48 protein-coding genes and 2 tRNA genes (2 of these 50 cut by a window edge) are annotated in these 57,671 nt (G+C 41.7%); 34 read left to right on the top strand and 16 right to left on the bottom strand.

Annotation, left to right across the window (positions count from 1 at the left end):
- Both DRB05_RS18880 and DRB05_RS18875 read left to right on the top strand, forming a co-directional pair.
- On the top strand, positions 1-236 hold the 3' portion of the coding sequence (locus DRB05_RS18880) for an Hpt domain-containing protein (RefSeq protein ID WP_128728292.1). It extends 109 nt beyond the left edge of the window; the window shows 236 of its 345 coding nt (coding positions 110-345); its start codon lies off the left edge, out of view; it ends in the stop codon at positions 234-236.
- 353 nt (positions 237-589) lie between these two features.
- Positions 590-1,804, top strand: a complete 1,215-nt coding sequence (locus DRB05_RS18875) for a pyridoxal phosphate-dependent aminotransferase (RefSeq protein ID WP_095727258.1) — start codon at positions 590-592, stop codon at positions 1,802-1,804.
- A 220-nt stretch (positions 1,805-2,024) separates the two neighbouring features.
- Here DRB05_RS18875 and DRB05_RS18870 read toward each other — a convergent pair whose 3' ends face one another.
- Together DRB05_RS18870 and DRB05_RS18865 are read right to left on the bottom strand one after the other, a co-directional pair.
- The gene (locus tag DRB05_RS18870) at positions 2,025-5,195 is read right to left on the bottom strand and encodes an efflux RND transporter permease subunit (RefSeq protein ID WP_128728291.1); all 3,171 of its coding nucleotides are present in this window, start codon (positions 5,193-5,195) and stop codon (positions 2,025-2,027) included.
- Positions 5,196-5,200: 5 nt separating this feature from the next.
- Positions 5,201-6,376, bottom strand: coding sequence for an efflux RND transporter periplasmic adaptor subunit (locus DRB05_RS18865; RefSeq protein WP_128728290.1), 1,176 nt, complete (start codon positions 6,374-6,376; stop codon positions 5,201-5,203).
- A gap of 236 nt (positions 6,377-6,612) precedes the next feature.
- Between DRB05_RS18865 and DRB05_RS18860 the strand changes: the two genes are divergently transcribed.
- On the top strand, positions 6,613-6,861 hold the full coding sequence (locus tag DRB05_RS18860; RefSeq protein WP_010371625.1) for a YkgJ family cysteine cluster protein: 249 nt from the start codon (positions 6,613-6,615) through the stop codon (positions 6,859-6,861).
- Between the two features lie 261 nt (positions 6,862-7,122).
- Here DRB05_RS18860 and rsmF read toward each other — a convergent pair whose 3' ends face one another.
- The gene (rsmF, locus tag DRB05_RS18855; protein WP_128728289.1) at positions 7,123-8,562 is read right to left on the bottom strand and encodes a 16S rRNA (cytosine(1407)-C(5))-methyltransferase RsmF; all 1,440 of its coding nucleotides are present in this window, start codon (positions 8,560-8,562) and stop codon (positions 7,123-7,125) included.
- A 154-nt stretch (positions 8,563-8,716) separates the two neighbouring features.
- Between rsmF and DRB05_RS18850 the strand changes: the two genes are divergently transcribed.
- The 4 genes from DRB05_RS18850 (at position 8,717) to DRB05_RS18835 (ending at position 12,973) form a co-directional block, all read left to right on the top strand.
- Positions 8,717-10,144, top strand: coding sequence for a sigma 54-interacting transcriptional regulator (locus DRB05_RS18850; RefSeq protein ID WP_128728288.1), 1,428 nt, complete (start codon positions 8,717-8,719; stop codon positions 10,142-10,144).
- Between the two features lie 141 nt (positions 10,145-10,285).
- A complete protein-coding gene (gene ccoG, locus DRB05_RS18845) occupies positions 10,286-11,668 on the top strand; it encodes a cytochrome c oxidase accessory protein CcoG (protein ID WP_128728287.1) in 1,383 nt (460 codons plus the stop codon).
- Between the two features lie 153 nt (positions 11,669-11,821).
- Positions 11,822-12,397 (top strand): cytochrome b, encoded by a 576-nt coding sequence (locus DRB05_RS18840; protein ID WP_128728286.1) that lies wholly within the window; start codon positions 11,822-11,824, stop codon positions 12,395-12,397.
- A gap of 3 nt (positions 12,398-12,400) precedes the next feature.
- A complete protein-coding gene (locus DRB05_RS18835) occupies positions 12,401-12,973 on the top strand; it encodes a YceI family protein (RefSeq protein ID WP_128728285.1) in 573 nt (190 codons plus the stop codon).
- A 92-nt stretch (positions 12,974-13,065) separates the two neighbouring features.
- Here DRB05_RS18835 and DRB05_RS18830 read toward each other — a convergent pair whose 3' ends face one another.
- Positions 13,066-13,896 (bottom strand): transporter substrate-binding domain-containing protein, encoded by an 831-nt coding sequence (locus DRB05_RS18830; protein WP_128728284.1) that lies wholly within the window; start codon positions 13,894-13,896, stop codon positions 13,066-13,068.
- 283 nt (positions 13,897-14,179) lie between these two features.
- Here DRB05_RS18830 and DRB05_RS18825 point away from each other — a divergent pair, with 283 nt between their 5' ends.
- The 5 genes from DRB05_RS18825 (at position 14,180) to DRB05_RS18805 (ending at position 23,731) form a co-directional block, all read left to right on the top strand.
- The gene (locus DRB05_RS18825; protein WP_128728283.1) at positions 14,180-14,767 is read left to right on the top strand and encodes a hypothetical protein; all 588 of its coding nucleotides are present in this window, start codon (positions 14,180-14,182) and stop codon (positions 14,765-14,767) included.
- A gap of 70 nt (positions 14,768-14,837) precedes the next feature.
- Positions 14,838-15,815 carry an acetoacetate decarboxylase gene (locus DRB05_RS18820; RefSeq protein WP_128728282.1) on the top strand — a complete coding sequence of 326 codons (978 nt, stop codon included), beginning with the start codon at positions 14,838-14,840 and terminating at the stop codon, positions 15,813-15,815.
- A 112-nt stretch (positions 15,816-15,927) separates the two neighbouring features.
- Complete coding sequence (locus DRB05_RS18815; protein WP_128728281.1) at positions 15,928-18,168, top strand: NAD(P)-binding protein; 2,241 nt, start codon at positions 15,928-15,930, stop codon at positions 18,166-18,168.
- A 539-nt stretch (positions 18,169-18,707) separates the two neighbouring features.
- A complete protein-coding gene (locus tag DRB05_RS18810) occupies positions 18,708-20,945 on the top strand; it encodes a TonB-dependent receptor (RefSeq protein WP_128728280.1) in 2,238 nt (745 codons plus the stop codon).
- Positions 20,946-21,049: 104 nt separating this feature from the next.
- A complete protein-coding gene (locus DRB05_RS18805) occupies positions 21,050-23,731 on the top strand; it encodes an ATP-binding protein (protein ID WP_128728279.1) in 2,682 nt (893 codons plus the stop codon).
- Between the two features lie 69 nt (positions 23,732-23,800).
- Here DRB05_RS18805 and DRB05_RS18800 read toward each other — a convergent pair whose 3' ends face one another.
- Positions 23,801-24,637, bottom strand: coding sequence for a hypothetical protein (locus tag DRB05_RS18800; RefSeq protein WP_128728278.1), 837 nt, complete (start codon positions 24,635-24,637; stop codon positions 23,801-23,803).
- A gap of 794 nt (positions 24,638-25,431) precedes the next feature.
- Between DRB05_RS18800 and DRB05_RS18795 the strand changes: the two genes are divergently transcribed.
- The 6 genes from DRB05_RS18795 (at position 25,432) to DRB05_RS18770 (ending at position 32,784) form a co-directional block, all read left to right on the top strand.
- Entirely contained in the window at positions 25,432-26,487 is a 1,056-nt protein-coding gene (locus tag DRB05_RS18795) for an efflux RND transporter periplasmic adaptor subunit (RefSeq protein ID WP_161568702.1), read from the top strand.
- Entirely contained in the window at positions 26,484-29,567 is a 3,084-nt protein-coding gene (locus DRB05_RS18790) for an efflux RND transporter permease subunit (protein ID WP_128728276.1), read from the top strand. The genes DRB05_RS18795 and DRB05_RS18790 overlap by 4 nt, the downstream gene beginning before the upstream one ends.
- A 179-nt stretch (positions 29,568-29,746) precedes the next feature.
- Entirely contained in the window at positions 29,747-30,811 is a 1,065-nt protein-coding gene (locus DRB05_RS18785; protein ID WP_128728275.1) for a S41 family peptidase, read from the top strand.
- 121 nt (positions 30,812-30,932) lie between these two features.
- Entirely contained in the window at positions 30,933-31,322 is a 390-nt protein-coding gene (locus tag DRB05_RS18780) for a hypothetical protein (RefSeq protein WP_128728274.1), read from the top strand.
- Positions 31,304-32,296, top strand: coding sequence for an NAD(P)H-quinone oxidoreductase (locus DRB05_RS18775; protein WP_128728273.1), 993 nt, complete (start codon positions 31,304-31,306; stop codon positions 32,294-32,296). The genes DRB05_RS18780 and DRB05_RS18775 overlap by 19 nt, the downstream gene beginning before the upstream one ends.
- Positions 32,297-32,355: 59 nt before the next feature.
- Entirely contained in the window at positions 32,356-32,784 is a 429-nt protein-coding gene (locus DRB05_RS18770; protein WP_128728272.1) for a GNAT family N-acetyltransferase, read from the top strand.
- Positions 32,785-33,229: 445 nt separating this feature from the next.
- Here DRB05_RS18770 and DRB05_RS18765 read toward each other — a convergent pair.
- The 3 genes from DRB05_RS18765 to DRB05_RS18755 all read right to left on the bottom strand — a co-directional run bounded on the left by DRB05_RS18765 (position 33,230) and on the right by DRB05_RS18755 (position 35,759).
- A tRNA-Val gene (locus DRB05_RS18765) sits at positions 33,230-33,306 on the bottom strand.
- Between the two features lie 124 nt (positions 33,307-33,430).
- Entirely contained in the window at positions 33,431-34,426 is a 996-nt protein-coding gene (locus DRB05_RS18760) for a DUF3080 family protein (RefSeq protein ID WP_128728271.1), read from the bottom strand.
- Positions 34,401-35,759, bottom strand: a complete 1,359-nt coding sequence (locus DRB05_RS18755) for an MATE family efflux transporter (RefSeq protein ID WP_128728270.1) — start codon at positions 35,757-35,759, stop codon at positions 34,401-34,403. Before DRB05_RS18755 ends, DRB05_RS18760 begins: the two co-directional genes overlap by 26 nt.
- Before the next feature lie 175 nt (positions 35,760-35,934).
- Here DRB05_RS18755 and DRB05_RS18750 point away from each other — a divergent pair, with 175 nt between their 5' ends.
- On the top strand, positions 35,935-36,576 hold the full coding sequence (locus DRB05_RS18750) for a riboflavin synthase subunit alpha (RefSeq protein ID WP_128728269.1): 642 nt from the start codon (positions 35,935-35,937) through the stop codon (positions 36,574-36,576).
- Between the two features lie 118 nt (positions 36,577-36,694).
- On the opposite strand, the gene DRB05_RS18745 is transcribed toward DRB05_RS18750, so the two are convergent.
- Positions 36,695-36,898 carry a CPXCG motif-containing cysteine-rich protein gene (locus DRB05_RS18745; RefSeq protein ID WP_128728268.1) on the bottom strand — a complete coding sequence of 68 codons (204 nt, stop codon included), beginning with the start codon at positions 36,896-36,898 and terminating at the stop codon, positions 36,695-36,697.
- 70 nt (positions 36,899-36,968) lie between these two features.
- Positions 36,969-37,823: a fructosamine kinase family protein gene (locus DRB05_RS18740; protein ID WP_128728267.1), complete on the bottom strand. Its 855-nt coding sequence runs from the start codon at positions 37,821-37,823 to the stop codon at positions 36,969-36,971.
- Positions 37,824-37,948: 125 nt separating this feature from the next.
- Between DRB05_RS18740 and DRB05_RS18735 the strand changes: the two genes are divergently transcribed.
- Positions 37,949-38,641, top strand: coding sequence for a DUF445 domain-containing protein (locus tag DRB05_RS18735; protein ID WP_128728266.1), 693 nt, complete (start codon positions 37,949-37,951; stop codon positions 38,639-38,641).
- A 69-nt stretch (positions 38,642-38,710) separates the two neighbouring features.
- Here the strand turns inward: DRB05_RS18735 and DRB05_RS18730 are convergent, their stop codons facing one another.
- Complete coding sequence (locus DRB05_RS18730) at positions 38,711-39,055, bottom strand: DUF3718 domain-containing protein (protein ID WP_128728265.1); 345 nt, start codon at positions 39,053-39,055, stop codon at positions 38,711-38,713.
- Positions 39,056-39,502: 447 nt separating this feature from the next.
- On the opposite strand from DRB05_RS18730, the gene DRB05_RS18725 reads away from it, so the two are divergent.
- A complete protein-coding gene (locus DRB05_RS18725; RefSeq protein ID WP_128728264.1) occupies positions 39,503-40,885 on the top strand; it encodes an amidohydrolase in 1,383 nt (460 codons plus the stop codon).
- Positions 40,886-40,897: 12 nt separating this feature from the next.
- Positions 40,898-42,127 carry an amidohydrolase family protein gene (locus tag DRB05_RS18720; protein WP_128728263.1) on the top strand — a complete coding sequence of 410 codons (1,230 nt, stop codon included), beginning with the start codon at positions 40,898-40,900 and terminating at the stop codon, positions 42,125-42,127.
- Positions 42,128-42,180: 53 nt separating this feature from the next.
- Here the strand turns inward: DRB05_RS18720 and DRB05_RS18715 are convergent, their stop codons facing one another.
- The 5 genes from DRB05_RS18715 to DRB05_RS18695 are packed head-to-tail and all read right to left on the bottom strand — an operon-like array spanning position 42,181 to position 44,197.
- On the bottom strand, positions 42,181-42,510 hold the full coding sequence (locus tag DRB05_RS18715) for a TusE/DsrC/DsvC family sulfur relay protein (RefSeq protein ID WP_039495713.1): 330 nt from the start codon (positions 42,508-42,510) through the stop codon (positions 42,181-42,183).
- A 5-nt stretch (positions 42,511-42,515) separates the two neighbouring features.
- Positions 42,516-42,770: a DsrH/TusB family sulfur metabolism protein gene (locus DRB05_RS18710; protein ID WP_128728262.1), complete on the bottom strand. Its 255-nt coding sequence runs from the start codon at positions 42,768-42,770 to the stop codon at positions 42,516-42,518.
- Positions 42,767-43,126 (bottom strand): DsrE family protein, encoded by a 360-nt coding sequence (locus tag DRB05_RS18705; RefSeq protein ID WP_128728261.1) that lies wholly within the window; start codon positions 43,124-43,126, stop codon positions 42,767-42,769. The genes DRB05_RS18710 and DRB05_RS18705 overlap by 4 nt, the downstream gene beginning before the upstream one ends.
- Positions 43,123-43,476 carry a sulfurtransferase complex subunit TusD gene (gene tusD / locus DRB05_RS18700; RefSeq protein ID WP_128728260.1) on the bottom strand — a complete coding sequence of 118 codons (354 nt, stop codon included), beginning with the start codon at positions 43,474-43,476 and terminating at the stop codon, positions 43,123-43,125. Before tusD ends, DRB05_RS18705 begins: the two co-directional genes overlap by 4 nt.
- Positions 43,477-43,531: 55 nt before the next feature.
- The gene (locus DRB05_RS18695) at positions 43,532-44,197 is read right to left on the bottom strand and encodes a Bax inhibitor-1/YccA family protein (RefSeq protein ID WP_010604622.1); all 666 of its coding nucleotides are present in this window, start codon (positions 44,195-44,197) and stop codon (positions 43,532-43,534) included.
- A 295-nt stretch (positions 44,198-44,492) separates the two neighbouring features.
- On the opposite strand from DRB05_RS18695, the gene DRB05_RS18690 reads away from it, so the two are divergent.
- From DRB05_RS18690 to DRB05_RS18635, 12 genes are all read left to right on the top strand, one after another.
- A tRNA-Ser gene (locus tag DRB05_RS18690) sits at positions 44,493-44,583 on the top strand.
- Between the two features lie 173 nt (positions 44,584-44,756).
- Positions 44,757-45,134, top strand: coding sequence for a hypothetical protein (locus DRB05_RS18685; protein ID WP_128728259.1), 378 nt, complete (start codon positions 44,757-44,759; stop codon positions 45,132-45,134).
- A gap of 121 nt (positions 45,135-45,255) precedes the next feature.
- A complete protein-coding gene (locus DRB05_RS18680; protein ID WP_128728258.1) occupies positions 45,256-45,714 on the top strand; it encodes a GAF domain-containing protein in 459 nt (152 codons plus the stop codon).
- Positions 45,714-45,992, top strand: a complete 279-nt coding sequence (locus tag DRB05_RS18675) for a hypothetical protein (RefSeq protein WP_010371557.1) — start codon at positions 45,714-45,716, stop codon at positions 45,990-45,992. The genes DRB05_RS18680 and DRB05_RS18675 overlap by 1 nt, the downstream gene beginning before the upstream one ends.
- Positions 45,993-46,007: 15 nt before the next feature.
- A complete protein-coding gene (gene proQ, locus DRB05_RS18670) occupies positions 46,008-46,658 on the top strand; it encodes an RNA chaperone ProQ (protein WP_128728257.1) in 651 nt (216 codons plus the stop codon).
- A 10-nt stretch (positions 46,659-46,668) separates the two neighbouring features.
- The gene (gene prc / locus DRB05_RS18665) at positions 46,669-48,705 is read left to right on the top strand and encodes a carboxy terminal-processing peptidase (RefSeq protein WP_128728256.1); all 2,037 of its coding nucleotides are present in this window, start codon (positions 46,669-46,671) and stop codon (positions 48,703-48,705) included.
- Positions 48,706-48,930: 225 nt separating this feature from the next.
- A complete protein-coding gene (nhaC, locus tag DRB05_RS18660; RefSeq protein WP_128728255.1) occupies positions 48,931-50,412 on the top strand; it encodes a Na+/H+ antiporter NhaC in 1,482 nt (493 codons plus the stop codon).
- A gap of 135 nt (positions 50,413-50,547) precedes the next feature.
- Positions 50,548-53,133 carry an aminopeptidase N gene (gene pepN / locus DRB05_RS18655; RefSeq protein WP_128728254.1) on the top strand — a complete coding sequence of 862 codons (2,586 nt, stop codon included), beginning with the start codon at positions 50,548-50,550 and terminating at the stop codon, positions 53,131-53,133.
- Positions 53,134-53,355 (top strand): DUF2835 domain-containing protein, encoded by a 222-nt coding sequence (locus tag DRB05_RS18650; protein ID WP_010604628.1) that lies wholly within the window; start codon positions 53,134-53,136, stop codon positions 53,353-53,355.
- Positions 53,356-53,604: 249 nt separating this feature from the next.
- On the top strand, positions 53,605-55,704 hold the full coding sequence (locus tag DRB05_RS18645; RefSeq protein WP_128728253.1) for a DUF1302 domain-containing protein: 2,100 nt from the start codon (positions 53,605-53,607) through the stop codon (positions 55,702-55,704).
- Between the two features lie 11 nt (positions 55,705-55,715).
- Positions 55,716-57,083, top strand: coding sequence for a DUF1329 domain-containing protein (locus tag DRB05_RS18640; protein ID WP_017218691.1), 1,368 nt, complete (start codon positions 55,716-55,718; stop codon positions 57,081-57,083).
- 78 nt (positions 57,084-57,161) lie between these two features.
- Positions 57,162-57,671, top strand: partial view of a YCF48-related protein gene (locus DRB05_RS18635; RefSeq protein ID WP_240036274.1) — the 5' portion only. Its footprint extends 492 nt past the window's final position; only the first 510 of its 1,002 coding nucleotides appear in the window; it begins with the start codon at positions 57,162-57,164; its stop codon lies beyond the right edge, outside the window.

The following is a 57,671-nucleotide window of genomic DNA, read 5'->3' as shown; positions in this document are numbered from 1 at the left end:
CGGAGTTGATGCTGAACTTGAATCAGGATCAAGAAGCTGCTATTCGTCATGCTCACAGTTTGAAATCTAATGCTGCTCAATTTGGGGCTGCTAGTTTGAGTGAATTGGCAAAGGCGATTGAGCACGCCCTAATTCATGGCGAGGCGGACATTGTCGATGACTCAATTGCGAAGCTAGCAGCGCAAGTTGCAGGTTCAAAAGCTAAATTACAGCAGTGGCTGGAAGTACATTCTTAAAATTAACGTAATCCAAAGTGTAAAGAATGAGGTCGTGTATACGGCCTTTTTTAACCTAGTGTTGTGAATAGGCCAACTTATCTTAATACTTGCTTAATTTGAAGGAGCAATTCTGACATCAACTGTGTTAAAAATTTCTCGCTGAGAACAAACAAATAGCAAAATTTTTGTTTGGTTATCGATAGAACTTTCCCGTCTCAGAACGGATCACTTAATTAAGCAAATCGGTATTACTTGTCCCACCCTATCAACTTCATTTTATACGTTTCTTTTTTGCAGCATAAAAAGTTATCACAAGCATAGAATTTAGACGGCATTGTGATATATGCTTGAGCAAAATGAGGGGGTTATAGATGCTACAAATAACAAAAAGTAATAAGCTAAACGGGGTGAGTTACGATATTCGTGGTCCAGTGTTGGATCAAGCAAGAAAAATGGAAGACGAGGGCATGAAAGTCCTCAAATTAAATATTGGTAATCCGGCGGCATTTGGCTTTGATATGCCAGAAGATATGCACCGAGACATTATAAAAAACTTATATTCTGCGCAGGGGTATTGTGACTCAAAAGGATTATATTCTGCTCGAGTTGCCGTATACCAATATTATCAGCAGAAAAGCTTTCCTAATATTAGTGTTGATAACATCTTCATTGGCAATGGTGTCAGTGAATTGATCCAAATGACCGCACAAGCTTTACTCAATGATGGTGACGAGGTGTTGATCCCCGCACCGGATTATCCGTTATGGACTGCTGCCGTTAAACTATCTGGCGGTAATCCAGTGCATTATCTTTGTGATGAAGAGCAAGACTGGTTTCCAGATATCGAAGATATCAAGCGTAAAATCACGAGTCGTACCAAAGCGTTGGTGCTGATCAATCCAAACAATCCGACCGGTGCGGTATATGACAAAGCATTGCTTGAGGCATTAATTGACGTTGCCAGAGAACACAAGCTATTAATACTGAGTGATGAGATCTACGAAAAGATCTTATATGACGGTGCGGAGCATTTTTCAATAGCAAGTCTTTGTGATGATATACCAGTTATCACTTTTAACGGCTTAGCAAAAACCTATCGTGCGGCCGGGATCCGCATGGGTTGGATGGTGATCAGTGGTAAGCATTCAGTGATGCAGGATTTGATTACAGGCTTAGAAATGCTCGCCTCTATGCGATTATGCGCCAATGTTCCTGCACAGTTCGCCATTCAACAAGCGCTTGGAGGCATACAATCCATCGACCAACTCATTGAACCGGGTGGGCGCTTGTATGAGCAGCGTGATATTGCGTTTAAAGGTTTAAACGATATTGAAGGGATAAGCTGTGTAAAGCCAAAGGGCGCACTTTATGCGTTTCCAAAAGTGGACGTGAAACGGTTTAATATTAAGAATGATGAGCGCATGGTGCTGGACTTGCTCAAAGAAGAAAAAATTCTACTTGTCCACGGACGCGCTTTTAACTGGCCTAGTGCCGATCATTTTAGATTAGTGTTTTTGCCACATAAAGATGATTTACAGCCCGCAATGGATAGAGTAAAGCGCTTTTTTGCACATTACAGTCAGTAATATCTTGTAATACAAATTAGTCTTAGTACTTGCTCAATTTGAAGGAGTAAATCTGACGCTAACTGCGTTAAAAATTTCTCATTTAGAATAACTAAATAGCAAAATTTCGCCCGGTTATCGGCAAGATTTTCTCGCCTCAAAATAGATCACTTAATTAAGCGACTTGGTATAAAAAAGCTCGGAAATTTCCGAGCTTTTTTGTGGGCTAGTAATTTGTTACTTAGTGAGTATTGGAATGTAGCTCTGATATCGCTTGTTGGCTATCGGCCGAGTCTTTACCTTTAAACCATTTGCGGCCAACCCGTTTAACATCTTCAAGTGCCACATATTGACAAGGGATCAGCACGAGGGTTATCACTGTGGCAAATAACACGCCAAACGCAAGTGATACAGCCATTGGAATGACTATTTTAGCTTGTAGGCTAGTTTCCATTATGATCGGTACAAGCCCGATAAAAGTAGTCAATGATGTGAGCAAGATTGCTCTAAAGCGTTTACAACCGGCCTCGACGGCCGCGGCTTTTAAATCGATGCCTTGTTCGCGTGCTTTATTTACAAAATCAACCATAACCAAAGAGTCGTTTACTACAACCCCTGCCACGGCAATAATTCCGAAGAAAGACAGGCTACTCATTGTCATACCCAACACCATGTGACCAAACACTGCGCCAACTACACCAAATGGGATCACAGACATGATAATCAGCGGTTGTGAATAAGAACGTAATGGAATTGCCAGTAGTGCGAAGATAATCATTAATGACAGGGCAAAGTCACGAATTTGCTCAGCAACACTGTCCATTTCTTCTTGTACGCGACCCGCCACTGCACTTTGAACGCCAGGGTAGTTCTTTAATAGACTAGGAAGATATTCGTCACGAACCTGTTTTGCTATCTCAAATGGTTGTGCGATTTCTGTATCAACTGATGCCCAAACATTAATCGTGCGTTTGGCGTTTTCGCGTCGAATTCGGTTAACACCGTCTACCAATTTCACATCAGCCACTTCTACCAACGGCACTTCTGCACCTTGAGGAGTTAGAATACGCACATCCTGAATATCACTAATGGCATCACGGTGTTCTTTAGGGTAACGGATCATCACTTTGATCTCTTCTCCATCACGTAAAATGCGCTGTGCTTCAAGGCCGTAATAGCTAAAATTTACTTGAGATGCGACATCCGCCAACGTAAGCCCAAGGCTGTACGCCAAAGGTTTCAGCTCAAGTTGTACTTCATCGGTTGCTGATTGCATAGAGTCGTTGATATCACCAACGCCTTCGATAGTTGCTAACTTGTCTTTTAGTTTCTGTGCGACTTCACGAAGTTCTTCTTTGTGTTTACCTTCTAACCTAAAGCTAATGTCTCCGTCGTCACGGCCACCATTCATAATGCTATCTTGAATGTTTAGCGATTTAACACCTGGCAGTGCAGGCATTGCATCACGCCAGCGGGCGCTGAGTGCAAAGGTATCGATTGGACGCGCATCTGGCTCAACCAAGATCACCATGATATTTGCGCTTGTGCGGCCGTTCATGTTTACCATGTAATCACGGATCATTTTTTTGCCGTACTCAGTCTCAATTTCTTTGTCGACACTCAGTACCATTTGCTCGATTTTTTGAATTGACTCAAGTGTCGCGTTTTCTGACGAGGATAAGTTCATATCGATCGAGATACGTGGAAAATCATGGGGGATTTTTGGGTTAGCAACAAACTTCACTAGGCCACCAGCAAACATCCCGGCGCTGATAATTAAAATAGTTAAAAAGCCAACGATAACGGTATAACGGTAGTGAATGCAGCGCACAATGAATGGGCGATACGTGTTTTCAATGAAAGATTGAAGGCCGCTATCCATTTTTTCTCTGAGGCGGTGGAACGGATTTTTAGGGTTGCTTGGTTTGTCTTTCATCGCAGCTAAATGCGCAGGTAAAACCAGCTTAGACTCAACCAAAGAGAATAATAGGCACAGAATTATTACGCCACCAATAGCTTTAGAAAATGCTGCCGTTGGGCCGGTTGCTAATGTTTGCGGCAAGAAAGCAGCAACAGTAGTAAGCACACCAAAAGTGGCTGGGATAGCAACACGTTTTACGCCACGAACGACATTATCGAGGCTATGACCATGTTTTTCTATTTCAGCATGGGCGGATTCACCGACGACTATCGCGTCATCAACGACAATCCCCAACACCAAAATAAAGGCAAACAGTGAGGCTAAGTTAATCGTTACGTCTAAATAGCCCATTGGCATCATTAAAAATGCACCTAAGAAGCTAACTGGCAACCCCATCATTACCCAAAATGCTAAACGCACACGTAAAAATAGAGCAAGCATTAGCATAACTAATACCCCACCTAACGCCATATTTTCTAACATCATGTTAAGGCGGCCATTAAGGTAATAGGTCAAGTCAATAAAAGGTTCAAGTTCTACGCCTTGTGGCAGTGAGCCTTTCTTGGCCTCAAGATAGTTCTTAATGATATCTGCAACTTTGGTGATGTCTTGGTCTTTTGACGCGCTAACTTCATACACCAGTGAGTTCTTGCCATTGTATTTAGAGTATTGAAGTCCTTCCTCAAAGCCATCGTTAATGATAGCGACGTCGCCTAAGTTAACCTGTGCGCCATCTGGTAGTGTTAATAAAGGGAGCTTTCTAAACTCGTCACCGCGATAGGCTTGGTTTTCAACTCGCATTGAAATATAGCCATTTTCGGAGCGAATTTGACCTGCAGACATGTTCGCTGAGAAGCTCTTTACTGCATCCGAAATCGCTCTAAAACTTAGGCCGTATTCGCGCATCTTATCAGGGCTTATTTCAATAGAGATTTCGTAGTTCAGACCACCATCAAAACGTACAAGGTTAACGCCAGGTAACGACAGCATTTCTTCATGAATGCGATTACCCAGTTCTTTAAGATCATGGGGGCTTAAATCGCCATTGAGTGATAGCCACATTACTTCTTGGGTTGCCTTGTCGTGACGCACGATAGGGCGCTCCATGCCAGATGGGAAAGTTGAGACGGAATCCACCTGCATCTTGACTTCATCGAGCACTTCTTTGGTGTTGTACTGCTCATCTACTTCTATCCAAGTTTGTGAATAACCACGATTAGAGTAGGTGATCAGGCGTTTGATCCCTTCGAGACCTTCCATGGATTCCTCGATCTTAATCGTGATCCCTTCCTCGACCTCTTGAGGTGCCGCACCCGGATACACGGCTTGAACACTTATCCAGTTACTATCGTATTGTGGAAACATTTGCTTGCGGATCGAAAACGCAGTAAGCAAGCCACCCACAATAATAAATATCATCAATAAGTTTGCTGCAACTGGGTTACGCGCAAACCAAGCAATTAAGCCTTTTTCTGTGCTTTGACTATGCATGAGCCTTACTCCTCTTTGAGCGCCAGTTGTGTGTTAGCGCTTTGCGAAGGAGTATCGTCTATACGAAGTTGCATCCCTTCAGAAGGATAGTCCAGTGCTGAAGTAATAATCTGTTGGCCTGACTCAACGCCGTTATCAACGACGACCATACCATTGTATTCTCTAATAATATTGACCTTTTTGTAGCTCAGCTTATTATCGTCATCCAATGTTGCAACGCGACCTTCTTTTACTAAGTGATGAGGAAGCATAGTGGCATTTTGCACTAATAAACCTTGAATATCGGCGTTGATATAAGCGCCAAAACGTAATGGTTTTACACTGTTGTGATAAGGCTGTTCGACTTGTGCAACGAGGTAGGTCATGCGGCTTTTGTTATCGATAACACCTTCACTGCGGACGATTTCGCCTTTCCAACTCATCGGTTGACCAGCGACTTCAGCGGTGATCACGACATCGGTACCAACACCTTGTTGCGGTAAATATTTCAATTCATTATCGGCAACAGGGAGGCGCACTTCTGCAACAGATGTCGCATTGAGTTTACCAAAGCCATTACCAGGGTTGACTACACTACCAAGACTTACGGTGCGAGACTCTATAATCGCATCGTAAGGCGCTTTGATGTAAGTACGCTCCAAATTTCGGTTCGCTCTTTTCACTGCAGCCTGGGCAGCTTTAAAGCTTGCTAACTTTTCAGCAAGCTGTGGCTTTCTTAAATAGAGCTCGGAGGGTATTTTTTCGTTAGCGTTTGCTTTAATTCTTTGCCATTCCGCTTTTGCTACTTGCACCTGAGCTTGTTCTATTTCAAGCGCTGAGCTTGCTTGTGCTAAAGCCGCTTCAGCTTCAATCAGCGACGCCTCATAGTCATTTGGGTCGATGCGAGCAAGCACGTCGCCTTCTTTGACAAAGCCACCTTTGACAAACTTGTCAGACAATGAAATGACTTGACCACTTACTTGAGCAACAAGCTCAGTACTGTATTTTGGCATCACAATACCGTATGACGATACGTTAAGCCTTACAGGGTCAATATGAATAGGTTGAACCTGTACGAGAGGATGTACTATTTCTTCTTTCTTCTCTTCTGGAGGTTGTTTCATTGCAGACATGGCAACAGCCGCTGCAATTCCCACCGCAAGAACGGCAATTGGTAGAATTATTTGTTTTTTACTAGCCACGTTAAAATCCTTCCTGTTGAATGATTTTTAATGACCCAGATTAACGGCTCTAGATCATCGATAAGCTTAAGAATACGCGAATAGTTATGTCGAGATGTTTAAATCCTACAGGAATATGTAACAAAGCTTTGCGTACCTAAATTAATCGTTACATTCTTAAAAGAGATTGATGCTTTTACGTGTAGTCGATTTTTCGATAAAATGCACCACTTATTGTCAAAATTGCGAGAAACAGAATGGATTGTAGGCTTGGTTGTGGCGCTTGTTGTATAGCACCAAGTATTTCAACACCCATTCCCGGTATGCCAAATGGTAAACCTGCGGGGGAGCGGTGTATTCAACTAGATGAAAATAATCTGTGTAAACTGTTTAATCAGCCAGAGCGTCCACAGGTGTGTTTGCAATTTAAGGCCATGGAAGATGTGTGCGGTGACAGCAATGAAGCAGCGATGCAGATCATCACAGAACTCGAAATGTTGACCTAACTAGCCTCTGGTTAACTGATAAAAAAACGCCCAGAAACTTACCTGCTAAGTTCTGGGCCTAGGGAAAGGCTCAAGATTGAGCCGTGCGCTAACTAAAAACACCTTCTAAGACTGTAGGGAGAAGTAGAAAGTACTGTTAAGTTTAGTTAACCTTTCATTCTTTTTACAAATAAATGAATGATTTATTAAGTTTATATAAAACAAAGAGTTGTTCGTTATATTCATAATTGGTCTTAAAAATATTAAAAGGGTATATTCAGGTTATACCCAAGTTATCAACAGGCCGTCTTTAATTAAATCCCGAGGCAAACTATTTTTAACTTTATTCTTTTGCCATTTTCCTAACCCGATGGCACTGCCACATAGCGTGAGGATCACCTCTCCCGTTAGTTTGGTAACTTCATCTAGGCGTATATCCTTGCCATTAAAGTAATCTTTTGCTTGCTCTTTTGTTAGTGCTAAAGTGTTTTTAGACGCTAAGTGACCGAAAGTAGTGGCAAACTCATGCTCTAATCTTACCCCGTTTTTATGGGTAGTACCGATTAAAATCCCTATGCGAGAATATTTGATCTTATCTTGGATTGCTTCAAAGTTGTCAGGAAATAGCCACACCTCCTTATCGCGCTGCATCAACTTACCGTCAAGTTGGGCAATTCCAAACTGTTTTTTTAGTACGGATAACAATAGTTGAGTGGTTTTCTTGTCTAGTTCTTCAAAAGGGAAAGCGCCTTTTTTCTGTTTTGGGTTCTTAACTTCAACCGTGCTTAACTTTTTAAATCGAGCAATGAAAAACCCCTCGCTATCATATAGCTGAGGCCACACATGCAAGTATCCTTCGGACGTTGTAGCTTTTTCAGCACCCTCGAATAAAGTCGATAGGTTTTCGACTGCTACTGCTTGGGGGTAATTATCAATGAGGTGTTGGCATACTTGCTGATTTTCCAGAGGTGTTAACGTACAAGTTGAATACACTAAGGTACCGCCTGGCTTTAAGGCTTGAAATGCGCTGTCTATCAGTTGCTTCTGCACTTGTGCAATTTCAACATTAGACTCAATTGACCAGTTTTTAAGGGCATTTGGGTCCTTTCTAACAGTGCCTTCTCCAGAGCATGGTGCATCAAGCAAGATGTTATCAAAACATTCATGCATATAATCGCCAAAGATACAGCCGTCAAAGTGAGACAACGCAACATTGCGTATGCCCATACGTTTCATATTTGCTGCAAGGGCTTTGAGTCGAGATGAAGATAGCTCATTAGCGATTAGTACGCCACGCCCATCCATATAAGCTGCGAGTTGCGAAGTTTTCGAACCTGGTGCTGACGCCATATCCAAATTAATATCATCACTGCTGATAGTCGATTTCAGTGCCGTGGGCGGCAACATGGAACTAGCTTCTTGGACATAGATGCAGCCACTTAAATGGATATCTGTGTTGCCGATAGCAAGATTAGCCTCTTCTTGTTCACTTCTTGATATCCAAAACCCTTCTTCACACCAAGGGATCGGTTCTGCCTGCCAATCACTTTTTTCGCAGTAGGCTAAGAATTCCGTGACAGACATTTTTAGGGTGTTGACTCTGACTGCTCGGCGTAAAGGAGACTGGCACGTATCTATAAAGTCTTCGATGCTAAGGTGGTCTGGTAAGTAGGTTTTTATGTCGTCTAGAAACGCGCTGGGAATATAGGTTGATTTGTCCACGCAGTTACTCAATTTGAAAGCTATATCTCATTTTACACTTTCATGAGTAAAAAATGCATGTTTGTTGTGACGGTTACGATTATTAAATGAAACTCATGGCTGACAGTGATAGGTTATGGTTATATAATAGTCGCGAAATATCGCGAGGATTGCTATGTCTATTATCAAACATTTTTTGGCGGACCCAAAATTATTACTGAATGCGGTTGGAGAGGGGATCTATGGTTTTGACCTTTCTGGTAACGCTGTCTTTGTAAACCCGGCTGCGGAGCGTATGACTGGGTGGCAAAGTGATGAGCTTTTGGGGAAAAAAATACATCAGTACCATCATCACAGTCATGCAGATGGGAGTGATTATCCTGCTGATGAATGTAACATCTACAAAACCATGTTTGATGGTAAAACACGTCAGGTAACCAATGAGGTATTCTGGCGTAAAGATGGGAGCTGTTTTCCTGTAGAATATACCTCAACACCAATTTTCAAAGATCAGCAAATTATTGGAGCGGTCGCGATATTTCGCGATGTATCACAGCAGCACAAAACTGAAAATGCCCTAAGAGAGGCGCTGAATAAAGTTCAAGTGCTTACTGAGCAGCTTAAAGATGAAAATGCCTACTTGCTAGAAACATTAAATGAAAATTGGCAAGACTCGGGTTTGGTGGGTAGTAGTGCAATATTTCAGGCCATGTTGGCGCAGCTTGAACTGGTTAGTCAGACTGACAGTACGGTATTGGTTTTAGGGGAGAATGGCACGGGTAAAGAGCTTGTTGCCAGAAATCTGCACCGCCTTAGTGAGCGCTCAGCACAACCTTTCGTTAAAGTAAATTGCGCTGCTTTTTCACCAACCTTGATTGAATCTGAGTTGTTTGGACATGAAAAGGGGGCATTTACTGGAGCGAATGAGAGGCGTAAAGGACGGTTTGAACTGGCGGATAAAGGAACTATATTTTTAGATGAAATTGGAGAGTTACCGCTAGAGGCACAAAGCAAGTTATTACGCGTCTTACAAGAGCGAGAGTTTGAACGTGTAGGGGGAAGTAAGTCAATTCAAGTAGATATACGCATAGTCGCGGCGACCAACAGGGATTTATGGAAAATGGTCGAGGTGGGGGAGTTTAGAATGGATTTATATTACCGTTTAAACGTTTTTCCTATTCGAGTACCTGCACTACGAGAGCGTATAGAAGATATTCCTGTATTGGCCAACAACCTCATCGTGCAGCTCAACAAAAAGCTGGGTAAGCAACTACGCGGGATCTCCAAAAAGGCTATTCATGCGCTGCAGCGTTATGATTGGCCAGGTAATATTCGAGAACTCCAAAACGTGCTGGAGCGCGAGGCGATATTATCTAAAGGTCGTTTACTTGATTTATCTCAAGCGCTTAACGCTACTGAACACCATAAACCTGAAGACGGTGAGCTGACTTTGGCGCAAGCAGAAGCCGAGCATATATTAAGAGTGCTAGAAATAAGTAACTGGAAGATTGCTGGCAAAAACGGTGCGGCTGATAAGCTAGGGTTACCCGAAAGTACTCTGAGGTCGAAAATGAAAAAACTAAAAATCACCAAACTTTCGTGATATATCGCGTCTATTCGTGATATTTCACGACATTGAAAATTTAATAAAAGTAAAACCATTAAAAATCAGGTGTTTATAAACTTTCAGATTGGTCTGAAAGTTGCAGTACCAAGCTTGTGTATTACCAATGTAGCAAATAACATGAAGTTTGATATCAAAGAAGAAGACATGATCATTAAGCCCTATAAACAAGAAGGGCCTATTTACGTCAGAGAGCAAAAAGGGTTCTTCCAAAAAATAAGGAGAAATCTTGGTTGGTTTTTAATGTTAACTTTCGTTCTTATTCCTTGGATCCCTTACAACGGACAGCAAGCCATTCTACTTGATTTTGGTACGCAGCAATTTAGGATCTTTGGTGCTACCTTTCTCCCACAAGACTTTATGATTCTTGCTTGGATTTTTATGGCGGGTGCTTTTGCCTTATTCTTTGTCACAACTTGGTTGGGTCGAGTTTGGTGTGGCTATACTTGTCCACAAACGATTTGGATGTTGATGTTTACTTGGGTTGAGCACCGAGTGGAGGGGACTCGAAATCAAAGAATAAAGTTGGACAAATCAGACTGGAATAGCAAAAAAATCGCTAAGAAAACGGCAAAACACGCTATTTGGTTGATAATTTCCGTGTTTACCGCCACGTCATTTATGGCATATTTTATTCCCGCGAAATCGCTGTATCTCGATATGTTTACGCTTGAGTGGACTGGCCTGACTTGTTTCTGGGTATTTCTATTTGCACTATGCACTTATGGAAATGCGGGCTTTCTACGAGAAAAAATGTGTACCGTTGCATGCCCATACTCTCGTTTCCAATCGGTTATGTTTGACAAAGATACGCTAGTCGTTACCTATGATAGTGAGCGTGGCGAAAACAGAGGTCGCCGTAAACGCAAAGACGATCCAAAGCAACTGGGGCTCGGCGACTGTGTAGACTGTAATTTATGTGTTGAAGTTTGCCCAGCTGGTATTGATATTCGTAATGGTCTGCAATATGAATGTATTAACTGTGGTTTATGTATCGATGCGTGTAACGAAACGATGAATAAATTTGGTTATCAGCCAGATTTGATTAAATACCAGAGTGAACATGAACAAGCGGGTAAAAAGTCAAATCCGTTTAGGCTAAAAATTGTAGGTTATGGTGCGATTACCGCTTTGATAATAGTTACTATGGTGATTTGGGCATTCAACCGTACGCCCATAGAAGCCTCTGTCATTCGCGACCGAAATGCGCTTTATCGTGTTAACTATGAGGGCTTAGTCGAGAACCCATACACCTTAAGTGTAATAAATAAAACGCAACATGATTTGACTTACACTGTAAGTTTGAAGGGACTGCCAAATGCGCAGCTGACCGCCCCAATTACTACGCATATCGCCGGTGGCGACATGGCATTGATCCCAGTAACAGTTACAGCCGATGGTTATGAACTTAAAGGTAAGCGAACTCCAATCCAATTCACTATAGAATCGCAACAAGATGCCAATATTAGCATCACGAAGGACAGCTACTTCTATAAAAACTAATTTACACTCCCCCCGACTCAAGGCGCTTGCATTATGAAGCGCCTTTTTTGTGTGCGTATACGCACAATCTGCCGCTAAATATATGGCTTTCTCTCTGAACTTTTAGCGTATAAGCTTATCTTTATTGAGAATGAGTTTTATTAGCTGAATGTTATGTTTAAAAATACATCACAAAACTATGGTTTGTTAGCCATCATCTTTCACTGGCTCAGTGCACTGGTAGTATTTGGTATGTTCGGTCTTGGATTGTACATGGTTGAACTCAGTTATTACGATCCTTTTTATCGTGACGGCTTACACATTCACAAAAGCATCGGGATACTGCTGGCAGCTTTGATAGTTCTTAGGCTGATTTGGAAGGTTGCCAACCCTAACGTGAAGCCCGAAAGCGAAGCAACTCCCATGGATAAATTGCAAAACATAATAGCGCATGTCGTTCACGTCGTTTTGTATCTTGGCTTGTTTGGGCTGTTTGTCACAGGTTACTTAATCTCTACCTCGGATGGCAGAGCAATAGAGGTATTTAACTGGTTTTCTGTTCCGGGTATTGGAGAGCTATTTGAAGAACAAAGCGATATTGCAGGCACTGTGCATTTTTACATTGCATGGGGACTCATTGGATTAGTAGCGCTACACATCGTGGGAGCGCTAAAACACCACTTTATTAATAGAGATCGTACCTTAGTTCGAATGCTTAAGGTACCAAACACTACAAAAGTTGAGGATTAAAACATGAAAAAGACAATGATTGCACTGAGCATGGCTGCTATGACTTTATCAGCTGCTGTGAGTGCTGCGGATTATGTAATTGATACTAAAGGTGCACATGCTTTCGTAAACTTCAAAATTAAGCATTTAGGTTATAGCTGGTTGCATGGTCGGTTTAATAGCTTTGAAGGGGATTTTAGTTATGATGCAAAGCATCCCAATGCATCGAAAATCAATGTAGTAATCGATACCGCATCTATTGACTCGAATCATGCTGAACGTGACAAACATTTGCGTGGCAAAGATTTTCTTAACGTAAAAGCAAACCCTAAGGCGACTTTTAAGAGTAACTCCATTACTTTTAGCGATGATACAAATGCGAAAGTAAAAGGAAGCTTCACGCTTAATGGAGTAACAAAGCATATCGAATTTGATGTTCAAAAAGTGGGTGAAGGTAAAGATCCGTGGGGAGGGTACCGAGTTGGCTTTGAAGGTGAAACCCAGTTAAAACTTACTGATTATGGCATTGACTACGATCTAGGCCCGGCGTCAACACACGTTACCATTGGTTTGCATTTAGAAGGTATTCGTAAATAATCGCTAAGCACCATGTGTTGTTATACACATGGTGCTATTTCCCTACTTTAAGTTGGGTGTACTTTTTCAAACGTAAGATACGTTTTAAAAAGTCAGTGTTTAAAGATGCTAGCCAGCTGTGGCTGAAACTGTTCTGGTAACCAACGAGACATTGCCATTCTAAACTGCTCGCTTTTGTGTGCTTGTTTTAATGCTTCGCTAATTACAGCTATTTGTTCCTTGCCAATCGCATTGTTATTACAGCCCGCATATCCAGCAGTTATCTGTGAGGCGATACTCAATCTGGCTTGTGTCAATTCATCTTGCGTATCTACATGTAATTTGTGGTAGTGGTGCTCGCTTGGGTATCCGAGTATCACATCGACTCTTTTTTTGAGTAGCATAAAAGTTAAACTCTCTAGCGTATCTCTACCAGGCCTGACAAGTACTTGCTTAGTCGGTAAACTCGCCAATAATGCATCAATTTCATTACCAAAGGAACGGTTTGCTGCAACGCCAATGGTTAGCCCGTGTTCAGTTACCAGTTTTTCTAAATCTATTGCACTGTTTGTAATGCCAAGCGACTGTGCGACATCTTTCCTTAGTGCTGCAGAGGTTGACAATCCGATGGTGGAGTACTCATCACTAAAAGCGATATGTTTTTTTCGTTCGGCCGTTTTGTACAATGAGATCATACAGTATTGGTTGTTGAAATTAGAAAGCTCATATATAGCCCTAGATGCAGGGAACACTTTATAATTGAAGGTATAGTCGGGCATCTGTTGTTGAATGAGTTTTATCAACAGCTCGTCTCGTCCTTGCCCTTCCAAGTTGTCAGAGAGGATATAATAAGGAGCAAAATCTATAACAATCCAGGTTATTTGCTTTGCAAATACAACACTAGATTGAAGGACAATGAAGAGAAATAAGATGATTTTGATCAAATTGGATCACTCTTGCTGAACTTACAATAAGCTTAGCATTGTTTGTGATATTAATAATTAAATTAATGTTTATTTAATTTGTATTTAATGTTTACAGGGATTGGCAGTGTGCTAGCTTTAAGAGAGGTTTTAGTTTTGGGTAAATGCCTGCTAATCAGTACCCTGTGTAGCGATTGATGGTAAGTTTAGGAGTAGCGTGTTAATCCAAATATAAGTAGATAAGGCCATGTGGCAGGGAAAGTCATATAAGCCAATAACGATAAATTATTAATAAGGAAAACCAATGGCTATATTAATTGTTACCGATATTTTCGGTCATACTGATCATATTGACCACTTTGCTAAATCGCTTGGAAGTGACGTGCAGGTGCTTTCCCCATTTATAGAAGAACCAAACACAGTCTCGGAGCCAGATTGTTACGAACTGTTTTTGGTGCAATGCGGCCATCGTGTATATGCTGACAAAGTATCAGCTGCGATTGCTGAACTTCAGCCAAAACTTATTATTGGGTTTAGTGCAGGCGGAGCTGCCGCATGGGTAGCATTATCCGAGCAAGATGCTTCTGGTTCTGTAGAGCAGCTTATTGCCTTTTATCCTAGCCAAATACGTCATCATTTAAATATTAAGCCTAGCTGTGATGTATCTATCTTTTTTGCTCAAGTTGAATCTCATTTTGATGTAGAGCCTGTTATTGAACTCTTAAAAGATAAAAAAGGGCTGAATTGTATCCGCACACGATATTTACACGGTTTTATGAATAAGCTTTCGAGTAACTTTGATGAGTATGCATATTCTCATTATCAATACTTTTGCCAGCAAGAAGCACGTAACTATGTCGAAGTTGAGCAACGAGAGGCAGAGTTTTTATAACCTACATACGCAAAAGCAGCTTGAGCGAACTACACTAAGCACTAACTTATTATATTCTAAGGAGTGAAAGATGTATCCCGAGTTGCTTGATTATCAACATTTTTATAGTAATCCAATCGCTAAACCTCCGTGCAGAATGTTAAATGCGCAAATGTATGGCTTTTTTGTCAAAGGAAAGAAATCAACAATCCAAAGCTATGTTGATAATACACTTAATTCGGTTTCTAGTAGTGAATTTGTATTCAAGGCTTTAACAGATTGGTGCTTATTGACCTTTACGGATATTGAAAATATCGCGTCAAAAGTTCCGCCTTTCAGTAACTATGGATACATGCAAGAAACTGATGTCATCATCTGGTTGCCAATTCTGCAAATAAATCTCGAAACGCTAAAAGCAGAACATTTATATTGGTATCCAGCATTTATCTCAGTCAACAATATTAACGCGCTGATAAATGGTCGAGAAATATGGGGCTACAATAAATATTTATGTCGCTACGAAATGCCTGATAACTTTGGTGACCCACTGAACTTTTCCCTCTCTCTGGAAACCTTTAAGGAATTTGATCCCAACGTCAAAATGGCATGGCATGAATTGTTATCTGTAGAACCTGAGGATGACGGAGAGTCATGGTTAAAAGAAGTGTTAGAAGTGGGTGAAGAAATTGCTGAGCTTTTCAAAGATTCAGTGTCTGATTTAAATGTCGATAGCCAATTTCTTAAACAGTTCTTATCGGGTTTTACCCACCCGCAAATGGATCAAATATTATTTAAACAGTTTCCAGATGGTTATGCTGAAAAGTCTGTATATTCGGCGGTGGTGCATTCCCCTTCTGAGGTGAAGAAAATCCACAAAATTGGTTTTATTAAGGACGACTTAAGCCTGAACTTACAACGAATGGATGCGTTTCCACTTGATAAAATGTTTGGTATTCCATTAGGTAAAAGTGAGGTCAAACTACCTTATTTTGTGAAAATGGATTTCGATCAGGCAGGAGTGGAAGAAATTGTTTCCAGTGCTCAGAGTATGGTTAATCTCCATCGTTAGTGTATTTGTGGCATAAAAAGCACGATTTTTACTAAAGCGATATTTGCATGTTTAGTTGTCTTCCTATATGGCTTTAGGTGTTGCTCGTCAACACGTTAGAAAAGGAAGATTTATGAGTAAACAAAAAGTAGCAATACTTGGCGGCGGCGTTTCGGCAATGACCGCTGCGGTATACATGACAGAACAAGAAGGTTGGCAAGAACGCTATGATATTACCGTTTATCAGCAAGGCTGGCGTTTGGGTGGTAAAGGAGCGAGTGGCCGTAATGCTGAGTTCGGCGAACGTATTGAGGAGCACGGCTTACACGTTTGGTTTGGTGCTTATGTTAATTCTTTTAGGGCAATAGAAACGGTTTATAATAAGCTAGAACGCTCAAGTGATATCCCCATTCACACATGGCAACAAGCGCTAAAACCGCATAGCTTGGTCGTGTTACAAGAATATATCGACCAGCAGTGGCAAACTTGGTCGGTAGACTTTCCTGAGATCCCAGGTAATCCGGCAAATGGCACACTCGATTTACATTTTTGGCAGATTTTAAAATTACTTGCGGCTTGGCTACACAAATGGGTTGATGATTTGGAGTGCGAGGTTGAAAAAACGCACAAATCCATACAGCTCAAAACAAAAAAAGAAAGAGATAAAACACTACTCGCTCATCTAGGCCAAGAAGTTAAGAGCTTTTTTGACAGTGTGGAAGAAAAAGCTAGCGCTTTATTTGATGACGCAGAAAACCATGTCCAAGAGGTAGTATCCACGCCAAAGCTGTTAATAACGCAACTCAGTAATTTTTTAACGGTACGTGAGGCCGATCACCGTTTAGAAAATAAGAAAGATCACTTACTTGTTTGGTATATGGTTCGAAAAATTAGGCGTTGGTTAAAGTCAGAAGTAAACGACTTGATTGATGACAACCCATTGATAAGGCGTCTGTACATATGTATAGATCTCGGGGCTGCGATGACCATTGGTATGCTACGTGACAAGGTTTATTCACGCGGTTTTGGTTATATTGATCGGTATGATTTTAAACAGTGGCTAAGGCGTAATGGTGCAAATGAATCTTTGTCCGTGGAATCAGCGCCGGTTCGCGGTTTTTATGATCTCGTTTTTGGCTATGAAGACGGGGATTTTAAAAAACCAAATGTCGAAGCTGGCGTTGCGGCTTTGGCAATGCTTAGGATTATGCTGTGTTATCGAGGCGGTGTGATGTGGAAAATGCAAGCGGGAATGGGAGATATTATTTTCTCCCCCATTTATGAGCTGCTCAAACATCGAGGCGTTAAGTTTGCCTTTTTTCATCAGGTTGAGTCATTACACTGTGCACAGGATGAAAACGGTCATCATGTTGATAGTATTCAATTAATTCAACAAGTCACGCTAAAAGCTGCAGAATGTTACGAGCCTTTGGAATTAGTAAAAGGCTTGCCGTGTTGGCCAAGCGCTCCACTGTGGCAGCAAATTGAGTCGCAGCAAGCTGCACTACTCAAGGAGCATAAGATTAATCTTGAGTCTTACTGGTCTAATTGGGAAACGGTTTACCAACAAGCATTTGGACAGACGTTACCGAGAAAAACACTAAATAAAGGAACTGATTTCGATTTGGTGATTTTTGGGATTTCAGTGGCAGGCCTTGAGCCATTATGTCAGCAACTATTGGCCAAAGATAATGACTTAAAGCTGCAAGCTGAAAAGGTTAAAACTGTTGCGACTCAAGCATTGCAGTTGTGGCTCACTAAAACTGACAGTGAACTGGGTTTTCACGATCCTTCTGGCAGTAATGAACCACCAATATTAAGCGCATTTTCCCAACCCTTTGATACTTGGGCTGCGATGTCTAATTTACTAGAGGTGGAGGATTGGCCAAATTCACAGCCCAAGAACATTGCCTATTTTTGTAGTGCTTTTACCTGCGCAGATTATCCACCTCCGAGCGATCATGAATTTCCTGAACGCATGAAAGCTCAGGTAAAAGAAAACGCTTTGCAAAAACTTAGATTGCAGATGCAACCACTGTGGCCAGAGGCGTATCATGGTGACGACTTCGATTGGAACGTATTGTTTGATGTTGATAATAATGAAGGTGAAGCGAGGTTCAACACACAGTATTGGAGAGTGAATGTCGACCCCAGTGAGCGTTATGTACTAAGCGTTGTCGATAGCAGTCAATTTCGACTATCTACTGACGGCAGCATATTCAATAACCTCTACATTACCGGAGATTGGATTAAAACCGGTGTTAATGCAGGTTGTGTTGAAGCCGCAGTGATGGCAGGCATGCAAACCAGTAGAGCCATCACCGGATACCCTCAACGTATTAGTGGAGAGTTGGGGTTTGAGCCATTTAACTGAAGCTTATTGATATTTAATGTTTTTTTGCAGCAGTTTGATTGGTATTTAGACAATGCAGGGTCCGTGTAGCATAGTTATTTTATGTGAGTTAGGTGATAAAGATTTTGCGCGCCTTCAAAGTCACTTTACCCCACATCTATGTGGGGCTACATAGAAGAAATACTAATCAAGCGCTGCCCTTTGGATTCACCTGAGTGCGCGATATTCATTGTTGCTCAATTTTTGCTTGGATTACTAGGTAGCAAGTCGAGCGTCCCGGACCAAAATACGCTCAGGAAAGCAAAAATCAAGCAGTAAAGGTCAAGAGGCCCTAACTTAGCCATCTTTATTTAGATAGGAAATAAACCCTTTCCCCTTAGGTTGTAATACATACCGAGCCGTGCAATCTAGAGGGCTTTATCCGAGTATTTGGATAATTTACCACAGTAATGAACAATAATTTGAACCTCAAAGAGGTAATCAGGTTCATTTGTTTGGGAGTCTTTTTAATTCAGCTATACTGATAGTGCAATTGCATGATATAGCTCAGGATTCAAACTATGCCACATCCAAATGTGCTGTTAAATACGATAACTTTAGCATTACTCTCTGTAGGCCCGATGGAAACATCAGCACAAGTAGAAGAAATCGAAGTCATTGAGGTGTACGCTCAAAAAAGAAAGCAGTCTATCAATGATGTCGCTATCGCTGTAAAGCCCATATCCGGACAGACTATTACTGATGCCGCACTGAAAGACACGACGGAACTAGGCAGCTTAGTTGCGAATGTTAAAATCAGTCAAAATGCGGCCGAAGGAACACCTCCTGCTATCAATATTCGAGGCGTTGGTTTAGTCGATTACAATACAGCAAATACCTCTCCTGTTGGCATGTATTTAGATGGTATATCAGTTGGAGCGGCGAATAACCAAGTTATCAATCTATTTGATATTGAACAAGTTGAAGTATTAAAGGGTCCACAGGGTACACTTTTTGGTAGAAATACTACTGGAGGGGCAATTTTAGTACGTACAGCACGCCCAACTGATGGTGACTTTGCTTCTGTCAGTGTTGGGGTTGGCTCAGATTCTCTAACAAGAGCTCGGACAACCTTTAATTATAGTCTAGATCAAAACAGCGCGGTGCGACTCGCTGCGAGCCACAATAACTATGAGTATACTACGTATAACCTCCAGCCAGATGTTCCCGAAGCATATATGGAACAAAATGATGTTCGATTAAGTTATTTAGGTGAGTTTGATGATTTCAGCGTGTTTGTCAAACTTGATTATGGCCATTGGAATGGGTTAGTTCAGCCAGTCGGGAATATCGGATTATTCTCTAACCCCTTAGATGGTTCGTTATGCTCTCCTGCGAAGGCGGGAACTAGCAACTGCGTTGATATACTTGGATTTAATATTGGCAGCGACGATTTCTGGGCAGTACGGGTGAACAATTACCAAAGACATCACAGCATAAATAAAGGTGTCACAACTGAGATAACTTATGCACTGGATGAGCGGTCGCAGTTTATCTATCTTGGAGCTTTCAATCGTTTAGATAGGGTACATGGATTTAACTGTGATGGAAGCCCATTTTCACTGTGTGAAGGGGAGTTGGGCCTTAAAAACGAAAAGCTGGTAAATGAGCTGAGATTTGAACAAAGCATGACAAATGGTTTTTTGACCGTTGGTTTATTCCACTTGGAGGAGCGTATTTATCAGGATAATTTTAATGATTTATTACGTGATCTAAGAGGTACCGAGAATGGCACAAGTGCAGCGACTTTTTTTTACGATAATGATATCAAAGTAAAATCACAAGCATTGTTTGGCCAATATGAGTATGAAGTCAGCGAGGATACTGATGTCCTTGTTGGCATAAGATACAGCGATGAAGAGGTAAGTTATGACTCTTTCTCCTACTTAAATGTACCGTTTGCAGATAACCTCACAGGTATTTTAGTTCCTGCCTACGATATTGAGGGAGAAGAATCCGATAGCAATTTGTCTGGAAAATTATCGGTTATCTATAAAATAGAACCGGATAACAGTATCTATTACAGTTTGTCTAATGGTGTTAAGAGCGGTGGTTATAACGGCGGTTTTTTGATCTCAAAAGCAGCAGCAACGCAAGCAAGTTATGGCCCTGAAGAATTAGTTGCTCATGAAGTTGGCGCTAAGCTGTTGTTTAAAGATTTAAGACTTCGTACAAATTGGGCTGCTTTTTACTATGATTATAAAGACCAGCAGGTATTTATGAATCAAGCATCTGAGGTACCTGGTGCGCCGCCTTATCAGCTACTAGAAAATGTGGGTAAGTCAAAAATTTACGGTGCTGAAGTAGAAAATACTTGGTATCTATCGGAGCAAACTCATCTAGGATTAGATGTTGGGTATATACCGGAAGCAAACTTTGAAGAATTTATTGACCCTGTGGGTGTTGTGTTGACGGATAACCGGCTACCGTTTACATCAAAGTGGAATATCTCTGGACGTATAGATTATAAATTTAATTGGGATGAAGTGAGTATAAAAAGTAGAGTTGGGTTTGATTATCAAAGCGAATATTACTTCGACCAAAATGAATCTTCTTACGCTAAGCAGCCAGGCTATATACTTTGGAATGCCAATCTACAAATGGAATATGGAGACTGGCAGTTAGGCATATGGGGTAAGAATCTTTTAGATAAGGAATACAGCCATCTCAAATTTGACCTTAGTAGCTTTTTGGGGATGTTGGAAGACTTTAAAGGTGAAGGTAGAAGGGTAGGAATGGATGTAACATACCGTTTTTGAGCGTGTTTAAGAACTATATTGAGATAAGTCACCTGACTTGGGGATAGAAAATTTGCATATACAATATCGGACCACAGGTAGCTTTGCTAAGGTAACTGGCTAGAATGCGTTTGCTACTGATCATCTTCGGCATAATTCTGTTTTCTGGTTTTGTTCATGCAGAGCAGGCTGTGTTGAAGTTAACACAGCCTTGGCAATATCAAAATCTGCACCATATTGGTAAATCCTACGAGGCTAATTCCAATACAAGATTTCCTCAGAGTTGGAATGAACTGAGAGCGTGGGAATCAATAAGAGAGCCAATAGAAAAGAGAGCACTGTTCTCTGGTCGTTATTTCTTGGTAACCAAAATCAGGAACGAAACGCCGTTAAATGAGTTTGTGCTTTACCCCTACAATACGGTGCTAAGCAAAGTCGAGTCGAGGATATATACGCCTCAAACAGTACAGCGGGTTTTCTCTGGAGGTAAAGTAGAAAATGAATTTGCGTTTCATTATGGCAATCAAGTTACGCTAGAGCCTAACCAAGACTATTATATCGTTACGCTTTTCGAGAGTGACTTTTTTTACACGCCCGTAAAATTGACTATTGAGCCACTTAGGGATTTTCGACAAAAAGTAGTTTATGAAAATCTCATCATGACACTTTGCTTTGGTGTTGGTATTGTTTTAGGGTTGTATAACTTATTGATTTACATAGGCTCTAAGGATGTAACCCACCTTTACTATGCACTATTTACCTGCGTTTGGGTATTCGCTTGGAGTCACTTCTTTCATTTTCCTGATGAGTTATTTGGATTTTACTCAGCAAATCTTCATTGGTTAGGTTTTGCATTGGCACCATTGACCAATGCATTATTTTATATTCATTTATTAAAACTCAAAGATGTTCATCCTAACTATGTGTCGATCTCTATCTGGCTCGGCGTAATAGCAGCGCTCGGAATGCCTTTTTGTATATTATTTCCTGGCTTTGGTTTTATCTGGGCAACTTTAGTCACAGGCTTGGCCTTGTGCTTTGGACTGTTTGTTGGAGTAAAACGCTGGATTGAAGGGTTCAAGCCCGCACGATATTTTGTGATGGCTTATGTTGCCATGGCTATCCCCAATATGGTTGGCAATCTAACTAACTTGAGTTTGCTACCGGAGTCCTCAAATAACCTATACCTTTATGGGCTGATAGGTACCGCTCTTGATGCATTGCTGTTGGCATTCGCGGTTGCAGATAAGTTTAGAATTACCAGTGAAGAGAATATAGAGTTAAATAAAAATCTAGAAGCAAAGGTGTTAAAACGTACCTATGAACTAGAGCAGGTAGCGTCGGAGCTCAGAGATGCTAGTGAGGCTAAAAGCCGGTTTTTAGCAAACATGAGCCATGAAATACGAACACCAATGACCTCGATTATTGGCTATGCTGATGGCATTATGCTTGGAGACATCAAACCTCATGAGCGCAACCATGCTATTTCCGTCATTTTGCAAAACTCAAGGCATGTACTTGGGCTCATCAATGATATTCTTGATATGTCTAAAATTGAGGCCAATAAACTAGAGGTTGAATTGGTGGAGTCAAACCTATTTCAAGCGATTGCACATGTTGACTCCCTATTGGGTAAACAAATTCGGGACAAGGGGCTTGAATTTGCCCTAAATTATCACTTTCCCCTACCTGATTTCGTTGTGATCGACCCTACGCGGTTACGACAAATATTACTCAACCTCACATCTAACGCAATGAAATTCACTACGGTTGGTAAAATATCAATAGATGTAGCGTGTAAAAACGAGCAGCTTATGATCACTGTTCGTGATACTGGGATTGGTATGACCGTGGACGAGCAAAGGGAATTATTTAGTGCGTTCTACCAAGCCGACTCTTCGACCTCTCGGAAGTATGGTGGTACGGGGCTTGGATTAAATATTTCGAAAAGCCTTGCGAAAAAATTGGATGGAGACATTAGTGTCGAAAGCGAGGTCGGCTCAGGAACTGCATTTACGCTTACACTTAGCTTGTACACGACAGAAAAAACCAAGTGGGTACAAAGCCTTGCCCAAATTGGAGACGTGAGAGAGGTAGGGACGATGCCTGAGGAATTAAGCCAAGAGCTAAAAGGTGAAGTTCTGCTTGCAGAAGATAACACTGATAACAGTAAGCTTATTAGGCGTATTCTTGAACGTATGGGATTGTCTGTGACTGCAGTTGAAAATGGTCAGATGGCGGTCCAAGCCGTGCTTGATAGTGAGTTTGACTTGATATTAATGGACATCCAAATGCCTGTAATGGATGGTGAACAGGCATTTAGCTTTATCCAAGCAACAGGATGTAGCACACCTGTGATTGCGTTAACCGCTAACACTATGCAGCATGAAATTGAGCGTTATCTGAAACTCGGGTTTAGTGATCATTTAGCAAAGCCAATAGATAGAGTTGTATTTAGCCAAAAAATTGCTTATTACCTAGATATTCAAGTTGATGAAGATGTAGATCTACCTGAAGCGGAGTTTTATCAGTTAAAACAGCAGTATATTTCTGGGTTGCATGAGCAGATAGTTCAGATAAAGAATCAAGCGAAATACCAAGATTACGAAGCGTTGGCAAAGACTATTCATGCAATTAAAGGTACGGCTGCAATGTTTGATTGCATTGATATTCATAAAATAGCAAACGAACTGGATGTTAAATTGAAGAATAAGCAGCTTGAGCGTATCGACGAGAGAATAATGGAGTTACTCAATGCCATGTCTGTCGCGATTGAGTCAGAAAAGCAGGAAACAAAACAAGCTTAGCTTTTTATGTCTTATCAATATTTATCCGTGAAGATATGGTAGTGGTCGTTAAAGGCTTTAAAAAATGCTTTATCTTAATGGCTGAAGACTATAAATATGAGTTTTACTTAAGTAAGGAAAATCCTGCCGCTGCTTATAGTTAGCATATAGATTGGAAAATATGGTCGTTTTGGAGAGTTTATCTAAGTTCGCAATAAATAGTCGTCCACTGTTACTGTCTCCCGGTATTGCACTGTTTTTACAGCATTGCTGAAATAAGGAAATAAGCGTTCTGATTGTGTTCTTATTGCCTATATCCTGTAGTGCAATTTCTGCTTCTATAAAGAAGGCAACCCCACTCCAATAGACTCTTTGTTGTGCCTTTAATGACCACATCTGTTCGCTCACTGCTTTAAGTGATCCTTTATTTAGTCGCGTATTTTTTACGCCTCGGCTGAGCCCTGAGATTAACCTCGTACGAAACTCGTCAACACTAAAAATATCATTTTCTAGCATAATGACATTTTGTAAATAGGTAGCAAGCCCCTCTGCAAGCCAAAAATCTGAGTGGTCAAGCAAAGGGTGATAAAGGTGAGCAATTTCATGGTACAAGGTCCAGTCTTTAATCAGCACTCGGCTTGAGGTAAATCGTTTGACTTGAAGTAAAATGGCATCGGGCTTACCTCGTTGAACCGAGCCCCATGGCACAGGTTCAGATGCGAATAATCTCGGTTCAATGATAAATGGAAGCGTTTGCTGTTGTAGTACTCCTAAGGAACGCTCTGTTGCTTTGACACCGTGTTTTAGCCAAGTTTCCACATATTGTTTATCACTGCTACTTATCCAGCTCTTATATTCGATTTCAATTTCGGTTGCCTTTGCGAATGCAATTAAGCAGAACCACAGTACTAGCATTAGTAATTTCATTATTCTCTCGATATGGGTTACTTCGTAAATAGACCTGAGAACGCATTATTTCATTCCTGATGTTGAGGTTACCTCAACTGAATTCGTTGGGTGATTGTGTAAAACTGGATAAAACAACGTTGCACTTAGTTTATTGTTATTGAGTCTACTCACATTAGCAAACCCACTATTAGGTACTTGGGAATTGGTTGAGAGAAAATATGTCCTAAGGATGGCATTGTATCAGCGCAAGCGCCTAGCTTGACATCGATAAAGTAGGAATAAACAAAGGCATCTATTTTTATTCATTGCTAATAAGCATAAATGAGCAATAAGGCTGACATCATTGGATTGTTTGTATATGTCAGAAGTTTATCGTAATCACATCAACGCAACTGATCCTACGAGCGTCCGAATTTACTACGATTACGTCCACTTTCGGACGTTAATTTATTATTTTAAGTCCTAGAATGAAAAATTAAAATAAAAACATAGAGTTAAGTTTTGGCATGTAGGTTGCTTCGTCATGTATACCACCAATTAACCATAAAGATAAATATGGGTGTTAATAAGTCCAAAACTGCAAAACATACGCGAATTTTCAAACGTGAAATCTCGTTTAAGATTATATCGGCACAACTGAGCTGCTTGGTTATCTAAGTTGATGGATACGTCTTACTACTTCTCAATCAGTCATACCAGAAGCTGTGTCATTAACTCAGAAATATCGCTATGCACTGTTGTTTTAGCGCTTAACTCCATCATTTTAGCAAGGTTAACCTCGAATTATAAAAATAACAAGGGAGTCCATATCAGTGCCAGATTATTATAGATATTTGATTTTTGCCTCTACAGTAATTGGAACCTCAATTTCATCAGTGCAAGCTAGTGCAACACCTGTGGTGAAAGTCGAAGAGGCGCGAAAGTGGCAGCGAGGAATTCAAAAGCCGCTGTATTGTCATGCCGATGTTCCTTTCCGTCAGCAAGTTTCAAGTCATGTATCTGCTGAGTTAACTTGGTTGTTACCGGCTGGTAGCCGAGTGAAAGAAGGGGAAGTATTAGCGAAACAAAATGACTTCTATCTAAAGCGTCAGCTTGCTCAATTGGATGCGAATGCTAAAGCTGCGCGTGCAAACTATGTTTATTCCTTTAATGAGTACGACCGCCTGAGCAAATTAGATGAAGGAGGAGTTGTATCGAGCTCGGAATTGCAGCAACACAAAAGAGACTATCAAACAGCAGCAGAACAAAATGAAATTTATGCTGAGCAATATCGTTTAGTTGAACATCAATTAAATAACTTAACGCATCGAGCGCCCGCTGACGGTGTTGTGCTATCGCTATTTGGTGAGCCGGGAGAGTGGGTTGGCGAAGGAGAGAGTATCTTAGTTTTTTTGCCAGCTCAGCAGCAGGAAGTGACTTGTCGAGTTGCATTAGACTTATATCAGGAGTTCAATCAATTTGAAGGTGCGAAACTGTCATTGGCTGACGGCACTGAGTTGTTTTTAGACCGTGATGCCGGCCTTGTGAGTAGCCAAGATCAAACTATCAATTTACATTTGAAATTCAAACACAATCCTCCCGAAAAATTTCTTATTGGTCAACGATATGTCGTTGACGTGTCGATGGCTGCCAGTAATTTAACCAAGGTGCCATATGATGCCTTGACTATAAATAAAAATGAATATTACGTTTGGCGTGTAGATCAAGAGAACAAAGTGAATAGAGTTATTGTAAAAATTGTGGACACTGACAAAAACCACTCGGTGATCCAAGGAGAAATCCAAGCCGGCGACAAAGTAGTAGTCAAAGGAAAAATAGCACTGAAAGATGATGCACAAGTTACCATTAATAGTCAGGGTAAACTATGAAATTAGTTGAAAAATATGGCTCTATTATCATCGCCTTTTCATTTTTACTGGTATTGCTGGGGGTTTTAGCTGGTGCAAAACTGCCCAATGCGTTATTACCTAAAATCGATAGAGCCCAAATTGCCGTGGTGACATCTTGGCCGGGGAAAACTGCAGCTGAGATTGAGCAGAGCTTAGTTTCACCGCTTGAACGACAGCTTGCAGGTGTGAGCCAATTAAAAAATTTACAAACTAATATTTCAAATGGCCAAGCGTGGACCACCTTGAACTTTCATTATCAAGCCGATATGGAACAAACTTATATGGAGGTTTTGGCGCGGATCAATCAGGTTCCGGATTGGCCTCCTCAAGTTGCAAAGCCCAGCGTAATTGACTATAGCAATGGTGCGGGCTCAACTTTGGCTTCCTTGTTTTTGTATTCAGATACAAAGAAGTCACAAGAAGACTTTATGCATGCCTATCGCGCTTATGTCGAGCCTGCCATGACAGATATTCCGGGTATCACCAACATCAATATGGATAATAACCGACTGGCTCAACGGGTAGACATTGAATTTGAACCACGGAAGTTAACTCAGTTTTCATTGAGCATAGAGCAAGTGACTCGTAAACTACAGGGCCTAATCGACCGCTCAGGAGACAGTCTATTATTGGGGTCGAAAGAGTATGATTTGCACTTTAAAGGCCAGATGGCATTGACCGAGTTACGCAATTTACCAATTGCGGTTACTGGAGTTCGAGTTGTACGTTTAGGGGAAGTGGCAAGTGTGCATAAACGGTTTGTGTACGACTGGTCATACTCAGCTTTTAAGGGTAATCAAGCGATATACTTTTACCTACAACCAGATAAAGATATTAATGTATTAGAAACTATTGAATTGATCAAAGCAACCTTAACCGAGCTAAATGAAGGGCCACTGTCATCACTCGACCTCAAGGTTGTGATGAGTCGTGACAACTCGCAGCCAATAAAACAGGCACTGCTACTGGTTTATGGTAATTTACTATTGGGTGTTCTGCTCGCTTGTGGTTTTTTGTATTATTTTATACGCAATTTACGCATCGTTTTTTTGATCTTTGTGAGTATCCCTGTGTGTTTGTCTTTAGTGCTATTAGGGATGCAATTGGGCGGACGAAGCCTGAATTTAATCTCCCTAGCCGGCATGGCGTTGTCCGTCGGACTATTACTTGATGCTTCAATAATCATTGTTGAAAATATTCAACGCTTAAGAAGCACAGGACTATCGCTTTTAGAAAGTTGTCGCCAAGGTGTATTGCAGGTACAAGCAGCTTTAATTTCTTCTACGTTGTCCAGTATTGTAATTTTTGTCCCTATCGTATTAATGCACTCGGAAGTCAGCCAGCTATTTGGCGACCTTGCATTTACTATCTCCAGTGCCTTAGTGGCCTCAATTTTAGTTGCATTGTTCCTATTACCAGCATTATCACGACAGCTATTACCAGGCCAGAAAGTCGTTAAAAGTAAGGCGTTATCTGATAAATGGACTCTGTTTGTCACAGCACCATCTCGTTCAAAGCTTCAAGGGACGGTTTGGTTGGTCTTAGCAATCCCCGGAGCCTTGCTGCTCAGTTGGTTGATCAAGCCAGAGTTAGATTTGTTGCCCAATCCAAAGGAAAACATAATGATGGTCTACACCGCATTTGATGAACCTCTTTCTGTTGGTGCCGCAAAAACACAGGTAGGTAATGTGATTGAACAGCGTATTGCGGCTCAAAAACAGCTTGGTAGCCATCCGGCCTTTGATATTCACGGCTCTTTTTGTAACTCAACGTATTGTTTAGTGTATTTTTATCCTGAGGGCAGTTGGGATTTTCCTGTATTCAAACAGTGGGTCGACACCCAGATAGTACAAGATTTACCAGATGCAAGAACCTACGTTTATCAAGGAACTCTACTTCGATTAGCGTTACCTGATGCGCGCACAAGTCAGCTCGATTTAAAAGGACTGAGCTTGCCTAAATTACAACAAGCTGGACAAGATTTACTCGCCCATTTAATAGAATCCTTCCCGGGAGCGCGGATCACTGAAGTTATTCCGATGAGAGATACTGTGGCCAGAGTAGAATTTACGCCTAAAGCCGACACGCTTGCGTTTATGGGCATGTCTCAGGCTGAGTTAAATCAGATTTTAGTGACGTTAACCGACGGTGCTTACCTCGGCCAGTTTTATGCTGACAGTGATACTCTGCCTTTCTACTTAAAAGGTGAAACCCCTGAGCATCTTGAACAATTATTGCAAACAGAAGTGATGATCCCAAATCACGGACTGCACCCACTGCGCTCTTTAGTCGATACTCAACTAAGTTTGGCACCAAGTGCTATATATCGCACTGATCGCGAAGTAAGTATGTCGATTAATTTAGTGCCAGCTAATGGTCAGCCAGTTGGTCCATTTATTACGCAGGTAAAGGCTGAAGTCGCGGCGTATTTAGCGCAACAACCAGAGCAAAACTTGTTTATAAATTATCGGGGTAGTGCAGATCAATTGAGTGGATTCTTAACGGAATTTTTCCAGATGTTCTTGGTTTCCTTGTTGATTTTATTTCTATTGATACGAATGGCACTCAATTCTTGGATTTTAGCTTTAGCTGTCATGTTGTCAATGCCGTTGGCAATACTGGGTGGCATGTTTTTCTTAAAAACAGTTAATTATTTTGCACCGCAAAATTTAGATATTGTCACCATGATTGGCTTTATTATTTTAATGGGACTGGTGATAAATAATGCCATTTTGCTTGCGAGTCAATATCGCTCGGCGATAGTTTCCGGGCTAAATCAACAGCAGGCCATTATTCAGTCTACTAAGTATCGTATGCGTGCTATTTATATGAGTACCGGAACCAGTGTTTTTGGTATGTTGCCGTTGATGCTCAGTCCCGGAGATGGTTCAGAGATATATCGTGGTTTAGCCGCTGTGATTGTTGGCGGTATGTCGTTCAGTGCGTTGTTCAGTTTGGGTTTTATGTCAGCTTTACTATCACTGCCAATGTTTGATAAGCAATCACAAGTGAAGGATGAGCCTGAGACTGACAGTGTGCCCCTGTTAGAGAGTGAATAGGAATAAGGTTTCTGCTATGACGTTATTCTTAGTGGAAGCCATGATTGCTAGCAGCATCAGGTCACTGGCACGGCTTGACATAACTGGGGCGTGAATTTTGTCACACGTACTTTTCAGAGCTTAGTGGAACGATTGGCGTTGGCAACGGGCTCACTCAATTAAAGGAATATATTGGCTTTATGATCGCAAGATTTTTACTGTGTTTTAGTTTGTGTGTGATCGGTGATAATAGGTTACAAGCGAAAGCCGTTGAAGTTGACGTTGCGCAACAGTTACAACCTGCGCAGGCTAAACAAATTGTCGAAGAGTTTGCTCACACTATCGAACAAAATTACGTGTTTACCGACACCGCAAAAACCATTGCAGCGCAATTACGTGCGTTGACTTTTAATGATATGCAATTTCGACATGGTTTATCAGAGCAGATCACTGATTTAGTGAGCGAGTATGATAAACACCTCGCGCTGGTTACTCGAGTTGACAACAATGGCAAGCATAGTAGCGATGCTAGAGAGCCCTGGTTCACTGAGCTAAAGCGCAAGAACTCAGGTATACGCCAAGTAGAAGTGCTAGCAGGAAATATTGGTTATTTAGAAATGTGGGGCTTTGATTCTGTATCTTCTCAAGCTAAAGACGCAATTGCGGCGTCGATGAGATTACTACAAAGAACCGATGCCCTTATTCTTGATTTTAGTCAAAACGGTGGAGGAGATGGCTACATGATCTCCCACTTTGCAAGCTACTTTTTAGCGAAACCGACTTTATTACACTCCTACCAATTTCGAAATGGAAGTCATTACCCCTTTTACAGTGAACAGCCTTTGGGGGCAAGTGAACTGCGCGAGATACCTTTGTACATCTTAATTGGCCCTGAGACGTTCTCAGCCGGAGAAGCGTTTGCGTATGCGATGAAGCATCTTGGGCGAGCAACAGTGATTGGTGAGTCGTCAAAAGGGGGAGCAAACCCTATCAGACAAATAAAATTATCTCATGATTTTATTGCATTTGTGGCAATCGCTAGCACTGTTAGCCCGATAACCCAAAAAAACTGGGAGGGCAAGGGAGTAACACCAGACATAAATACTCAGGGTGAATTTGCAAAATCGCAGGCCTATCTAATGGCATTACAGCAGTTAGCAGGGCAGAGCTCTAACCCTTTTCTAATCAAAGAAAGAGCTGAGGCAATTAGCGAGTTGACTAGCCAACTCGCCGTTTTAGGTGCTAAAGCTGATAGCAAAAATTAGCTTGGCTGCGTAATTCTCTCTCATAGATCTCATATTTTCGTTTTTGATGTTGAGATTATCTCAACTGACCTCGTTGAGTGATCGTGTAAAACTGAATAAAACAACGTTAAAGGGAAATAAGATGAAAGTCTCCGTACTTAGTTTATTGTTATTGAGTCCAGTTGCTTTGGCAAACCCACTTTTAGGTACTTGGGAATTTGTTGAGGGGAAATATGCCACCACAGATGGCATTGTATCAGCGCAAGCGCCTAGCTTGACATCGATAAAGTTAGTTACTCCAACTCACCACAGCTACATTACGCAAAGTGAAGGAAAATTTAAATACGCTGGTGGAGGGAGTTACAAAATAGAGGGAGATAGATTTATCGAAACCTATGAATATGGAAATATTACTAGTTTACTCGGTCGAACGATGTCATTCAGCTACAAGATTGATGGTAATTTATGGCATCATGAACTGTATGAAGATGGTAAGTTCGTCGAGAAGGAAATATGGAAAAAAATCCAGTGATCCCAAAGAAGATGCGTTATATCAGCCACGCATCTTCTCAACTTCAACTCCAGTACACCGAAACGCCAACGTTGAGTGCAAAGCAAGTGCTAATCAAAGTGCATGCGTTTGGGGTTAATAGAGCAGATATTTTGCAAAAACAAGGGAAGTATCCTGCGCCTGAAGGCGATAGTGAGATATTGGGTCTGGAAGTGTCTGGAACGATAGTTCAGGTGGCGTCTTCTGAGCTTGAACATTTACTTGGTGACCAAGTGTTCTGTTTAACCGCCGGCGGCGGCTATGCTGAGTACGTGGTTGCACAAAGTGAATTACTCATGCCGTTAACCGAAGGTCTGTCATTGAGCTATGCGGCAGGTGTAGCAGAAGTATATCTTACGGCCTATGATGCGATTGTGCGAACTGGGCAGCTAAATTCTAATGGGGTTTTACTTTGTCACGGCGGTGCTTCAGGTGTTGGCAGTGCTGCCATAAGGATTGCAAAAAGGCTAGGTGCAACGGTCATTACTACCCAAAGTAGCAAGGAAAAGGCCGAGTATGCAAAATCTCTGGGGGCAGATCATACTATTAATTACTTAGACTGTGATTTTGCTGAAGAAATGAAAAAGCTTGGTTTGAAAGCAAATGTCATTCTTGATCCTGTCGGTGGTGAATACCTCAGAGCGAATCTAAGAGTTGCAGCCATGGATTGCCATTGTGTCATGCTCGCTATGCTAGGCGGAAGATATACAGAACTAGACTTTGCCAAGTTACTCGCGAAAAGGTTCAACTTGCATGGAAGCACGTTAAGAAATCGCTCTTTAGATTATAAAAGGGAATTAGTGAAAGATTTTCTGAGTGAGTTTGGCTCGGAACTGTCGGATCAGACGATGAAGATACCAGTGTATAAGGAGTTACTTTGGGATGAAATTGAGCAAGCCCACGATATTCTCGAACACAACCAGAATCTCGGGAAGGTGATAGTTAGAGTTAGTTGACTGTTTATTTATACAGTTGTTATTCTACCCACTCTTAGTGACAAGAGGAGTGAATAGTTTTGACGTTTAAAATTGAAGAGAAAGTACCTTGCCCAGAGGAATATTGTGATTTGCGAATAGCCGCGGGATTATCTGCAAAATCTTTAGAAGCAGCGACACGTGGGTTGCCTAACTCATTATATGGAGTTGCTATTAGGCATGATGAACAGCTTGTGGCAATGGGTCGGGTGGTTGGAGACGGAGGCTGTAATTTTGAGGTCGTCGATGTTGCCGTCAATCCGCTTTATCAAGGGCAGGGATTAGGGCGTACAGTAATGGAATATATTGATGGTTACTTAGCAACAAGTGCTTTGCCGGGCTCCTATGTTTCAATGATTGCAGATGAGCCAGCTTTTTATGAAAAGCTGGGCTACCGCTTAGTATCCCCGGCGAGTCAAGGAATGACAAAGCGGTTCACTGTGAAGCCTATCAAAAGTTCTGAGGCTTGAATTATTCACTTTTTGGTTAGCGGGATAAAAAATAGCGAACATATTCAAAATTATTGCTCCTTGTTTCGGGTTGTTGAAAGTAGTTAGTGCTTTTTCTGTTTTGAATTTAGCTGGTTTGTAAAGATCTCAGAATGGTATAACCGAGTTGTTCTGGATTATCGACCTTTGGCACGGTCTATGGAAAGCAGGGAGTACTTTTTCTGTTTTGAATTTAGCAGGTTTGTAAACATCTAAGAATGATACAACCGAATGGATCCGAATTATCGACCCTTGTCGCGGGTTATAGAGAGCAGGTAATGCTTTTTCTTTATGGATTTAACTAGATAGTAAATATTGTAGAGTGGTACAACCGAGTGGATCCGAATTATCGACCCTTGGCGCGGGTTATAGAGAGTAGGTAGTGCTTTTTCTTTGTGGATTTAACTAGATAGTAAATATTGTAGAGTGGTACAACCGAGTGGATTCGAACCACCGACCCCTACCATGTCAAGGTAGTGCTCTAACCAACTGAGCTACGGTCGTACAATAACATTTTCTTATTTATCGTTTTCAGGTCTGTGCCTGTCAACGCGTTGTAATATATAGTGACTCAGCTAACGGATCAAGCGGCTTTCCGTAATTTTTTGATTGTTTGCCTTTTTTTTGTTCATGCTGGGGGTATTTCACACAGCTGATAAAATTCTTGCCACCATTTTACGTGTGCTTTTGCAGAATCTTTAAGGTTATCTAAGTTCTGTTGAAGCGTGAGCGGATCGACAACATTATTATTTTGATACAATAGGTGAATAGGCTGCCAAGCAGCGATCAGCTCTTCCATAGAAAGAGAGAGCATCGCCTGATAAGGCTGAAGAATAGATAAATAATACTTGCTGAAGATATTGTTTATGATCTGTGCCTGTTTTTTATTTCCGCCGCTTTTACAAATGTCATTTCTCAGTTTAAGTTGTTTTAATTGGCGTGTAGCTGCATTATTCAGTTGAGTTTGTTTACGGACGCTTGTAACCAAAGATGAGACAAATCGCTGAGAAAGGACTTTTAAAGCGGGGGTAAGCGTGTCTGGACTGAGGTTCTCGGGCGCGTCCATGTTTATCACCAACTCTGCGAGCTCATTAGCGGCTTCTAACATGTGACTGTGCGCTGCTGGTAGTTCTAAGGGCACCTCATCAGCAATCAACAAGCTCAAACTTGCCAACTCTCTTTCAAATGTCATCATATGAAGAAAGTGATGTGGAAGCTGCTCTTTCTTTTCCTGTAATGCTCGAGCTAGTGTTTGTTTTAGCTCGTCGCTCGTGTTTGGATGTCGAATGCAGCGAGGCGCTTGCTGAATAAATAAGATGGTATATTTCAAGCGCTCACTTGGATAACTTACTTTACCCAGTTGATTATTTTGCGCAGCGATGAGATTTGTGACTTTGCAGTGCCCAGCGGTCGCGATGTCCAATATAGAGATAGTAAGCTCACTTGTAGGTAATGGCACTTTTTGGATTTCAGGATTGTAAAGTGGGGCCGGGTGTACCAACTCTATGCTAGCTGCATTCGCAAGTCGTTGTTGATATTCAACAGCAATATCGCTTGGCTGCTTGCTGCATCCGGCCATAGTAAAAAGTAATATCGTACTAGCTATTTGCTTGACTAATTTCAAATTTCACCCGTTTGTTTACACAAGTTACTAATAATATCGCCGCCGTACTCAAACCGATAATAATACCAACCCAAAAGCCCTGTGGACCCATAGCTGGCGTTATCCAATCGGTCTTTGCTAATACATAGCCCAATGAAAACCCAATAAGCCAGTACGATATAAAAGTTACCCAAGATATTGGTTTAGTATATTTGAGCCCTCTTAACACGCCGTTTGCGGAGACTTGCAATGCATCGGGCAATTGATACAAACAAGCCAATACCATAATACTGGTTGCGAGTGTGGCGACTTCAGTATTGTTTGTATATAGCCAAACAATCTGATCTCTCCCTATATACGTAACGAGAGCGACAAAAAGAGCAATTAAGGTGGCTAAAAGAAAAGCTGTATTAACAGAAAGCCTAAGTTGGTCTAAGGCTCCTTGGCCGGTTAGGTTACCGATCCGTATAGCGATAGCCATAGACAAACTTAATGGCATCATAAATAACATTGTAGTGACACTAGCCGCAATTTGGTGACCGGATACGGAAATAGGCCCTAAATCAGCAATAAATAATGGAATACAAGCAAACAGAGTAACTTCAAAGAAAGTTGCCAGTGCAATTGGGAAGCCAAGTGCTGCAACATATTTCATCATAGATAGACTTGGCTTGGTAAAGCCGCTGATGAGCGCCTTTCCATCTATGTGTTTACTCTTCAAGCTATACACCCACTGTGCAATTGCCATTGACCAAAGCACGATGGATGTAGCGAGACCGCAGCCAGCACTTCCAAACGCAGGAGCGCCAAATTTACCATAGATAAAAATATAGTTAGCAACGACATTGATACAAAGACCAACAATGCTGATGTAAAAAGCAGGCTTTGTTTGCCCAACTCCCTCTGTAACATTACGATATACTGTGAAGATCAAAAAGCCTAATAGGCCCCACTTCACAAAATCAATATAGCCTTGAGCAAGGGTCTGAACATTCTCACTTGCCCCAATATTTGAGAAAACCACAGAAGTAAAGTTCGCTAAAACCAAACCGACGGTAAAAAGTGCTAAAGCAAGATATAAACTTTGTTGGAAAAATCGTTTGATCCCAGAAGTGTCATTAGCACCATGGCAATGTGCGACGATACTTGTAAGTGCTAGTAAAATACCTTGTAAACTAAAAATCAGAGGGTTCCAAACACCCGTAGCAATAGAAAGTGCAGCCAAGTCCTCAGCGCTAACTTGACCTGCCATCATTGTATCAACAACGGTCATTAAGACTAAAGTAACTTGAGCGAGAAAAACAGGGATCGCAAGTTGAAGCAAGCGTCTGGCTTCCCAAGTTGAAAAATTCATGGTGAGATACTACTTAAGGCGTAAAAGAGATAGTTTATTTTAGTGCTTTGTATTTAGCAAAATTTTGCGTTTAGCAGCCACGACTATTTATATCTAGTCGCATATTCAATACAAATTAAGTACCTCTATTAATGCGATTTCGCTACAATTCCAAGGATAAATTAAGAGGGTAGATATGTTTACAGGAATTGTTCAAACAAAAGCGACTGTGGTGTCGGCAAAGCAAGTTGATAGTATTTTAAAATTAGTTATTTCTGTTGGTGTCGACTATCTCGATAAACTGACTTTGGGCGCGAGTATAGCAATTAATGGATGTTGTTTAACTGTGGTTCACTTCGAGCGACCAGAAAATGATGTCGTAGGCCAAGTTTGTTTTGATGTGATTGATGAAACCTTGAGACTTACCAATTTAGGTGAAGTACACAGAGGATCACAGGTTAACTTTGAGCGCTCGATGACATTTGGCACGGAGCTTGGCGGACATGTAATTTCAGGGCATATTCAAACGAGCGCGAACATAAGTGAAATACATCGAAACGAAGGCAACTGCAGGATGCATATTTCGTTGCCTGAATCGTGGCATAAGTATGTTATGTATAAAGGCTTTATCGCGGTAAACGGTGCCAGTCTGACGGTAGGGGAGCTTGATCACAGTGGTTTTTGGTTACATCTAATACCTGAAACACTAGCGCTTACAAATCTTGGCACGATGAATGTGGGAGACCGCGTAAATATTGAGGTTGATCAACAAACCTACACGATTATTAATACCGTTGAAAACTATTTGAAGAAGCAAAGTTTATTAAAACACGGCTAGAAGATTACGAGACTGAGCACTGCGTTTTCGGCCTATCTTGATATAAAAAAGTATGGCTGTCTTTATAAAAGCAGCTCGAACCCGAGCTGCCCGTAACTTATAGTGCTTCTGCTTTTGGTTAAAAAACCTGCTCGTCGTCGCTATCAACCCTAAGCTCAAGTTTATTGTGTACTTGGTCTAGGTGCATATTTAGATGTATAGGATTGCAACAAGCTGCACAGTCTTCGTAGTAGTCCTGATCGCCTTCACTTGTATCAAGGTTGACAAAAATATGGTGTCCACAATGTGGGCATTCAATACGTTGCTGATATAGGTTTCTCATTGGCCCTCCACCTTAATTGGCCAAACTAAATACCTTTTAACTATAGCGCATTGTGACGAAAATATGGCAGTTATTTGAGCAGGGCTTGCACTTGTTCTGCCGCGTCCCGTATGTACTTGCCAGCAAATAAGTTTGCTTGCACTAGAAGAGGATATAAGCGATAAATGTCTAAACGCTCAGCCGCATTTTCTGCAAGTGGATAGATAGACCCATAACCACGGTAGAAGTCATCTGGTAATGGAGCAAATAGCGAAGCCATAGCAATATCAACTTCTCTATCACCATAGTAGCAAGCTGGAGAAAATAGCACGGGCTTTTGACGGCTAAAGCCAATGTTACCATGCCAAAAGTTACCATGAACCAAAGACGGTTGAACTTGGTGTGGAAGGAGTGGTTTAAGTTGCTCTACAAATGTGTCGATATCGGTGAGAATAATCCCTTTTTCAGCCAGCAGTTGCAGCTGCCAACCAATTCTTTCTTCGGCAAAAAAAACTTCCCACTTTTTGTGCCATTGATTCGGTTGTGGAAGCTCGTGAATGTAATTGTCTTCTTCTAGGCCAAACATTTCCTGTTCATGGCGTTGGTGCATTTTAGCTAGGCTTTGGCCACACTCAAGCCAATTTTCATTGCGATGATCAAGTTCTAACCATTCCAGCACAATAAAACAAAATTCGACACTCGTACCCAGTGTTATTGTATCGGCAACGAGAAAATCGGAGTCACGAATGAGCTTTTCTCGATTAGATGCCTCACACTCAAACCGCTCTAAAGCCTGAATTGGGGCTACTTTGACTAAAAATTGATGGGTATCGTCTGCAATCTTATAGAGTTTTTTAGACCCATAACTTTTTAAGGTTTGCTTTGATGAAAGCTCAAACGCGTCATGGAGAGATTCAGAGATTTGTTGGTTGACTTTGTTCCACATAAGTTAGATCCAACATATTCACTTACTCTAAAATATGGTTGAAATTCTCAAGATCACAAATACTTGAGGCCTTTTTCTAAAAAAAATAAAATATCGCCTCTGTCATTTTATCCAAGGGAAGTACATTGAATAAAAATATCACCACCAATTTACTCGCGATACTGCTAACAGGTACTGGTTTCACACTAGAAAACGACGTGCTGTTTTCGATAGGATTGTTTGCACTATCTGGCGCATTGACGAATTGGTTAGCGGTACATATGTTATTTGAGAAAGTGCCTTTCCTCTACGGTTCAGGGATAATTACGCTTAAGTTCGAGTCGTTTAAAGCGTCGATTAGAGAGCTCATCTTGAGTGAGTTCTTTAGTCAAGAAAAACTAGAAAAGTTTCTCGGCAAGGAGCATCCAAAGTTTGACTTGGCACCTATCGCTAATAAAGTCGACTTAAATCCTGCATTCGACCGTTTGTTAAGTGTGATTGAGGCGTCTCAATTCGGCGCAATGCTGCAGATGTTTGGTGGGACTGAAGCTGTACAACCACTGCGAGAGCCATTTATTGAGAAAATGCGATTAGCAATAGTTGAACTCGGTGAGCAGCCTGAGTTTGATGCTGCAATTAGTGAGTCGCTCAGTAATGGTCTACTTGGCGATGATTTACACCAAACCATTGAAAAAGCGGTAGATGAGCGGCTTAATGAACTAACGCCGAAAATGGTAAAGGAAATAGTACAAAATATGATTAAGACTCACCTAGGATGGCTAGTTGTGTGGGGTGGAGTCTTTGGGGGTCTTTTCGGATTATTGGCTGCAGTTGTATAGCTGAATAATGAAAAAGGCGTAGTCAGGGATTTCTACGCCTTGCTTCTGTTTATAACCATATTGATATGGTTACTTAGATCCTGAGACAAAAATGGTTTTTTGATCTATTTTCGCAATGTCTTTAATACTGGTTTCCACACTACGGTCTACACCGAGGAAGTCTGCCGCTTTATTAAACCCGTAGGTCGTGGCAAATTTGCCAATTGGCATATCGTTGCAGTGTAGTTTTTCTTCAACGACTCGTGTTCTTAAGTGATTTTCTTTGATTGTGTTATGCAGATGAATTTTATTATTTTTAACGACCGACATACAAACCTGAGTCGCTCGACTATTATCCGCAGCTACAAAGTCAGCGGCGGATACACTACCTGTGATTAAAAGTGAAGTTGCACATACTAAATTGAACAGTTTCATGGTTAGCTCCTTGGCTATCTCTAGGACACGTTCTTAGTATTGCTAAAGTTGCTGAGTAATGCTGTAAATCAAGTAATTCGGAATGTAATAGAGTGTGTCAGATGTGTGTGAGATTTCTATGCACTTGAATAGTAGTAATTTATTTTGTTGTAATAGATACAAATAGTGAAAACTTTTTTTATTATAAAATACTGTTATCGATAATTTAACACTCTGCTTTTGTACTTGCCCCTATCTTTATTACTTCAACGAAAAGGTATGTCAAATCATGTCAATATTGACGCATCTTTACAAATTTGCGCAGCTGCCTCTAATGCACTGCGCATTTTCGCAACATGCGTTATAATCTCTTGACGTTCGTCGTAATTACTTGTCGCTAAAGCTCATAATTGCGTAAAGTGCGATGGCATGAGCTAAAGTCACAAAAAAACAATAGAGATGACAATAATGTATAAATTTGCCCCCTCCATAGTCGTAGCTGGGATTGCCGCAGCTTTGATGGGCTGTCAGGATCACGGCCCGCAGAAAGAAAAAGTTACCATAGAGAAAAACCCATATCCAAGTACTTACAAGCCAGTACCTTCTCAGTCAACCCTAATCACGAATGCTACCGTTCTAATCGGTACGGGTGAAAAGCTAGAACAAGGTGATGTATTTATTGTTGATGGTAAAATCAAGCAAGTTGGCAAAGACCTTTCAGTCACAGCTGATGTTACTATCGATGCCGAAGGTAAATGGGTAACACCTGGTATTATCGATGTGCACTCTCATTTAGGGGCTTACCCCAGTCCAAGTGTAGAATCGCACAGTGATGGCAATGAAATGATTAACCCTAATACTTCTCAGGTATGGGTTGAGCACTCTGTATGGCCGCAAGATCCTGGCTTTAACCGAGCCAGAGAAGGGGGGATTACCACGCTACAAATCTTACCTGGCTCTGCAAACCTATTTGGTGGCCGAGGTGTTACCTTAAAGAATGTGCCGGCATCAACAATGCAAGCAATGAAATTCCCTGATGCGCCATATGGATTAAAGATGGCATGTGGTGAGAATCCAAAGCGTGTATACGGCTCTAAAGGTGTAGCCCCTTATACTCGTATGGGTAATATGGCAGGATATCGTGAAGCTTGGATTGAAGCTGGTGAATATAAGCGTGCGTGGGAACAATACGAAGCCGAATATGCTGCTGGATTGAATCCGGATGCACCCGAGCGTGATATCAAGTTCGATACGCTGCGTGGCGTGCTAGATGGTGAAATCTTGATCCATAACCATTGCTACAAAGCGGAAGAAATGGCAATGATGATCGACTTGTCTAAAGAGTTTGGTTATCACGCAGGAACTTTCCACCATGGTATTGAAGCATATAAGATTGCAGATCTGTTAGGTGAAAACGGTAACTGTGCTGCACTTTGGCCTGATTGGTGGGGCTTTAAGATGGAAGCCTATGATATGGTTCAGGAAAACGTTGCAATTGTTGATGCAGTGAAAAACTCATGTGCAATTGTTCATTCTGATTCAGGGACCACAATCCAACGTTTGAATCATGAAGCCGCAAAAGTGATGAACACCGCAAACCAGTCAGGCTTTAACATCAACGAGCAGCATGCAATTAAGTGGATCACCTCGAATGCTGCGAAATCGTTAGGTATTCAGGATAAAACCGGATCGCTTGAGCAAGGCAAACAAGCTGATGTCGTAATTTGGAGCACTAACCCGTTTAGCGTGTACTCTCGTGCAGAGCAGGTTTTTGTGGATGGTGGTAAAGTCTATGATCGTTATGATGAAAAATATCAAGCGGTTAGTGATTTTATGTTGGGCCAAAAGTAAGGAGTTGATGAGATGAAAACCATGAAGCTAACCATGATCACTAGCGCATTACTAGCTCACTCTGTTGCTTTTGCCAGTGTTACCGCAATTACCAATGCAACGGTCCATACCGCGACAGATGCTGGCGTACTTAAAGGTGCGACCTTAGTTATCGAAAACGGTAAAATAAAAGCGATTAATCCAGATAATGTGACTGCTGATGTGACGATTGACGCCAGCGGTAAAGTGGTCACTCCGGGTTTTATTGGCTCAATGAATCAACTTGGTTTAGTTGAAGTTGGTGCTGTTGCTGCTTCACGTGATGCCAGCGATGACGATGCAGGCTTAGACTTTGATGCAAGCACCGCATTTAATCCACGTAGTAGCTTAATTGCATATGCTAGAAAAGGTGGAGTAACGCAAAACTTTGTCGCACCTTGGGGTGGTAAAAGTGAGTTTGCAGGGCTTGGTTTTGTTGTTGATTTATCTGGTGAATTTAACAGTGTGACCGACAAGCACACCGCGTTAATTATTCATCTAGGAGCCAAAAGCAAAGGGTCTCGTGCAAAGGCGTTGGCTAACGTTGTTAAAAAGCTTGAAGCACAGCAAGAAAAACTCGCTAAGAAAGACAAAAAAGACGAGGGAAAACCGAGTTCAGAAGAACAAGTGTTAACGCAAGTGTTAGCGGGTGAAATGCCTGTGGTTGCAACACTTTCACGAGCGTCGGATATCCTTGAAGCGATTAAGCTAAAAGAAAAGTTTGGTTTAGATCTGATTATTCAGGGTGCTGATGATGCGGTAGTGGTCGCCGACCAGCTAGCTGAGGCAAAAGTACCTGTTATTTTGAGTGCGGTATCAAACCTACCAGCTAGCTTTGACTCAATGCATGCAAGTCTAGATAACGCAGGTAAGCTTGAGAAAGCAGGTGTCAATGTCATCCTGTCAATAGGTGGTGACGGTAGCCATAACGTCTACCAGCTACGTTTTGATGCGGGGATCGCTGTGGCAAATGGCATGAGTCATGAAGGCGCACTTAAGGCGGTTACCGCTAACCCTGCTAAAGCACTGGGTATTGATGGCGGTGTGATTGAAGCTGGTAAACGTGCAGACATCGTAATGTGGAGTGCGGATCCTTTCGAATTCAGCACCACAATCGATAAAATCTGGATCAATGGTGAGGAAGTGTCTACTGAGTCACGCCACGATAAACTAAGAGACAGATATACGACAGATTCTGATATGCCAAGAGCGTATACGAAGTAATGTTTTTATACAGGGCCTCATTTGAGGCCTTTTTCAATTCGGTTTGTCCCGTCCTAAATACACTTGGCGGGTTTTGGCAATCCTGCAATTTTTGTTGCTTGTTTAGCTGGGCCTTTTGGAAATAACTTATATAAATAGATGCTATTACCTTTATCCTCACCTAGTGCTTTAGCCATTGCCTTTACCAGCATACGGATCGCGGGGCTGGTGTTGTATTCGAGATAAAAACTTCTCACAAACTCAATGACTTCCCAGTGAGCATCTGAAAGCTCAATGTTTTCCTCTGCGGCTAGAAGCGGTGCTAAGTCTTTAGACCATTGAGTATGGTCTAGCAAATAGCCTTGTTTATCAGTCTCGATAGTTTGGTTGTTAAATTCTAGCATGATGATTACCAAGTAATTGAATTGTTCATAGTAATGGTCAGCTCAACCCAATCTTTGTCAGAAATAAGCTTTACTCCGGCTTCTGGGACAATGCCTCTGGCACTCGCACAGGTTTGCAGCATCACCACATGTGCATCCTCAGCTGAGATACGCGTTTGGCCAAAGCAGCCATCATTACATAATAAAATAGTGTCGCGATGGGACACAAACTGCAGCTTATCGCATGCTTCGATACTAGAAATAATATGTAGCGTACTCATAATGTCACCACAAAGTCATGTTGTTTGATTAACGCGAGGATCTCATGTTGATTTTTGACTTCAGTATCAACAGCAAGGGAGTGTGGTGATACGTTAAACTCATCCATAGCTGACTGGCAGGCGTAAACCTGCTCGACATCATAAATTTCCAAAGTTTTTAATTGTTTAAACATATCTTTTAAACCCAGTGTGGGCGCATTGAGGGTTTTCTGGAGTGATAGCACAGCAGGACCAGTAAAAAGCCAACTTACTTGCTGATCAATTGCGGCATAGATTAGTGCGACATCGAGCGCTTCTTTCAGACTATTTTGGTCAAACGGACTGGTTTGAGAAATGATTAACACGGTTTTACTCATTTAAACTGTATCCATTTATCAGATTTACTCGAGATCATGGCAAACTCTGCAAGGCCAGCAACGGTGAAAGGGCTAACGTTTTCGGTGCTAACGCCGCGCTTTTCCGCTGCGGTGACACACAGCAACAGGGGGATCCCTTTATCTTTGATGCGTTGCCAAAGCGCGTTGACTTGCAATTCGTCGGAAGCATGTACAATATTTTGACTGGCGTGATAGACAGCATCTTGATATAGAAAAATACACGCGATTTGATGGTCACTTTTAATAGCGGCATCGACATACCGCTCTAGTAAAGTTAACTTTGACTGTGCAGCTACGCCAAAGTGCACTGATATGGCTATTTGACTCAAATTTTACTCATAAAAAAAGCCCCGTAATGGGGCTTATTTTATCAGAAATTCTGAGTTAGTCATCCGACGCACCTAAAAGGGCAAGGATACTGGTAAATAAGTTATAAATACTTAAATACAAGCTCACAGTTGCAAGCACATAGTTTGTCTCGCCGCCGTTAATGATACGGCTTGTATCATAAAGGATAAAGCCAGACATTAATAAAACGACTGCCGCGTTAATTGCCATAAACGCGATGCTTGATCCAATGAACAAGTTTACTAGGCTCGAGATAATAACCACGATTAAACCAACTGTTAAAAAGCCACCCATAAATGAGAAATCTTTTTTCGTAGTTAGTGCATAAGCTGATAAACCGAAGAAAATTAACGCTGTTGTGCCTAGCGCTTGTGCTATCAACATGCCACCATTTGGTAATGCAGCATAGTGATTAAGCATAGGCCCAAGGCCGAAGCCTAGAATACCAGTAAATAAGAATACAAGACCGATAGCAGAAGATGAGTTTGCTTTTTTACCGATAACAAATAGCAAACCAAATGCAACTAATGAACAAACGATACCAGTAAACGCTGGTAATGCCATCGTCATTGAAATTGCGGCTGTTACTGCACTAAACGCTAATGTCATTGCCAATAGGAAGTAAGTGTTTTTCAACACTTTGTTTGTTTCCATTGTCGACATGACAGGTTTTGCAGTGTTGTATGAATGATTGAATGCCATGATTCAAGCTCCTTAATAAAACATGCTGATCCCAAAAATAACTGAGATAAGAGTATCAATTGTTATATGTTGGGGCAATGATTTCTGGATCAATATCGTCGATATTTAGATTGCCTTTATAATCTAAGCTATTGTCTAAGACTTTGAATATTTTCAAAAGTTCGCTGAAATATCAAAAATACGCAGAATCTTGACTGGTTCTTAGACGATTAAGCCAAATTTTACGCAAACGATCAAATAATTGAAAAAAAAGCTTCACAAGCGCATAGGGATTCTCTATTATTCGCCCCGCTGCGGAGAGATGGCTGAGTGGTTGAAAGCACCGGTCTTGAAAACCGGCATACGTTAATAGCGTATCTAGGGTTCAAATCCCTATCTCTCCGCCACATTTAAAGCCCTCATGTTTGAGGGCTTTCTTGTTTTTGATATCTGAAACTTCCATTCATCAGCATAACTCTCGATAAAAATACCTATTAGACCAAAGTCGGCTAGTGCCGAGGCTCTGCTTGCACAATACTCAATGGTGTTGAATGAATAATGAATGTAGAGAGTGTTGAATATGAAACAAGTTGGCAAAGGGGTAGGCTTCTCTTTATTATCACCGTTAATCGTAGGTGGTGTGCTTGGGATTTACTACAGCTTTACACTCGGTCGCAGTGAGATGTTCTTTAACTTGCTACTTAGTGCAATTTCTAATGCATACATCGTTGGTCTTGCAATGTGTCTATTCGTTGTTCCCGGATATATCCTTATGTTTAGGTACAACAAGGTGCAATATGGCGGTTTGTTAACACTGGGGTTACTTGGTGGCGCGATATTTAGCTATCTTTTTGCCGCACAATCGGGCGTTGGTTTTATTGTTAACGCCTTAATGTCAATGCTCTCCGCAGGGCTTTTCTTATGTGGTTTGCGGGCTGGTAATCGTAAAACTGAGTGATAATTAACCGAGCAGTGTCAGTTTTACAGATAATTAATACTTTTTCAGTCGAAAAGGTTTTAATTGTTACTCCGAAAGAGTACCTTTAGCTTTTGTCGTTCAATTCGTGAATTTGATGGTAATGCAAAAGCAAGATTTTTATCAGACTTTAGTTAAACAAGCTCAGGGGCTAATCAGTGGCGAACACAATGTGATTGCCAATATGGCAAACTTGAGTGCGCTTTTATTTACAACCCTTGAAGATATCAACTGGGCAGGCTTTTATCTTATGGATAGCGCTGAAGAGTTGGTTCTTGGGCCGTTCCAAGGTAACCCTGCATGTATCCGAATTCCCGTCGGTAAAGGGGTATGTGGCACAGCAGCTGCGATGTGTGAAACGCAATTGGTTGAGGATGTTCATGCGTTCGCTGGTCACATTGCTTGTGACGCGGCATCAAATTCAGAAATCGTGATCCCTGTTTTTAAAGGCAATAAAGTGATTGCCGTGCTAGACATTGACAGTCCCAGTCTGGCAAGATTTGACGAGCAGGATAAAATCGGATTGGAAGCGGTAGTTAAAGCGTTTGAGGAAACGCTTTAATGAAAGATATGCTTCAGGTACAAGATTATTTGTTTTCCTACGCCGATGTCGGTGATTGGGAAGGCGAAGAAGAAGTTGTTGCAGAACGCTTAAATGAGCTTATTCATCACGCCTGGGATTTGCTTCCCGAAGATTTAGACTGTGACACAATAGATAGGCTCATAGAAGGTATTTGGGAACATCTTCGCGGTGATTTAGCGCTTCTTGAAGCAGATATAGAAGAGCTAATTGACTGGGTTACACACTATATAAACTCGTCGCTCGATGAGCAGATGTAATTAATAGGTTTAAAAATGGAAACCACAAACAAGCTAAAAGACACAAATGAAGTATTAGACTTCTTATTTTCAGAATTTCCTAATTGCTTCAAGCAAAAGGATGGGATTAAGCCACTAAAGGTCGGTATTTTTAAAGATATCGCTGAACGAATTGAGGGCTCTGATAAAGTCAGTAAAACTCAAGTACGTCAAGCACTTCGTAAATACACTTCAAACTGGCGTTATCTCGAAGCAGTTACCAAGAACGAATTTCGCGTAGACCTAGACGGCAATCAAGCAGAAAAGGTTGAGCAAGAGCACGTTGAACACGCAGAAAAAGCATTGGCTGAGAGTCGTGCAAAAATGGCTAAGCGCAAAAAGCCACAGCGTCCAAACAATCGCGATGGCGAAACAAAATCTTACAAAAAGAAACCTTACTCAAGGGATCGTCAAGACCAAAAGCGCCCTAAAATGAGTAATAAACATGCTGAAGTTAAACCAAAGCGCAGTGGTAAAGTTGAACCTTTACCGGCTGAACAGGTCAAGGTTAATAATAAAGTTAAAGTTAAACTTGGCCAAGCGCTTGTTAACGCTACCATCACTGAAGTCAAAAATGATGAAGTGCACGTAGAGCTTGTAACAGGAATGCAAGTCAAAACTAAAGCAGATAGCCTATATATCCAGTAAGGAGTTGTATATGAGTAAAAAGTTACCACTCATTTCCCTAGTCGCCGCGTTCGTATCGAGTGTTACTTTAGCCTCAACAAGCACAGTCACTATTAAGGACTTGCCGGTCCTTAAACCTGAAGCGCAACATACAACGGCTAGTAAACGAGTGACTAACCTATTTACTCGACAACACTACAAACGCTTCAGCTTTGATGACAGCTTATCGGATAAAATCTTCGATCGTTACGTAGAAGCCATCGACTTTAATAAGTCTTTGCTTCTACAGTCGGATATCGATAGTTTTCAACAATATCGTAAACAATTTGATGATGCATTGATCTCAGGAAAACTGGGTTTTGCTTACGATATGTTTAATCTAAGCATGAAGCGTCGTTTTGAGCGCTATGATTTTGCTATTAGCTTACTCGACAAAGAAATGAGCTTCGATAAAAAAGATGAGTTCATTTTTGATAGAGAAGAGCAAAATTATGCAACCGCGACAAGTGAGCTTGATGAATATTGGCGCCAGCGCGTTAAATCTGATGCGCTGCGTTTAAAGTTGACGGGCAAAAATTGGGAAGAGATCAAAGAAGTTCTTACCAAGCGCTACAAAAATGCGCAAAAACGTCTAGTGCAAACGAACAGTGAAGATGCATTCCAAGTTATTATGAATGCGTTTGCACGTAGCATTGAAGCGCACACATCCTATCTCTCGCCACGCCGTGCCGAACAGTTCAAAATGGATATGGACCTAGAGCTTGAAGGTATTGGTGCAGTGTTAAGTTACGATGAAGATTACACCGTGATACGTAGTTTAGTCCCTGGCGGTCCCGCGGACAAAACTGAAAAACTTAAGCCGGACGATAAAATCATCGGCGTAGCACAAGATGATAAAGAATTTGTAGACGTTATCGGCTGGCGTTTAGATGATGTGGTCGATTTGATCAAAGGTCCTAAGGGAACTAAGGTTCGACTTCAATACCTTAAAGGTACTGATAGTCACGGAACGCCTAAAGTTGTTGAAATTGTTCGTGACAAAGTAAAATTAGAAGATCGCGCAGTTAAATCTTCTGTCTTTGAAGCTAAATATTCAGAGCTACAAAGTAAAATAGGCGTGATAGAAATTCCGAGTTTCTACAATAATCTCTCTCAAGATGTAAAAACTGAAATCGCTAAACTTAAAGAAGCCAAAGTCGATGGGGTTATCATTGACCTTCGCCAAAATGGCGGTGGCTCGCTTTACGAAGCAACCCAGCTATCCGGTTTATTCTTTGACCAAGGTCCAGTTGTTCAGATCCATACCGCTTACAATCGTGTCGAAAGTCAACAAGATAGAGATGGCATTACCTTCTACGATGGACCTTTGACTGTGTTAGTTGACCGCTACAGTGCATCAGCATCTGAAATTTTTGCTGCTGCGATGCAGGACTATGGCCGAGCTGTAGTGATTGGTGAGCAAACCTTTGGTAAAGGTACCGTGCAACAACATCGTGGCCTGGGCAAAAATTACGATTTATTCGAAAACCCTTTAGGGAGTGTAACTTACACGATTGCGAAGTTTTATCGTATCGACGGTGGTAGTACACAACATAAAGGCGTGATCCCTGATATCTTGCTACCATCGGCAATCAATCCTGAAGAGTGGGGAGAAAGCCAAGAGGATAACGCACTACCTTGGGATAGTATTGTTCGTGCAAAATATGCGAGTTTAGATAACTTGTCGCCAACCATTCAGTACTTGAGTAAACGCCATGATGAGCGAGTAAAAGTTGAGCCTGAATTCGAATATATTTATAAAGACATTGAAGAATACAAAGCGCGTAAAGACGATAAGGCGATTTCATTAGTTGAAGCTGAACGTATCAAGGAGCGCGAAGATCGTGATGATCTGGTATTGAAGCGGACAAATGAAAGGTTGAAGCGTCTAGGATTAGAGCCCGTTAAAGATTTGGACGATACGCCAGAGGTTATTTCGGAATTAGACCCGTACCTTGAAGAGGCTGCCCTGATCACGCAGGACCTAATTTCATACGGGCGAATAGCCAAAAACGAAGTTAAAAAATAAATAAAAGGCGCTTCAAGCGCCTTTTATTATTTCTTTTACTCTTACTTTTACTTAACAAATTTTGTTATCATCTGCGAGATTTTCTAAGCTGATACTCTTTTGAGGCTTTTTGAGAATGGTGCGTGGCTCGACCACTGGCAACCTAGCTACTCAAAACGGCTCAAAGCGGTATACTGCAAATAAAATAATTATAAGCATGGGTCGTCGTGCGTAGGAGTATTCCTTTTGAAACAACAAAAACAGCCGTCATTTATTGACGCTCTTATTCCGATCACTTTGTTGGTCGCTTTGCTAGGTGCTGCGGTGTACCTCTATGGTGACAGTTCATCATCGGGTCCAAACCAAATAGCCTTGCTTTTTGCAACATTCACTGCGGCGCTTGTTGGCCTAAAAAATGGTTTTACGTGGAAGACGCTTGAAGAAGCGATGATCAAGGGGATAACTATCTCTCTTGGCGCTATTATCATTTTACTGATGGTTGGTGCTTTAATAGGTACCTGGCTATTGTCCGGTACCGTTCCTACGCTGATCTACTATGGTCTGCAAATTATCAATCCAAGTTGGTTTTATGCCGCGAGTTGTTTGATTTGTGGAATTGTGGCGATGAGTATAGGCAGCTCGTGGACAACAGCTGCAACCATAGGTGTGGCGCTATTAGGCGTGGCGACGGGGCTTGGCTTAGATCAAGTCGTTACTGCGGGTGCAGTGATTTCAGGTGCTTATTTTGGAGATAAGTTGAGCCCACTATCTGAAACCACAAACCTAGCGCCTGCGGTCGCGGGTAGTGATTTGTTTGATCATATTCAACATATGCTTTGGACTACTGTGCCGAGCTTCGTAATTGCACTCATCATATTTATCGTAATGGGCTTTAATGCTGAAGTGTCAAGCGAAGCGGGGCGAATAGATGAAATAGTGTCGATACTGCAAACTAATTTCAACATTAATCTATTAATGCTAGTTCCTTTGCTGGTGCTACTTGGGCTTGCTATCAAGAAAATGCCCGCTTTTCCGGCGATTTCAATTGGCGCGGTGATTGGGGCTATATGGGCAGTGCTGTTCCAAGGTGACCTAATTGCAAGCCAAATTGACGCTAGCCAAGGTGAGTTAGTAGGTTATGTGAAATTAGTGTGGGCGACTTTCTTTGATGGTTTTGCATTGCAAACAGGCGATGCAAAAATGGACGACTTGTTAAGTGGTGGTGGCATGTCATCAATGCTAACGACAACTTGGCTGGTGATGACAGCATTGATGTTTGGTGCCATTATGGAAAAAACTGGCTTACTTGATGTCTTCGTACGTAGCATTCTTAAAATTGCAAAAAGCACGGGTTCACTGATTGCCTCGACTATTGCAACTTGTATTGGTACAAATCTAGTTGCAGCGGATCAGTATATCGCGATTGTTGTCCCTGGCCGTATGTTCAAAGAAGAATACAAAAAGCGCGGTTTGAAGAGTGTAAACCTCTCTCGTACGCTGGAAGATGGTGGCACAATCACCAGTCCACTGATCCCTTGGAACACCTGCGGCGCATATATGCAAAGTGTACTGCTGATCAATCCGTTTGATTATGCCATGTACGCATTCTTTAACTTGATCAATCCTGTGCTGGCTGTTATCTACGCGTACCTTGGTATCAAGATCCTCAAGATTACGCCACCAACGGTAAACGCGGAAGAACCAAATGAGAAAGTAGGCCGAGCGTAAAGTAGCGCATTTGCAATCTTGCTCAGGCCTTTTCCAACAGGTCAAATAGAAATAAAACGCCTATCCTTAGAGTTGGCGATATCGAATTTGTTTTATCACTCGCCCCTTTTTGGGGCGTTTTTGTAAGGACTATATATGACTCAAAAACCACAAGCTAAATTTCTTAAAGATTACCTTGCACCAAGCCATACCGTTGATGCGCTTTGTTTGACCTTTGAGTTAAGCCCAAGAAATACCATTGTGACTGCAGTAAGTCAGTTTGTCGCGGTAGGCGATGCGACACAATTAATATTGGACGGTGTCGACTTAGAGTTGGTGTCTTGTCAGGTAGATGGTACAGAATGGCAAAGCCTTGAAAAATCCGATTCTGAATTGATCCTTTCTAACTTGCCAGAGGCTTTTGAGCTCAAAATTGTCACTAAGATTTCACCGCAAACGAATACGTCGCTTGAAGGCTTATACCTCTCTGATGGCGCATACTGCACGCAATGTGAAGCAGAAGGTTTTAGAAAAATTACCTACTTTATGGATAGACCTGATGTACTGACGACCTACACAGTGACTATCATTGGTGAATCAAAGTATCGCTACTTACTCTCAAATGGTAATAAAGTCGAAGAAGGGAGCCTAAGTGATGGTAGACATTTTGCAAAATGGCATGATCCACATAAAAAACCAAGCTACCTGTTTGCTTTGGTTGCCGGCGACTTTGACGTATTAGAAGACAATTACACCACTACGTCGGGTAGAGAGGTAAAGCTGGAGTTATTTGTTGATAAAGGTAATTTACATAAAGCTCCCCATGCTATGACGTCACTAAAAAAAGCCATGGAATGGGATGAGACAAGGTTCGATTTGGAATACGATCTCGATATATACATGATTGTCGCAGTTGATTTTTTCAATATGGGGGCAATGGAAAACAAGGGGCTAAATGTTTTTAACAGTGCCTGTGTGTTGGCAAGCCAAGAAACTGCGACAGACCGAGACTTTCACACTATTGAATCGATAGTTGGACATGAGTACTTCCATAACTGGACAGGGAACCGGGTCACTTGCCGAGATTGGTTTCAACTTAGTTTAAAAGAAGGCCTAACCGTATTTAGAGATCAGGAGTTTAGCTGCGATTTAGGTTCTCGAGGCCTAAACCGTATCGACGCAGTAATGGCGATGCGTACGCATCAGTTTGCGGAAGATGCGGGACCAATGGCACATCCAATAAGGCCACAGCAAGTTATTGAAATGAATAACTTCTATACCGTGACTGTTTATAACAAAGGCGCTGAAGTCATCCGTATGATGCATACCTTGCTGGGGGAAGAGAACTTCCAAAAAGGGATGAAGCTCTACTTTGAACGTCATGATGGACAAGCAGTGACGTGTGATGATTTCGTTAATGCAATGATGGACGCCTCTGGTGTCGATTTAACGCAATTTAAACTATGGTACGAGCAATTTGGTACGCCAAGAGTAAAAGTGGCAACCGAGTATGACAAACAGACTCAAACATATGCAATTACGGTGAGCCAACGCCATGCTGATTGCGACCCTGTGAACGCGCCACTGCATATTCCATTTAAGCTAGAGCTTTTGGATGAGCAAGGTGAAAGCATCCCCTTGGTAACGAAGCACGGAGACATACAACGAGCGTTAGATATTACTGAATTTGAACAGCGGTTTGAGTTTGGGGGAGTTACAAGCAAGCCGGTTCCTGTATTGCTTGAAGATTTCTCAGCACCTGTGGTTATGGAGTACCGCTACAGCATTGATGAGTTATTACACATATTGCGTTTTGCGCGGAGTGATTACGCTCGTTGGGAAGCAATACAGCAAATCTTTATGATTGAAGTTAAGCGAGCGGTTACGTCAGGTGATAACGAACTGGATTCAAAAGTCCTCGGCGCGTTGTCCTCATTAGTGGAAACGTTAGAAGGAGATCTTGCACTACTGGCTGAGCTTTTGACCTTACCTACATTCGACACGCTAGCCGGTCAATTTGAAATTATCCCAGTAGATAAGCTCGTTTCAATTTCCGATGCATTTGAAATGCAAATTGCACAATCACTCCAATCGGTGTTTGAACTCGCTTATTTGTCTTTACAAGACTCAGGCTCACTAGAAGCAAAGGATGTTGCGATCAGAGCCTTCAAAAATAAAGCGCTTTATTACTTAGCGAAAACAGACTCTGATAGTGTTGACAGCGCCCTCGATAGTCAATTTTCATCAAACAATATGACCACTAAGCTGGGCTCATTAAAAGCGGCTGTCGCCGCCCAGCACACAAAGATGGAAAGTTTGTTCAGTCAGTTTGATAGTCAATGGCGTCACGATAGTCTAGTCATGGACAAATGGTTTGCATTAAGTGCAAGCTTACCTAATGATGAGGTGATATCGAATATAAATACGCTTTATGCGCATCCTTGTTTTGACAAAGGCAATCCTAACCGTGTTCGCGCATTGATAGGAAGCTTCGCAAGAACTAATCCTGCGCAATTCCATCGTACAGATGGTAAGGGCTATGCGTTATTGGGAGACCTACTAGTGGAGCTAAACAGTATCAATCCACAAAATGCGTCTCGTATGATTACGCCGTTCATGTCATGGAAGCGTTATGATGAAACACGCCAACAGCTGATGCGCGCGCAGTTGAGCCGTTTGGCTAACTTAGAAGGCTTGAGCGACGACTTATATGAAAAGGTAGAGAAGGCGCTGGCGCAGTAGATGAAAGAGTACTTCTTTTACATGGATCTGAGCTACGACAAGTGCCTCGGTTACTACTACGGGCACTATACTTCAGTGCAAGTGATTGAAGATGGGGGGAAGAGTATTCGCTTCCCCGCAGAGCGTATTCGCCCCTTTATTTCATCAATTGGGATCAGGGGCAGATTCCGTCTCATCTTGGATGATAGCAATAAGTTTCTATCGTTAGAAAAAGTCACTTAATCGAAGTAGAACTGCAAAACATATTTTATTTTTGTTAAATGAGTTTGTTATAAGCTTGAAATACGTGTTATAAATTATCTGGTAGGACGTCTTACCAAGAGTAAAATACGCCCCTAGAGGCGAAAAAGCGTTGATTTAGTGGAGCAGTATTTGTATTTTCGCGGTTTCGCTTCTATCGTTTAGACAACAAAAAACAATAACTCTAAGAGCTTAAGCTCTAGACATGACCCGCCAAAAGGGGGAGAAATAATGATAAAAAGATCGCTCTTTGTGAAAAACAAAATCATGCTCGGTCTTAGCGCGGCAGTAATGGGAGCTGCCGCCACGTCAGTACACGCGGCCAGTTTTGAGGTTGGTGATTTCGAAATTACCTTCGATTCGACTTTTTCTTATGGTCAAAGCATTCGCGTTGAAGATCGTAACTTTGATTTCATCGGTAAAAGTAATCATCCACAGTTTAACTGGGATGGTTATAAAGCAACCACTGGCAACACCATCTATTCTTCGTCACAAATCTGGTCACAACAGGGGGCCTATTCAAATAATGGTGATGCTGGTAACCTAAATTTTGACTCTGGAGATACTTTCTCTCAGTTGATAAAAGGTACCCATGATTTAGCAATTACCAAAGATAACTATGGTTTGTTCACTCGTTTCATGTATTTCTACGACTTTGCAATGGAAGATGGGGATTTTGCGTATAGCAACCCTGTTTCAGGCAAAAAAGTTGACCCGTGTGAAGACGACGATACCAGAAAACAAGTCTGTTCTGATTTACGCTTGCTAGATGCATTTGTTTGGGCAGATTTTGACCTCAATGATGGCAAAAACCCGCTCTCAGTGCGTTTAGGTCAGCAAGTAGTTAACTGGGGGGAAAGTACGCTTATTTCCCATGGCATTAACGTCAACCCAGTGGATATTGACCGTTTGAAAGCGCCTGGCTCTGAAGTAAAAGAAGCCTTTATCCCTGTAGGTATGCTTTGGGCGTCGATTGGTTTGTCTGAAAACGTCAACCTTGAAGGTTTTTATCAGTATCAATGGCATGAAACCAGATTGCCGGCAACAGGTAGTTACTTCTCAACCAATGATTTTGCATCTGAAAATGGTTATATGCAAAATGTTCAGCTTGGTTTTACCTCAAATCCTGATATCGATTTATATCACTTAACGGATGCGTTAAACAGCTTATATGCTGATGCGACGGCCGCGTTGGTTGCGCAAGGCGTAGTACCAACAGCTGAGGCTGTGGGTAGTGCCGCAGCTTCCATGTATATGGCTTATCCGACAAGAGTGGCACTTAAAGGAAAAGGGAATAACGGTAAGAGCGAACCTGATGATGGTGGTCAGTACGGTTTACGCTTAGGTATTTTCTCTCCAGAGCTAAACGACACTGAATTTGGTTTGTATTACATTAATTACCATAGCCGCAGACCTTTGATTTCTGGTAAAGCTTCTAACTTTACAGGTCAAGCGATTATGGCTGACTTAGCTTATATCGCACAGAACCAAATTACGGCAGATAATATCACTAACCTAAACGCCTTTACTCAAGCGCAAATTACCTACCCTGAAGACATCAAGCTGTATGGTTTAAGTTTTAATACTGCGATTGGTGAGACCGCATTTGCTGGTGAAGTGGCATATAGACAAGATGAACCACTGCAGATAGATGACGTTGAACTACTTTACGCAGGTATGGTTGAGCAGTTAGCCGCTGCGGGTCTGCGTGATGATTTGGCTGGTTTATCTCAGCTTAGTCAAGGGGACGATATCGCTTATGTGGGTCCTGGTGAAGTCGCACAAGGTTATATTTTGCGAGACACTATTCAAGCACAGTTTACTGCAACACATTTGTTCGGACCATCGCTAGGTGCAGATAGCTGGGCAGTGGTCGGTGAAGTAGGTGCTGTTACCATCAAAGACATGCCAGAGTACGATGAACTTCGTTTGAATGTTTCAGGTACTGGCCGAAGTGGCACGATTGAGGGGCTTTCAGGCCGAGATTACAATCTTATCCACCAAGCGGTTTCAAATGGTCCAGAAACCAACCCATTCCCGTCGGCTTCTGCATGGGGCTATCGCCTTATTGCTAAGGGTGAGTATAACAACCTATTCAGTGGTGTGAATTTTTCTCCACGCGTAGTGTTCTCACATGATGTTAACGGTATCACCCCAGATCCTATGTTCTTATTCATTGAGGATCGTAAATCGCTAGGCATTAATCTTAACTTTAACTACCTAAATTCGTGGTCATTTGATTTTGGCTATAACACGTTTTGGGGTGGTGGTAAGACGAATACCTTTGCGGACCGTGATTTCATCTCATTCAACATTAAGTATTCAATTTAAGGGCTTTCGATATGTTTAGAAAACCTACATTTATCGCAGCAACAATAATTACAATGCTGTCTGCCAGCAGCGCTATGGCTAAAATGAGCGCTGACGAAGTTGCACGTTTAGGTAAAGACTTGACGCCTATCGGTGCAGAGAAAGCGGGTAATGCTGATGGCAGCATTCCGGCTTGGAATGGTGGGATCACAGCGCCGCCAGCTGGTTATGAAGTGGGCATGCACCATCCAGATCCATTTGCTGATGACAAAGTATTGTTCACAATTGATAAATCAAATTTAGATAAATACAAGTCACTGCTAAGCCCAGGTCAAATTGCACTATTTGAAACGTATCCAGAAACGTTCAAAATGAACATTTACCCAACTAGACGCAGCGCTTCTTATCCACAGTTTGTGTACGATGCAACGAAGAAATATGCATCTACAGCAGAGCTTATCGAAGGTGGTAACGGCATTAAAAATACTGCTATCGGTATTCCGTTTCCGGTGCCAAAAGATGGATTAGAAGCTATCTGGAACCACCTATTGCGTTTCCGTGGCTTGTCGATTGCACGTTTCGGTGGCCAAGCGATGCCGACGGAGTCAGGTGCTTATAACATTATTGGTTTCGATGAGCAGTTATTGGTTAAGTACTCTGCAACAGACGCAACGCCTGAAGCATTACAAGAGTCAAATATCCTGTTTAAGTTTAAGCAGCAAGTGACAGAGCCTGCACGTCTTGCTGGTACGGCACTGCTTGTACATGAAACCATGGACCAAATTCTGACACCTCGCCAGGCTTGGACCTATAACGCAGGTCAGCGTCGTGTAAGACGTGCGCCAAACGTTGCATATGATGCACCAGGAACTGCGTCAGATAGCTTACGTACAACAGATGACTTTGACATGTTTAACGGCTCTCCAAACCGCTACGACTGGAAACTAGTTGGTAAAAAAGAGATGTATATCCCTTACAACAGCTATAAGTTACATAGTGACAAGTTGAAGTATGATGATATCTTGATGGCTGGCCACATCAACCCTGAACACGTACGTTATGAAAAACACCGTGTATGGGTAGTCGAAGCTAACCTGAAAGAAGGCACTCGCCATATTTATAAAAAGCGTGTGTTCTATATTGATGAAGATAGCTGGCAAATCCACGTAACGGATATCTATGATAACCGTGATCAGATGTATCGCGTCGCGATGGCACATGGTCTTAATTACTACGAAGTGCCGACACATTGGAGTACGTTGGATGTCTATCATGATCTAAACTCTCGTCGCTACCTTGCGATTGGGTTAGATAACGAAGAAGACATGTACGACTTCAGCCAGTCTTTCAACGATAACGAGTTTACTCAGGGTGCGTTGCGCCGTGAGGGTCGCCGTTAATCAAATATTATCAGGCTGAAGCAACCTCGCTTCAGCCTTCTTCCTCCTTTCCTCTCACAACTCGAGTGTTTTCTCATGATGAAGAAGTTAGTAGCAGCCTCGATTTTAACTATGGCGCATGTAGCAGTAGCCGAAAGTAGCGATCAGATTTCAGCAAAATCAGCCCTGATGGTCGCTCACCCAGAGCAAACGCTTTTCACAGATATTACAGATAACGGTGATGCGTTAATTGCGGTAGGTAAACACGGCACAATAATTATTAAACAAGAAGGGCAAAACTGGACGCAGGCAGAGGTGCCAATTCAATCACTGTTGACCTCTGTGACATTCAAAGGCAAAGATATTGGTTGGGCGTGTGGCCACGACGCCAGCATAATCAAAACCACAGACGGTGGTAAAACATGGGCGCTAAAACAATATCTACCAACATTGGAAAAGCCTTGTCTTGATATTGAGTTTATTGACCAGCAACACGGCTTTGCTGTGGGCGCTTATGGAATGTTTTTTGAAACCACGGACGGTGGTGAATCTTGGACAAAACGTTTTATCAGTGAATTTGTTCACCCCGACGATGTCGACTATTTAGCC

This window comes from Pseudoalteromonas sp. A757 (assembly GCF_004103285.1).
GTDB classification, from domain to species: Bacteria; Pseudomonadota; Gammaproteobacteria; order Enterobacterales; family Alteromonadaceae; genus Pseudoalteromonas; species Pseudoalteromonas galatheae.
This window is presented reverse-complemented; position numbering and strand designations above follow the sequence as displayed.

Bases quoted from the DNA above. Each gene is read 5' to 3' on its own strand.
- DRB05_RS18815 (WP_128728281.1), top strand. From the start codon at position 15,928: ATGAGTAAACAAAAAGTAGCAATACTTGGCGGCGGCGTTTCGGCAATG.
- DRB05_RS18870 (WP_128728291.1), bottom strand. From the start codon at position 5,195: ATGCATAGTCAAAGCACAGAAAAAGGCTTAATTGCTTGGTTTGCGCGT.
- DRB05_RS18720 (WP_128728263.1), top strand. From the start codon at position 40,898: ATGAAAACCATGAAGCTAACCATGATCACTAGCGCATTACTAGCTCAC.
- DRB05_RS18835 (WP_128728285.1), top strand. From the start codon at position 12,401: ATGAAAAAGACAATGATTGCACTGAGCATGGCTGCTATGACTTTATCA.
- DRB05_RS18825 (WP_128728283.1), top strand. From the start codon at position 14,180: ATGGCTATATTAATTGTTACCGATATTTTCGGTCATACTGATCATATT.
- DRB05_RS18780 (WP_128728274.1), top strand. From the start codon at position 30,933: ATGAAAGTCTCCGTACTTAGTTTATTGTTATTGAGTCCAGTTGCTTTG.
- DRB05_RS18680 (WP_128728258.1), top strand. From the start codon at position 45,256: ATGCAAAAGCAAGATTTTTATCAGACTTTAGTTAAACAAGCTCAGGGG.
- DRB05_RS18860 (WP_010371625.1), top strand. From the start codon at position 6,613: ATGGATTGTAGGCTTGGTTGTGGCGCTTGTTGTATAGCACCAAGTATT.
- DRB05_RS18645 (WP_128728253.1), top strand. From the start codon at position 53,605: ATGATAAAAAGATCGCTCTTTGTGAAAAACAAAATCATGCTCGGTCTT.
- DRB05_RS18785 (WP_128728275.1), top strand. From the start codon at position 29,747: ATGATCGCAAGATTTTTACTGTGTTTTAGTTTGTGTGTGATCGGTGAT.
- DRB05_RS18710 (WP_128728262.1), bottom strand. From the start codon at position 42,770: ATGAGTACGCTACATATTATTTCTAGTATCGAAGCATGCGATAAGCTG.
- DRB05_RS18740 (WP_128728267.1), bottom strand. From the start codon at position 37,823: ATGTGGAACAAAGTCAACCAACAAATCTCTGAATCTCTCCATGACGCG.
- DRB05_RS18640 (WP_017218691.1), top strand. From the start codon at position 55,716: ATGTTTAGAAAACCTACATTTATCGCAGCAACAATAATTACAATGCTG.
- pepN (WP_128728254.1), top strand. From the start codon at position 50,548: ATGACTCAAAAACCACAAGCTAAATTTCTTAAAGATTACCTTGCACCA.
- DRB05_RS18745 (WP_128728268.1), bottom strand. From the start codon at position 36,898: ATGAGAAACCTATATCAGCAACGTATTGAATGCCCACATTGTGGACAC.
- DRB05_RS18750 (WP_128728269.1), top strand. From the start codon at position 35,935: ATGTTTACAGGAATTGTTCAAACAAAAGCGACTGTGGTGTCGGCAAAG.
- DRB05_RS18805 (WP_128728279.1), top strand. From the start codon at position 21,050: ATGCGTTTGCTACTGATCATCTTCGGCATAATTCTGTTTTCTGGTTTT.
- DRB05_RS18850 (WP_128728288.1), top strand. From the start codon at position 8,717: ATGTCTATTATCAAACATTTTTTGGCGGACCCAAAATTATTACTGAAT.
- DRB05_RS18730 (WP_128728265.1), bottom strand. From the start codon at position 39,055: ATGAAACTGTTCAATTTAGTATGTGCAACTTCACTTTTAATCACAGGT.
- DRB05_RS18755 (WP_128728270.1), bottom strand. From the start codon at position 35,759: ATGAATTTTTCAACTTGGGAAGCCAGACGCTTGCTTCAACTTGCGATC.
- DRB05_RS18820 (WP_128728282.1), top strand. From the start codon at position 14,838: ATGTATCCCGAGTTGCTTGATTATCAACATTTTTATAGTAATCCAATC.
- DRB05_RS18810 (WP_128728280.1), top strand. From the start codon at position 18,708: ATGCCACATCCAAATGTGCTGTTAAATACGATAACTTTAGCATTACTC.
- DRB05_RS18840 (WP_128728286.1), top strand. From the start codon at position 11,822: ATGTTTAAAAATACATCACAAAACTATGGTTTGTTAGCCATCATCTTT.
- DRB05_RS18705 (WP_128728261.1), bottom strand. From the start codon at position 43,126: ATGAGTAAAACCGTGTTAATCATTTCTCAAACCAGTCCGTTTGACCAA.
- prc (WP_128728256.1), top strand. From the start codon at position 46,669: ATGAGTAAAAAGTTACCACTCATTTCCCTAGTCGCCGCGTTCGTATCG.
- DRB05_RS18685 (WP_128728259.1), top strand. From the start codon at position 44,757: ATGAAACAAGTTGGCAAAGGGGTAGGCTTCTCTTTATTATCACCGTTA.
- DRB05_RS18775 (WP_128728273.1), top strand. From the start codon at position 31,304: ATGGAAAAAAATCCAGTGATCCCAAAGAAGATGCGTTATATCAGCCAC.
- DRB05_RS18715 (WP_039495713.1), bottom strand. From the start codon at position 42,510: ATGCTAGAATTTAACAACCAAACTATCGAGACTGATAAACAAGGCTAT.
- DRB05_RS18725 (WP_128728264.1), top strand. From the start codon at position 39,503: ATGTATAAATTTGCCCCCTCCATAGTCGTAGCTGGGATTGCCGCAGCT.
- DRB05_RS18800 (WP_128728278.1), bottom strand. From the start codon at position 24,637: ATGAAATTACTAATGCTAGTACTGTGGTTCTGCTTAATTGCATTCGCA.
- proQ (WP_128728257.1), top strand. From the start codon at position 46,008: ATGGAAACCACAAACAAGCTAAAAGACACAAATGAAGTATTAGACTTC.
- DRB05_RS18875 (WP_095727258.1), top strand. From the start codon at position 590: ATGCTACAAATAACAAAAAGTAATAAGCTAAACGGGGTGAGTTACGAT.
- DRB05_RS18790 (WP_128728276.1), top strand. From the start codon at position 26,484: ATGAAATTAGTTGAAAAATATGGCTCTATTATCATCGCCTTTTCATTT.
- DRB05_RS18695 (WP_010604622.1), bottom strand. From the start codon at position 44,197: ATGGCATTCAATCATTCATACAACACTGCAAAACCTGTCATGTCGACA.
- DRB05_RS18650 (WP_010604628.1), top strand. From the start codon at position 53,134: ATGAAAGAGTACTTCTTTTACATGGATCTGAGCTACGACAAGTGCCTC.
- DRB05_RS18675 (WP_010371557.1), top strand. From the start codon at position 45,714: ATGAAAGATATGCTTCAGGTACAAGATTATTTGTTTTCCTACGCCGAT.
- ccoG (WP_128728287.1), top strand. From the start codon at position 10,286: ATGAAGTTTGATATCAAAGAAGAAGACATGATCATTAAGCCCTATAAA.